Origin of the sequence: Microcoleus sp. PH2017_35_SFW_U_B (genome assembly GCF_020737865.1) — a bacterium.
Classification (GTDB): Bacteria; Cyanobacteriota; Cyanobacteriia; order Cyanobacteriales; family Microcoleaceae; genus Microcoleus.
Map to the genome: position 1 here is coordinate 1 of NZ_JAEQDE010000027.1, position 57,671 is coordinate 57,671.

The 57,671-nt window shown below is 45.8% G+C and carries 52 protein-coding genes (1 of these 52 running past the window's edge); 27 read left to right on the plus strand and 25 right to left on the minus strand.

What is annotated here, in order from left to right:
- Nucleotides 1-229 precede the first annotated feature (229 nt).
- Together JGK36_RS05740 and JGK36_RS05745 are read right to left on the minus strand one after the other, a co-directional pair.
- Nucleotides 230-427 (minus strand): hypothetical protein, encoded by a 198-nt coding sequence (locus JGK36_RS05740; protein ID WP_293176862.1) that lies wholly within the window; start codon nucleotides 425-427, stop codon nucleotides 230-232.
- Nucleotides 399-1,397, minus strand: a complete 999-nt coding sequence (locus tag JGK36_RS05745; protein WP_293176864.1) for a hypothetical protein — start codon at nucleotides 1,395-1,397, stop codon at nucleotides 399-401. The genes JGK36_RS05740 and JGK36_RS05745 overlap by 29 nt, the downstream gene beginning before the upstream one ends.
- A 362-nt stretch (nucleotides 1,398-1,759) precedes the next feature.
- On the opposite strand from JGK36_RS05745, the gene JGK36_RS05750 reads away from it, so the two are divergent.
- The 5 genes from JGK36_RS05750 (at nucleotide 1,760) to JGK36_RS05770 (ending at nucleotide 4,427) form a co-directional block, all read left to right on the plus strand.
- A complete protein-coding gene (locus JGK36_RS05750; RefSeq protein ID WP_293176866.1) occupies nucleotides 1,760-2,041 on the plus strand; it encodes a helix-turn-helix transcriptional regulator in 282 nt (93 codons plus the stop codon).
- A gap of 229 nt (nucleotides 2,042-2,270) precedes the next feature.
- Nucleotides 2,271-2,513: a helix-turn-helix domain-containing protein gene (locus JGK36_RS05755; RefSeq protein WP_293176868.1), complete on the plus strand. Its 243-nt coding sequence runs from the start codon at nucleotides 2,271-2,273 to the stop codon at nucleotides 2,511-2,513.
- Nucleotides 2,514-2,650: 137 nt separating this feature from the next.
- Nucleotides 2,651-2,923, plus strand: a complete 273-nt coding sequence (locus JGK36_RS05760) for a helix-turn-helix transcriptional regulator (protein ID WP_293176870.1) — start codon at nucleotides 2,651-2,653, stop codon at nucleotides 2,921-2,923.
- Nucleotides 2,924-3,234: 311 nt separating this feature from the next.
- A complete protein-coding gene (locus JGK36_RS05765; protein WP_293176872.1) occupies nucleotides 3,235-3,516 on the plus strand; it encodes a helix-turn-helix transcriptional regulator in 282 nt (93 codons plus the stop codon).
- A 320-nt stretch (nucleotides 3,517-3,836) separates the two neighbouring features.
- Nucleotides 3,837-4,427, plus strand: coding sequence for a helix-turn-helix transcriptional regulator (locus JGK36_RS05770; protein ID WP_293176874.1), 591 nt, complete (start codon nucleotides 3,837-3,839; stop codon nucleotides 4,425-4,427).
- A 106-nt stretch (nucleotides 4,428-4,533) separates the two neighbouring features.
- Here JGK36_RS05770 and arfB read toward each other — a convergent pair whose 3' ends face one another.
- Both arfB and JGK36_RS05780 read right to left on the minus strand, forming a co-directional pair.
- The gene (gene arfB, locus JGK36_RS05775; protein WP_293176876.1) at nucleotides 4,534-4,947 is read right to left on the minus strand and encodes an alternative ribosome rescue aminoacyl-tRNA hydrolase ArfB; all 414 of its coding nucleotides are present in this window, start codon (nucleotides 4,945-4,947) and stop codon (nucleotides 4,534-4,536) included.
- A 3-nt stretch (nucleotides 4,948-4,950) separates the two neighbouring features.
- Entirely contained in the window at nucleotides 4,951-5,421 is a 471-nt protein-coding gene (locus JGK36_RS05780) for a restriction endonuclease (protein ID WP_293176878.1), read from the minus strand.
- A gap of 81 nt (nucleotides 5,422-5,502) precedes the next feature.
- Here JGK36_RS05780 and JGK36_RS05785 point away from each other — a divergent pair, with 81 nt between their 5' ends.
- Nucleotides 5,503-5,778, plus strand: a complete 276-nt coding sequence (locus JGK36_RS05785; protein WP_293192083.1) for a hypothetical protein — start codon at nucleotides 5,503-5,505, stop codon at nucleotides 5,776-5,778.
- 34 nt (nucleotides 5,779-5,812) lie between these two features.
- Here JGK36_RS05785 and gnd read toward each other — a convergent pair whose 3' ends face one another.
- Nucleotides 5,813-7,267 (minus strand): decarboxylating NADP(+)-dependent phosphogluconate dehydrogenase, encoded by a 1,455-nt coding sequence (gnd, locus tag JGK36_RS05790; protein ID WP_293176882.1) that lies wholly within the window; start codon nucleotides 7,265-7,267, stop codon nucleotides 5,813-5,815.
- 298 nt (nucleotides 7,268-7,565) lie between these two features.
- Between gnd and JGK36_RS05795 the strand changes: the two genes are divergently transcribed.
- Nucleotides 7,566-7,988: a hypothetical protein gene (locus JGK36_RS05795; protein ID WP_293176884.1), complete on the plus strand. Its 423-nt coding sequence runs from the start codon at nucleotides 7,566-7,568 to the stop codon at nucleotides 7,986-7,988.
- A 249-nt stretch (nucleotides 7,989-8,237) separates the two neighbouring features.
- Here the strand turns inward: JGK36_RS05795 and JGK36_RS05800 are convergent, their stop codons facing one another.
- From JGK36_RS05800 to JGK36_RS05845, 10 genes are all read right to left on the minus strand, one after another.
- The gene (locus tag JGK36_RS05800; RefSeq protein WP_293196518.1) at nucleotides 8,238-10,172 is read right to left on the minus strand and encodes an ABC transporter ATP-binding protein; all 1,935 of its coding nucleotides are present in this window, start codon (nucleotides 10,170-10,172) and stop codon (nucleotides 8,238-8,240) included.
- A gap of 74 nt (nucleotides 10,173-10,246) precedes the next feature.
- Entirely contained in the window at nucleotides 10,247-10,858 is a 612-nt protein-coding gene (locus tag JGK36_RS05805) for a hypothetical protein (protein ID WP_293196519.1), read from the minus strand.
- Nucleotides 10,855-12,003 (minus strand): AAA family ATPase, encoded by a 1,149-nt coding sequence (locus tag JGK36_RS05810; protein ID WP_293176890.1) that lies wholly within the window; start codon nucleotides 12,001-12,003, stop codon nucleotides 10,855-10,857. Before JGK36_RS05810 ends, JGK36_RS05805 begins: the two co-directional genes overlap by 4 nt.
- 54 nt (nucleotides 12,004-12,057) lie before the next feature.
- The gene (locus tag JGK36_RS05815; RefSeq protein ID WP_293176892.1) at nucleotides 12,058-13,230 is read right to left on the minus strand and encodes a Fic family protein; all 1,173 of its coding nucleotides are present in this window, start codon (nucleotides 13,228-13,230) and stop codon (nucleotides 12,058-12,060) included.
- Between the two features lie 683 nt (nucleotides 13,231-13,913).
- A complete protein-coding gene (locus JGK36_RS05820; protein WP_293196520.1) occupies nucleotides 13,914-16,268 on the minus strand; it encodes a glycoside hydrolase family 31 protein in 2,355 nt (784 codons plus the stop codon).
- Nucleotides 16,269-16,392: 124 nt separating this feature from the next.
- A complete protein-coding gene (locus tag JGK36_RS05825; protein WP_293196521.1) occupies nucleotides 16,393-16,965 on the minus strand; it encodes a hypothetical protein in 573 nt (190 codons plus the stop codon).
- Nucleotides 16,966-17,280: 315 nt separating this feature from the next.
- The gene (locus JGK36_RS05830; RefSeq protein WP_293176898.1) at nucleotides 17,281-17,640 is read right to left on the minus strand and encodes a DUF952 domain-containing protein; all 360 of its coding nucleotides are present in this window, start codon (nucleotides 17,638-17,640) and stop codon (nucleotides 17,281-17,283) included.
- 13 nt (nucleotides 17,641-17,653) lie between these two features.
- Entirely contained in the window at nucleotides 17,654-17,812 is a 159-nt protein-coding gene (locus tag JGK36_RS05835; protein WP_367119364.1) for a hypothetical protein, read from the minus strand.
- 136 nt (nucleotides 17,813-17,948) lie between these two features.
- Nucleotides 17,949-18,401: a cupin domain-containing protein gene (locus JGK36_RS05840; RefSeq protein WP_293146325.1), complete on the minus strand. Its 453-nt coding sequence runs from the start codon at nucleotides 18,399-18,401 to the stop codon at nucleotides 17,949-17,951.
- Nucleotides 18,402-18,832: 431 nt separating this feature from the next.
- Nucleotides 18,833-19,603 (minus strand): cysteine hydrolase family protein, encoded by a 771-nt coding sequence (locus tag JGK36_RS05845; protein WP_293176900.1) that lies wholly within the window; start codon nucleotides 19,601-19,603, stop codon nucleotides 18,833-18,835.
- Nucleotides 19,604-19,991: 388 nt separating this feature from the next.
- Here JGK36_RS05845 and JGK36_RS05850 point away from each other — a divergent pair, with 388 nt between their 5' ends.
- The 6 genes from JGK36_RS05850 to JGK36_RS05875 all read left to right on the plus strand — a co-directional run bounded on the left by JGK36_RS05850 (nucleotide 19,992) and on the right by JGK36_RS05875 (nucleotide 29,317).
- Entirely contained in the window at nucleotides 19,992-21,401 is a 1,410-nt protein-coding gene (locus JGK36_RS05850; RefSeq protein WP_293176902.1) for an amidohydrolase, read from the plus strand.
- A 165-nt stretch (nucleotides 21,402-21,566) separates the two neighbouring features.
- Nucleotides 21,567-22,757: a glycoside hydrolase family 10 protein gene (locus tag JGK36_RS05855; RefSeq protein WP_293196522.1), complete on the plus strand. Its 1,191-nt coding sequence runs from the start codon at nucleotides 21,567-21,569 to the stop codon at nucleotides 22,755-22,757.
- Between the two features lie 155 nt (nucleotides 22,758-22,912).
- Nucleotides 22,913-23,596 carry a TIGR02117 family protein gene (locus JGK36_RS05860; protein WP_293176906.1) on the plus strand — a complete coding sequence of 228 codons (684 nt, stop codon included), beginning with the start codon at nucleotides 22,913-22,915 and terminating at the stop codon, nucleotides 23,594-23,596.
- 116 nt (nucleotides 23,597-23,712) lie between these two features.
- Nucleotides 23,713-24,486, plus strand: a complete 774-nt coding sequence (gene hisA / locus JGK36_RS05865; protein ID WP_293176908.1) for a 1-(5-phosphoribosyl)-5-[(5-phosphoribosylamino)methylideneamino]imidazole-4-carboxamide isomerase — start codon at nucleotides 23,713-23,715, stop codon at nucleotides 24,484-24,486.
- 349 nt (nucleotides 24,487-24,835) lie between these two features.
- The gene (locus tag JGK36_RS05870) at nucleotides 24,836-26,245 is read left to right on the plus strand and encodes a cation:proton antiporter (protein WP_293176910.1); all 1,410 of its coding nucleotides are present in this window, start codon (nucleotides 24,836-24,838) and stop codon (nucleotides 26,243-26,245) included.
- 174 nt (nucleotides 26,246-26,419) lie between these two features.
- Nucleotides 26,420-29,317, plus strand: a complete 2,898-nt coding sequence (locus JGK36_RS05875; RefSeq protein ID WP_293192065.1) for an S-layer family protein — start codon at nucleotides 26,420-26,422, stop codon at nucleotides 29,315-29,317.
- 263 nt (nucleotides 29,318-29,580) lie between these two features.
- Here the strand turns inward: JGK36_RS05875 and JGK36_RS05880 are convergent, their stop codons facing one another.
- Both JGK36_RS05880 and JGK36_RS05885 read right to left on the minus strand, forming a co-directional pair.
- Nucleotides 29,581-31,755: a glutamine synthetase III gene (locus JGK36_RS05880; protein ID WP_293192063.1), complete on the minus strand. Its 2,175-nt coding sequence runs from the start codon at nucleotides 31,753-31,755 to the stop codon at nucleotides 29,581-29,583.
- An 820-nt stretch (nucleotides 31,756-32,575) separates the two neighbouring features.
- On the minus strand, nucleotides 32,576-33,187 hold the full coding sequence (locus tag JGK36_RS05885) for a 2OG-Fe(II) oxygenase (RefSeq protein WP_293176916.1): 612 nt from the start codon (nucleotides 33,185-33,187) through the stop codon (nucleotides 32,576-32,578).
- 935 nt (nucleotides 33,188-34,122) lie between these two features.
- Here JGK36_RS05885 and JGK36_RS05890 point away from each other — a divergent pair.
- The gene (locus tag JGK36_RS05890) at nucleotides 34,123-35,241 is read left to right on the plus strand and encodes an ankyrin repeat domain-containing protein (RefSeq protein ID WP_293196523.1); all 1,119 of its coding nucleotides are present in this window, start codon (nucleotides 34,123-34,125) and stop codon (nucleotides 35,239-35,241) included.
- Between the two features lie 256 nt (nucleotides 35,242-35,497).
- Here JGK36_RS05890 and JGK36_RS05895 read toward each other — a convergent pair whose 3' ends face one another.
- Nucleotides 35,498-36,763 (minus strand): CCA tRNA nucleotidyltransferase, encoded by a 1,266-nt coding sequence (locus JGK36_RS05895; RefSeq protein WP_293176920.1) that lies wholly within the window; start codon nucleotides 36,761-36,763, stop codon nucleotides 35,498-35,500.
- A gap of 108 nt (nucleotides 36,764-36,871) precedes the next feature.
- On the opposite strand from JGK36_RS05895, the gene JGK36_RS05900 reads away from it, so the two are divergent.
- Nucleotides 36,872-37,120: a Ycf34 family protein gene (locus tag JGK36_RS05900; RefSeq protein WP_293146353.1), complete on the plus strand. Its 249-nt coding sequence runs from the start codon at nucleotides 36,872-36,874 to the stop codon at nucleotides 37,118-37,120.
- A 132-nt stretch (nucleotides 37,121-37,252) separates the two neighbouring features.
- Here the strand turns inward: JGK36_RS05900 and JGK36_RS05905 are convergent, their stop codons facing one another.
- Nucleotides 37,253-37,399: a hypothetical protein gene (locus JGK36_RS05905; protein WP_293176922.1), complete on the minus strand. Its 147-nt coding sequence runs from the start codon at nucleotides 37,397-37,399 to the stop codon at nucleotides 37,253-37,255.
- 39 nt (nucleotides 37,400-37,438) lie between these two features.
- On the opposite strand from JGK36_RS05905, the gene JGK36_RS05910 reads away from it, so the two are divergent.
- Nucleotides 37,439-39,148 carry a serine/threonine-protein kinase gene (locus JGK36_RS05910; RefSeq protein ID WP_293176924.1) on the plus strand — a complete coding sequence of 570 codons (1,710 nt, stop codon included), beginning with the start codon at nucleotides 37,439-37,441 and terminating at the stop codon, nucleotides 39,146-39,148.
- A 2-nt stretch (nucleotides 39,149-39,150) separates the two neighbouring features.
- Nucleotides 39,151-39,810 (plus strand): tRNA (adenosine(37)-N6)-threonylcarbamoyltransferase complex dimerization subunit type 1 TsaB, encoded by a 660-nt coding sequence (gene tsaB, locus JGK36_RS05915; protein WP_293176926.1) that lies wholly within the window; start codon nucleotides 39,151-39,153, stop codon nucleotides 39,808-39,810.
- Nucleotides 39,811-39,985: 175 nt separating this feature from the next.
- On the opposite strand, the gene JGK36_RS05920 is transcribed toward tsaB, so the two are convergent.
- On the minus strand, nucleotides 39,986-40,249 hold the full coding sequence (locus JGK36_RS05920) for a hypothetical protein (RefSeq protein ID WP_293176928.1): 264 nt from the start codon (nucleotides 40,247-40,249) through the stop codon (nucleotides 39,986-39,988).
- A gap of 240 nt (nucleotides 40,250-40,489) precedes the next feature.
- On the opposite strand from JGK36_RS05920, the gene JGK36_RS05925 reads away from it, so the two are divergent.
- From JGK36_RS05925 to JGK36_RS05940, 4 genes are read left to right on the plus strand one after another with little or no spacing between them, the layout of a single operon-like run.
- Nucleotides 40,490-41,113 (plus strand): DUF3859 domain-containing protein, encoded by a 624-nt coding sequence (locus JGK36_RS05925; protein ID WP_293176929.1) that lies wholly within the window; start codon nucleotides 40,490-40,492, stop codon nucleotides 41,111-41,113.
- A gap of 33 nt (nucleotides 41,114-41,146) precedes the next feature.
- A complete protein-coding gene (locus tag JGK36_RS05930; RefSeq protein WP_293176930.1) occupies nucleotides 41,147-43,003 on the plus strand; it encodes an asparagine synthetase B in 1,857 nt (618 codons plus the stop codon).
- Nucleotides 43,000-44,322, plus strand: a complete 1,323-nt coding sequence (locus tag JGK36_RS05935; RefSeq protein ID WP_366055332.1) for a decarboxylase — start codon at nucleotides 43,000-43,002, stop codon at nucleotides 44,320-44,322. The genes JGK36_RS05930 and JGK36_RS05935 overlap by 4 nt, the downstream gene beginning before the upstream one ends.
- A 20-nt stretch (nucleotides 44,323-44,342) precedes the next feature.
- Nucleotides 44,343-45,647: a hypothetical protein gene (locus JGK36_RS05940; RefSeq protein WP_293176932.1), complete on the plus strand. Its 1,305-nt coding sequence runs from the start codon at nucleotides 44,343-44,345 to the stop codon at nucleotides 45,645-45,647.
- Nucleotides 45,648-45,930: 283 nt separating this feature from the next.
- On the opposite strand, the gene JGK36_RS05945 is transcribed toward JGK36_RS05940, so the two are convergent.
- The 3 genes from JGK36_RS05945 to JGK36_RS05955 form a co-directional block, all read right to left on the minus strand.
- Nucleotides 45,931-47,685 (minus strand): asparagine synthase-related protein, encoded by a 1,755-nt coding sequence (locus JGK36_RS05945; protein ID WP_293196524.1) that lies wholly within the window; start codon nucleotides 47,683-47,685, stop codon nucleotides 45,931-45,933.
- A 171-nt stretch (nucleotides 47,686-47,856) separates the two neighbouring features.
- On the minus strand, nucleotides 47,857-48,681 hold the full coding sequence (locus JGK36_RS05950) for an SDR family oxidoreductase (protein ID WP_293196525.1): 825 nt from the start codon (nucleotides 48,679-48,681) through the stop codon (nucleotides 47,857-47,859).
- 559 nt (nucleotides 48,682-49,240) lie between these two features.
- The gene (locus JGK36_RS05955; RefSeq protein ID WP_293196526.1) at nucleotides 49,241-50,674 is read right to left on the minus strand and encodes a carotenoid oxygenase family protein; all 1,434 of its coding nucleotides are present in this window, start codon (nucleotides 50,672-50,674) and stop codon (nucleotides 49,241-49,243) included.
- Between the two features lie 73 nt (nucleotides 50,675-50,747).
- Here JGK36_RS05955 and JGK36_RS05960 point away from each other — a divergent pair, with 73 nt between their 5' ends.
- From JGK36_RS05960 to ctaD, 4 genes are all read left to right on the plus strand, one after another.
- Complete coding sequence (locus tag JGK36_RS05960; RefSeq protein WP_293196528.1) at nucleotides 50,748-51,761, plus strand: LD-carboxypeptidase; 1,014 nt, start codon at nucleotides 50,748-50,750, stop codon at nucleotides 51,759-51,761.
- A 169-nt stretch (nucleotides 51,762-51,930) separates the two neighbouring features.
- Nucleotides 51,931-52,692, plus strand: a complete 762-nt coding sequence (locus tag JGK36_RS05965) for a class I SAM-dependent methyltransferase (RefSeq protein WP_293176937.1) — start codon at nucleotides 51,931-51,933, stop codon at nucleotides 52,690-52,692.
- 219 nt (nucleotides 52,693-52,911) lie between these two features.
- Nucleotides 52,912-53,919, plus strand: a complete 1,008-nt coding sequence (locus JGK36_RS05970) for a cytochrome c oxidase subunit II (RefSeq protein WP_293176942.1) — start codon at nucleotides 52,912-52,914, stop codon at nucleotides 53,917-53,919.
- Between the two features lie 72 nt (nucleotides 53,920-53,991).
- Nucleotides 53,992-55,797 (plus strand): cytochrome c oxidase subunit I, encoded by a 1,806-nt coding sequence (gene ctaD / locus JGK36_RS05975; RefSeq protein WP_293176938.1) that lies wholly within the window; start codon nucleotides 53,992-53,994, stop codon nucleotides 55,795-55,797.
- 305 nt (nucleotides 55,798-56,102) lie between these two features.
- Here the strand turns inward: ctaD and JGK36_RS05980 are convergent, their stop codons facing one another.
- Nucleotides 56,103-56,303: a hypothetical protein gene (locus tag JGK36_RS05980; protein ID WP_293196527.1), complete on the minus strand. Its 201-nt coding sequence runs from the start codon at nucleotides 56,301-56,303 to the stop codon at nucleotides 56,103-56,105.
- Between the two features lie 19 nt (nucleotides 56,304-56,322).
- Between JGK36_RS05980 and JGK36_RS05985 the strand changes: the two genes are divergently transcribed.
- Entirely contained in the window at nucleotides 56,323-56,949 is a 627-nt protein-coding gene (locus tag JGK36_RS05985; RefSeq protein ID WP_293176940.1) for a heme-copper oxidase subunit III, read from the plus strand.
- Nucleotides 56,950-57,033: 84 nt separating this feature from the next.
- Nucleotides 57,034-57,423, plus strand: a complete 390-nt coding sequence (locus tag JGK36_RS05990; RefSeq protein ID WP_366516536.1) for an HNH endonuclease — start codon at nucleotides 57,034-57,036, stop codon at nucleotides 57,421-57,423.
- Here the strand turns inward: JGK36_RS05990 and JGK36_RS05995 are convergent.
- Nucleotides 57,420-57,671 carry the 3' portion of a (2Fe-2S) ferredoxin domain-containing protein gene (locus JGK36_RS05995; protein WP_293176941.1) on the minus strand. It continues 81 nt past the right edge of the window, so 252 of the gene's 333 nt are visible here — the last part of the coding sequence; the start codon falls outside the window, past its right edge — the gene reads right to left on this strand; the stop codon is at nucleotides 57,420-57,422. The two genes, JGK36_RS05990 and JGK36_RS05995, sit on opposite strands and share 4 nt — an antisense overlap.

Here is a 57,671-nt window from a genome sequence, read left to right on the forward strand (position 1 = left end):
AGGTGTCATCACCCTCAAAACGTAGTTGTAACTGAGGCTGGCTATCTCTTCACCTTTAGGTACTGGTTGTCCTGTTATGTCCGGTGATTGGTGGATAGCACTTTTAACCAATCTCGATACTAATCGCGTAAGCGAAGGAGACCGAAGGTATCGCCCCAACATCCGCAAATCATGACAACTCCCATCACCCAGTAGGGACACGACACAACGCCGTGTCCTTAATCGTAGCTTATCGGCGACAGCCTTCGGCGATCGCCCTTAACACCGCTAGCCGCACTTCAGGATGCGATTTTTCAAGGCCGTTAGCCCGAAAAATCCAGTGTCCGCCGCCCGCGTGCTCGATCGCAATCTTCTGTCCGTCAGGCAAAACGATTTGCCACCAATTCAACACAGTGGCTTTAATCAGTTGGCACTGAATCTGGGTCAATTGAGCCTCCATCAGCTTCAGTTGACGCATGATTGGGTTTTGGGCAGATGACTTCATTATTTTGTTCCTGAAATAAATTGGATAGTTTCTCGACTGGAATTTCTGTTTGCTTATTTTTCAGCTTATTTTCACTTGGAGAGCTTTTCGCTTTTACTTTACCTTCCGAACTTTTCGCCTTCACCTCCCTTTTACCACCTTTTGGCTCATTTTTTACTCCAAAACCTTTAGATTTAACTTTGGCTGGAGCAGAATTTGAAATCTGTTCCGCTGCGGGCTTCTTAAACTCCGCGTCCAATTGGTCTAAAATCTCCTCTTGTTCGGGAGTGTGTTCCGCCGGCTGCTCTACAATTCTGGGGTTGTATTCGTCAACCAGCCGCCCCAAAAATTCCGAAATTGACATTCCCGCAGCGGCTGCTTTTTTGGTCAACAGGGCGTAGGTGTCGGTTTTAATCCGAATTTGTTTTAACCTGAGGTTGGGATTGTTGTCAACTGTTTCGGCTATCGTTATTGCTGTAATCCTTTCTTTGGGGATGACATCCACAACTTCTTGCCACTTTTCCTGTAAAGCACAGTCGCCGTATTGATCTGTGACTGCGTGTTTGAACAAGGGGACAACTTGAGCGACGCAGCTAGGCAAAATCTCAAATCCGGCTTTTATTAAGCGCAGGCAAATTGCCGCAGATTTGATAATTTGCGTGCAATAAAAATACTGTCTGCCTAAGGCTTGTTCGCAGTAAATTTTGAAAGTTTTGAACTTGTCTTTGTACAAGCGCAGTTTTCGGATCGCGTCCAGCATGATCCCTTGTCGCACGTAGTCGAGGAATCCTCTTTTTATTTCGCCTGTCAGATACTCTAAATCGTGAAAGGGCGATTGATTCTGGATTTCTTCTTCAAAGTCTAGCAGCGGGCCTGCGAAGTGAAAGTTGGAGGCGATATCGCCTAGGTAGAAGTTGTCGGTAGATGTGGTCATGATCGGGAAGGGGTCGAGAAAGGGAACGATAGCACGGAAGTTGGGCGATCGCAAAGTGGAATTTTTGGTCGGGATTTTTGGTACAATTTTGAGCTGGGCTGTGCTGTAGGTCGATCGACCTTTTACACGGCATTACCTCCTGGAGAGGTTCAGGGAAACGAGCTTGAGGTATGCACTCAAGCCCCAAAAATACTAAGGGTATGCAGGTGCATAATTGATAGACACTACAAATAAGGCGGTTCTTCAAACCTGCATTTTGACTTTGGAGGCTCAGTGAGCTGCCCTTGTTGTGCCTGCCAACATGAAGTTTACGTCTTATTACAGCCTTTGTCAAGACGTTTGCATCATGAATATTTTGTCCTATGATAGAAGAAGATTTACAAGAAAAGGAGAAGTCTCCATTGAGGCTACTCAGAGAACAAGCTGGACTAACACGCCCTCAAGTCAAAGAAAAAATCGGAATTTCCGAGCGAAGACAAGCTGACTGGGAATTAGGCAAGGCTCTGCCTAATGCTGAGAATATACTTGCTATGGCTAACCTGTACCAAGTTTCTCTCAAGACTATGTTTGAGGTTTTAGGGTTAGACGTAACCAAAATTCCCGATGACTTACCAAATCGTGAGCCCTCACCCAACGAGAACTAACAAGTACAGCGAAGTCACGATCTGGATTTTTGGTACAATTTTGAGTTGGGCTGTGTTGTAAGGTCGATCGACCTTTTACATCGCATCACCTCAAGGCGGCTATTCAAACTTGGACGTTTGGACTGTTCGGCCTGACCGACCGACTTGTGTTATGTCGCTTTTGTCTCATTATGAGATGTCGATTTAATTTTGTCAAGTATGACATCTCAATTTGAGATTTTATGTTACAATGTCATCAAGAAAAGAACGAAGACAGGAGGGCAATTCACCATTGGAAGCCCTAAGAATCAACAAAACAGACTTATCACAAGATGAGTTTGCTTTTAGATGCGGGATTCCGCGGGCCACATATCATAGATGGATATCTGGAGCCACAGAACCAAAATTTTCTCTCTTTCAGTTGAAAGCTATTTGCCGAGAACTAAAAATAGAAAAAATAGATGAACTTCCAGAGAGCTTTGGGCCGAATTAGCAATTAAATTAAACCAACAGATACAATTTTGAGTTGGGTTGTGCTTTCAGGCTTGCCGGCTGCTTGCTATGCCTTTATTCGTAGTTTAGTCAGGCTTCCTGTCTTTGTCAAGGGTAAACTACGAAACATTCTGCATAATGAATCAAGAAGTACGGGATTTATACGAAATGAGCCTTGCGGAAATTAGAGAATACAGGGGCTTTAGTCGCCGTGAGCTTAGCCTGCAACTGACGGGGAAAGTTTCTGAAGATACTTTGTATTCCATAGAAAAAAGAAAACAAAAACCCAGAGTTGATACTGCAATAGCCATTTGTACAGCCCTAAATATTAGCTTGAAACAGTTCTGTCACTCGATCGGGCTAGATGTGTCAGGACTTGTTGATGATTACGTGCCGCCGAGGGACAGCTAACCAACAGAGCGAAGTTTTGGTCGGGATTTTTGGTACAATTTTGAGTTGGGCTGTGTTGTAAGGTCGATCGACCTTTTACATGGCACCACCTCCTCGGAGTTCAGAGAAAGGGGCTTAAAGTATGCACTCAAACCCCAAAAATAGGCTCTTGTATGCCAGCACAATTGATAGACAGCACAAGCAAGGCGGTTATTAAAACCTGCACGTTTTGAACTTGAAGGCTCGCCGACCACCTTCTGCCATGTCCGTCACTTACAACTTTAGTTGGATAATTCTAATTTGTCAACTAAAGTTGTATAACTTTAGTTTAAATGAATCAAGATATAGACTATCTCAAACCAGAAACTATTCAAGAAGCTATCCAATTGGCTGAAGCTACGCAGGAACAACTAGCCCGAAACCTAGGAGTTTCTCTAAATACAGTGAATTCCTGGGTTAATTGTCGGAAAATGCCACGGGCGGATAATTTTTTCGCCCTATGCAGGGAGTTAAAGCTTTCGCCCAAAACCGTCGCTAGATTGCTACGCATCGATATCTCCAACATTCCTGACGATATCCCTTTGGTAAAATCGCCCTCACGATCGGACAACTAACAAGCACAGGGAAGTCATGGTCGGAATCTTTGGTACAATTTTGAGTTGGGCTGTGTTGTAGGTCGATCGACGATTGACATCGCATCACCTCCTCGGAGTTCAGGGAAAGGAGCTTGAGGTATGCACTCAAGCCCCAAAAATACTAAGGGTTATGCAGGTGCATAATTGATAGACACTACAAGTGAGGCGGTTATTCAAACCTGCATTTTGATCGAAGGAGGCTTGCCAGGCCGCCTTTGTTTTGCCTATCTACTAGCAGTTTAGTGCCAGATACCAACTTTGTCAAGCACTATTTTGCTAGCAATTAATTGCTATAGTTAATGGAAGCTGAAGACCGAGAAACGATAACCTTGAAAAACCTGAGAGAAAGTGCAAATTTGACCCAACCCGAACTTAGTCGTCGAATGGGGGTAGGAATTCGCATTATTGGTGATTGGGAACGAGGAGAAGCCATTCCTCGCTTCGATCGCGTCATTGCTCTGGCGCGGGAGCTAGGCGTACCTCTAAAAACACTTGCTAGATGTATGGGATTAGACGTAGCCAAAATTCCCGATGACCTACAAGCATTAAGTGTACTTCATCTTTCGACGGAGGTCAAGAAGCCAGAATCAGTGAAACAAGCTTCATGTATTAGGGAAGAAAATTCGCAAGAAAAGGAAAAGTCTCCATTAAGGCTTCTCAGAGAACAAGCTGGGCTAACCCGCCCTCAAGTCAAACAACATATCGGCGTTTCTGAGCGGATGCAAGCTGACTGGGAATCAGGAAAGTCTATGCCAACTGTTGAAAACGTGGCTGCACTGGCTAACCTATACCAAGTTTCTCTAAAAACTATGTTTGAGCTTTTAGGATTAGACGTAACTAAAATTCCCGATGACTTATCCAGTAGATCGCGAGGGCGATCGGACAAATAACGCGCAGGGGTTAATTCTTAGGTACGTAGTTGCGCTTCAGCGCTCTTTCCGATATCCCAAAAAGAGCGCTGAAGCGCAACTACGTACCTGGGAGCCCTTTGATCCCTCAATCGGTAATTTTCCCTCTCAGAGCCTTAATCTGCCCCCGCTTGGTTTTGCTGTCAAGACGCTTGCGCTGGGAACTACGAGTCGCTTTGCTGGGTTTGCGCCTTTTCGGGATGACGATCGCACTTTTGATCAATTCTTGCAGCCGCCTCAAAGCCTCCTCGCGGTTTTGTTCCTGGCTGCGGTGCTCCTGTGCTTTGATGATAATCACACCTTCGGAGGTGATTCGCCCATCGTTGAGTTGCAATAAACGCTCTTTGTAGCGATCGGGTAATGAAGAAGCTGGGATATCAAAGCGCAGGTGAATAGCACTCGCCACCTTATTTACATTTTGTCCGCCCGCGCCTTGGGAGCGAATGGCGCTAATCTCAATTTCGCGATCGGCAATAAATACTGTGTTGGAAATTTCTATCATGATTTATTGATAATTCTTAGCTGTCAGGATGAATTCGATGAGTTTTTTTCTATCCCATAACTCTACGTCGTTAGATTTGGCAAGTTTGCAAGCATTTTCTGTAAATCTGTTGTTGGTGATGACTCTGCCTTTATTTCCGTTGTAATGTCTGACGGCTCCTGCTACTTCTTGAACTGCTTTAATCCCAACTGGATTTTTGCTTCTTTTTGCTTGAACTACTGTTTTCGATCCGTCTTTGTACAAAATCAAATCTGCTCCATAATCTTGACTGTCTTGAGTTAAAGTGACGCTATAACCACAGTTTCTAAAATGGACAGCTAGAAATTTTTCAAACTCTTTGCCAGTCATTGCATCCACTTCGAGAATACCGCTGTCTGATAAAAGTTTTTTTGATTCTTCTTCTTTAATTGTATCAAATACCAATGCTGCAATATCACCGATAATGGCAGCGGCTCTTACTAGAAAAGGTTTCATAAAATTACACTTACTTTAAAGAGATATCTATAGTTTATAATACAAAGTGGCGAGTTGTTCGTATAGACGAGGTTGAAGACTATGACGAAATCGCATGATATCATTCGAGAACAAGACCGGAGATTGGGAGAATTAATGGCGATCCTCTTCGAGGGCTTCGCTAACGTCCGTCAGCGATTCCTGGATGCAGGCGACGATCCCCGACACCCGCCATCAGGTTTAAAAGGCGATGATTACATGACAGACGCAGAAAGACAAAAAGCACTCACGATCGCCCGATCGCTCTTTAACGACGAATATATTAAAAGCTATCTCAAAAACAAACGTCAAAACAATTTGCAACCCCAGATTAATTAGTAAGGTGCGCCGAAACGCACCCTACAAAAACTAATTAATCAGCAGTACCAGTTTGCAGCGACTCTTTCGCAGCCTGAGTCCACTCAGAGTGGAAGAACTCGCCACGCGGCTTGTCAGTGCGCTCGTAGGTGTGAGCCCCGAAATAATCGCGCTGAGCTTGCGTCAGGTTTTGCGGGAGTCGATCGCGCCGATAGCTGTCGAAATAGTCCAGGGACGCGCTGAAGGCCGGTACAGCGATACCCAGCAGGCTAGCCGTAGATAACACTTCGCGCCAAGCTGATTGGCGATCGAGAATGCTCTGTTTAAACTCTGGCGCTAACAGCAAATTCGGCAGTGCGGGATCGTCCTTGAAAGCTTTTTTAATCTTGTCCAAAAATCCAGCCCGAATGATACAGCCGCCCTTCCAAATGCGGGAAATTTCGCTCAAACTCAAGTCATAATTATACGACTTTGAGGCCGCGCTCAACAGCGCCATACCTTGGGCGTAGGAGCAAATTTTCGAGCAGTAAAGAGCATCCCGAACTTTGTTCACAAACTCTTTAGGATCGCCTTCGTACTTGGTGGTAGGCCCCGTCAGTTGTTCCGAAGCTTTGACGCGCTCTGCTTTGTAAGAAGACATGATTCTGGCATTCACAGCAGCGATAATTGTGGGAATGCTCACGCCCAATTCCAAAGCACTCATTACAGTCCAGCGACCAGTACCTTTTTGACCGGCAGCATCCATAATTACCTCAACTAAGGGTTGCTTAGTTTCCGGGTCAATGTATTTGAAAATATTAGCCGTAATTTCAATCAAAAACGAGTTGAGTTCGTCAGTTGTATTCCATTCGGCAAAAACTTCCTGCAACTCCTGGCCGCTGAGTCCACCGACGTTTTTTAGCAAATCGTAGGCTTCAGCAATGAGCTGCATATCCCCGTACTCAATACCGTTGTGCACCATTTTCACATAGTGACCGGCACCGCCAGGGCCGATGAATGTGACGCAGGGGCCGTCATCTACTTGAGCCGCTATTTTGACGAGAATTGGCTCTAATTCCTTGTAGGCTGCCAGCGTGCCACCGGGCATCATGCTAGCGCCATTCAGTGCGCCTTCTTCGCCGCCGCTAATGCCCATGCCGACAAATCCCAGTCCGGCAGCTTCTAAATCTTTGGTGCGACGTTCGGTGTCATCGTAGAGGGAGTTGCCGCCGTCAATAATCATGTCATTGGGGTCTAGCATGGGTTTGAGCTGGTCAATTACCGCATCTACGGCTTTGCCAGCTTGTACCATGACTAAGATTCTTCGAGGACGTTCTAGAGCTTCGACGAATTCCGCCAGAGTCTTGGTGGCTACAATGTTTTTGCCCTGGGCCCGTTTTGCCATGAATTCGTCGGTTTTGGCTGCTGTGCGGTTGTATACCGCTACGGAGAAGCCTCTGCTTTCGACGTTGAGGGCTAGGTTTTCGCCCATAACTGCTAGACCGATTAAACCAAAATTTTGCTTTGCCATAAAAATACTCGGTAAGTGGGAAACTCAGAGTCTTTAGACCTGAGAGGGAATTTACTCTTTGTGGAACAGGCCGGAAAGCCTGTTAAGCGAGCATGATGCAAGATGTCAGTTTAAGTGTATTTTTATATTCAAAAAATTGATGTTTGGTGAATCACTAGGGTTTTTTTAAGATTTAAGCGATATTAGCGATATTAAAGAGAGCGGTGAGGGATAATGAGACGGATATTAATTCGATCGCAGTAACGATAGATACAGATAAGCGGACATTTTGAGGAAAATTTAGGAGACTGTTGTAATTATGGAAGATTTGCAGTATCTGGCAGCCTGGGTGAAGGAGCAACACGCTCGGGAGTATATTTTGACTTGGCTGCTGAGTCAACAGGGGCTGTGGTGGTCGGATGGAGAGATTTATCAGGCGGTTTTGCAAAAGTCGGGAAAGCTGTTGAAGGCTTACGTGCAAAAACGGCAGGCTGGAGAGTTGTTTGAGGGGATTTCTGAGAAGTTGGTGGGAGATGAGAATTGGGATGATTTGGTGATCAGTTTGGGGCGAATTGTTGCTGTTTATCAGGAGGAATTGGTGAAGTTGCAAGAGCGCGATATGCGGGGGGATGGGCTAAAAAAAAAGTCAATTAGCCAACCTGTAAGTGGAGATTCTTTGTCGGTGTTGGAGGTGCAGCAAGCTTTGCCCGATCCTTATGCGGATACGCTGACTGGGAGATAGTCAGTTGGCAGTTGGCAGTTGGCAGTTGGCAGTTGACAGTTGGTGATTAGTTATTGGTTATTGGTTATTGGTTATTCGTAGCAGGCAAAAAATAACAATAATATCGTTTCTGGTTGCATCGGAATAGTCAGTGCTGTCCCCGCTCGCTACCCCAATAGCGAGCGGGGACAGCACTACATAATTCGGATGTCACCCGATTTGATATACAAAATAACCAATAACTAATAACAAGCAACCAATAACCAATATCTAAATATAACTGCTAGCTTGACGGGTGAACATTGAATGGTATATTTCACCGAATTCTATCAATTCGTCGTGAGTTCCTATTTCGACTATTTTACCGTTTTCCATCACCGCGATGCGATCGGCAATTTTGGCCAATCCCAACCTGTGGCTGATGACAATCGTGGTTTTCCCGGCGGCGATTTGGCGGAAGATGCTGTAAATTTCGTGTTCTGTCTTGGGGTCGAGGGCGGCGGTTGGTTCGTCAAAAATTAGGACTTCGGCTGTATCAAGCCGCATGAGGGCGCGGGCGATCGCAATTCTTTGCCACTGTCCCCCCGATAAGTCTATGCCGTCTTCTAATTGTTTCCCCAACGGTGTCTCTAAACCTGCGGAAAGACTATTGACTTTTGCGCTAATTCCTGCTTCGGAAATAGCTTCGTTAATTGCGGTGTCATCCGACAGTGAAAGCAAGTCGCCAAAACCGACGTTTTCGCGCACTGTGGAGGGGAAACGGGCGTAATCTTGCATGACAACGGCGATGCGCGATCGCACGTATGCTAGAGGGTACGATCGCAAATCTTTGCCATTCCAGGCGATCGTACCACTTGTCGGGTCGTACAGGCGACCGAGGAGTTTGCCAAGAGTCGTCTTACCCGCGCCATTTTCCCCGACAAGCACTAGCATTTCACCCGGATTAATGGTTAAGTCGATATTTGCGATCGTGCTTTTAGTGCTACCGGGATAGCAAAAAGATAAATCCTTAATCTCGATACCAATTTTATCTTTTGTGGCACGGGCATCTTGCCCGTGATCTGATACTTGATTTGTGGCACGGGCATCTTGCCCGTAATCTTCTAAACTAGGCAAGCGAGATGCCACATTCAGCAGCGGAGACTGCAACTCGGGTTTGAGATCCAAAAGTTGAAAAATCGGACTGACGCCGAGGGAAATATCGTACAAATTAGTGTAATTACCAATCAGTAATTGCAAACTCGTCTCTACTTGGACAATCAAACCAGAATACAGCGCCAAATCTCCCAAAGTGTAGCGCCCTCCCAAAGCTCCCATGACCACATAAACAAATGGCAAGGCTACACCTATTCTACTAAATATCGACCACAAAAGTACAACAATCGCTCCTTTTTTTCGCACTTGCTGCATCTCGCTAAAAAACTGCAAATACTGACCATTCCAGCGTTTGAGCCAAAGTTCCTGCAACCCAAACAAACGCAATTCTTTAGCATATTCTTCCCCTGTCAATACCGTAGCGGATAAGTTCATCTCGCGAGTGATTTTAGCTTGCTTTTTTTGAACTCTCCAGATAAGTTTGAGATATTTTCTTTCAATGTGAATTGAGGGAAGTGATGACACCACCATCACCACAGGAACCCACCAAGCTATTGATGCAGCCAGGCCGATCGAGGGAATGAAGATACAAATTCCCGTGATTGTCATGCTGATGGTGAATGCTAGTTGCTGTACTTGTTTAACTCCGGTTTTGGCAAGTTCTAAGATATTTAATAGTTCGGGGTTTTCAAACAGGGCGATATCGTCGAAATTGGCGACTTTTTCGAGAACTTGTCCTTCAACTCCACCTTGCACGCGATCGCGCAAAGATGTTGCTGCAAAAGAACTCATGGTTTCGATTGAATCGCTGACTAACTTGAGAGTTAAGACTCCGACAATACTCCACAGCAAGATTGGGTGGGAAAGGATCAAAGCTAAGGGCTGTGCTGTTTGGCTTCGCAACAGCAACCGAGATACTTCATCAATGATTAGTTTATCTAAAACAAGCACGCCAGATGGGGCTGCACCGCGGATGATGTTGAGTATGATTAAATTGCGGAGTTCGATCGGTGCGGCTTTGATTATCAGGCTTAGGCTGCGCCGCAAAGCTTGGAATGTGGTGATTTGGATGGGTTGCATAGTTTGTGGGTAGGTGTCGGGTCTACTCATCCCCTCCCGTTATATTATAGATGATGAGTTGATTAATTGTCGTTGGCGAGCGCATAATTTCTCTTTTTTTCTCCTCACGTTTCCCAGGTTGGTTGAAAACTTATGAGTGCATTCATAGCTCGTTGTAAACTGGGGGAATTAGTCTGTGCTGATGCAACCTGCCAACTTTGATTGACAAACTGGATGAGTTGACCGTTATAGTCTTTACCAATTTTTGCGGTACTATTACGATCGGGGACGATCGCATCCCGCAGATTTCGCTTCCTTGATTTTTTAGCCAGATTGATTAAAAGCTGCTTGGGATCGGGAATTTTATCCACGTCGCCAGGAATCAAGTCTACTGAAATACCCAAAAATTCGGCAAATGCCGATCGATGTGCTAGTAACCACGCTTCTACTTCTTTAATCGCAATCCGAAACAGCAGATTAGGATGTTTTGGTTGAGTTAACCACTCCGACAGAATTACTAGCGGGCAGTCTGCATTATCCAAATCAGTTAAGACTAAGTAAGGCATTCGCTTAGCCGCATTATTGTATGCAGGAAGGTTCTTTTTAATGTCGCCAGCTCCTTTCTTATTCGAGCAAGATCCAACTAAAAATGGACGTTGAGACTGTTTCAGCATTTCTTTAAGAACTGCTTCACTGAGTACATCCTCAAACACTAGATTGATGGGAATATCCGTCATTTGAATAAACTGAGTTGTTCGATCGCAGGCGGTGCTGTGAGAGGAAGTGCAGCATCAGCTATACTTAAACCTCCTTCTAATAGCATTGTTATTTGTTCGTTACTGGAAGCAAGTTTTACCTGAGTTCCTTCAGGAGTCGGTGTCATTAGCAGCACCTCTTCGCCGCCAATGCCTTTGTCTGAGAGCAAATCAGCACTATGGGTACTAAGAATAACCTGTCGCTTTCTCGGACGCTGAAGGCGATAAATCAGAGAGGGTAGATTGCTAACAATAGCCGAATTTAAGGAAAGTTCGGGTTCTTCTAGTAACAATAATGAATCGGATTCTAGCAGTGACCAAAGTAAACCAATTAACCGTAACGTTCCGTCAGAAAATTGGTCTTCCCGTTGTTTTCCTGCTCCGGGCCGCCAATGTTCGTAAACAGCTTCCAAATGGGGAACTCCCATCACATCTTTGGTATCTGTGAGGTTTTTCAATTGTGGGACAGCCAGCTTTAAAGCATCTTCAATTTTTTTTAATCGCGATCTTCGGGTTTTTTCGGGAGTTTTAGCAACTCGTTCTAAAAAAGTTCTCCCAAAAGGATCTTCGGAAAGTCCAGGAGTAGCAAAAGCTTCGGGATGGCGAACTAACTGAGGAATTAAATGTAAATATAAAATTGACTCTAAAAATTTAGGAATTTCTCTAAATTCTGCATTGGCATTAATTTGCTCTAAATAAGTCTGGGTAAGACGTAGCTCATCGTTGTTATCGTCTTGAGTAGGGCGATCAACAATTTGTTGATCGCCTTTCCAAACTCGTTCATAGGCAACTATCGGCTCATTTTTTCCACCTTTTCTCTGTTTAATTCCCAGCGCATACGTCCACAAGGGCTGTTCATCATTAGATTCTGAAAGCTGAATTCCTATTTCTACATTTGGATATCGACGTGCATAAAGACTGCGAATTTTTGATACGCCGCCTCGATCGCTCACGGCTTTCTGCAATCCGCCTCCTGCTTTGGCCAGATCCCGCAAAAAGCGCAATGAATCGAGAAAGTTTGACTTACCGCAAGCATTCGGGCCTACCAAAAAAACGCGATCGCGCAACTCAACATTCACTGACTGAAAATTGCGCCAATTTTGCAGAACTATATGGGAGATAATCATTATTTTAACCTAATCAAGAAATACTTAATCATAGAGTTAATTTTTACTAGCGTTTTAGTGAGAATCAGAATTGTCAGGATTGATTAGTGAGTAGCTGCTTTCAAAAAGATCCAGATAGGGTTTGTAACGATAAAGTCTGTTGCGTTGCCAACCTGTGACTTCATCAAGCAAAGCAATTTCTACAAATTTATCGACTATTTTCCTAGCTGTTGCGTAACTACATTGCAATTCGTTTTCTACTAAACGAATATTCACGATTGGGTGCTGGAAAAGTATATCTAGCAAGCGCAAACCATAACTGCTACTGGAAATTTGCTGACCGATAATTTCGCGGTGATTTTCGCGCATTTCCAGAATAGAACGGGCTGTAGTTGTTGCTGACTGGCTGACTTCAAAAATACCTTGAAGAAAAAACTTTAACCATCCTTCCCAATCTCCATGAGTGCGAATTGCCATCAGGCGATCGTAATACTCTATTCTGTGAAACTTTAGATAATGACTGAGGTATAGTAAAGGCTTTTGTAGGATTCCTTGCTGACAAAGCAGAAAAGTAATTAGCAATCGTCCAATCCGTCCATTTCCATCTAAAAATGGGTGTATTGTTTCAAATTGAGCGTGAGCTAATCCGCAATGAATCAGTACAGGTAAAGAATTGGTATCGTGCAAAAATCTCTCTAGGTTGTCGAGAGATTGGTGCATTTCTGCAACTGTTGGAGGTACATAGGCCGCAGTACCCAGGTTACAACCTTGAGGGCCAATCCAATTTTGACTTTTCCGAAATTCTCCCGGTGTGCGATCGCTTCCTCGCACGTCTTTGAGTAATTCTGTATGAATTTCTCGCAGCAAGCGCAGACAAAGTGGAAATTCTTGAAGCCGCTTTAAACCGTAGTTCATGGCGTTAACGTAGTTAACAACCTCTTGCACATCTTTAAAGCGTTCTTGACCTTTGACATCAATTTCATATTGAAGTACGTCCTCTAGGGTGCTTTGCGTTCCTTCAATTTGCGAACTAAGAACGGCTTCCTGACGGACGTACATCGCTACGAATAGGTCAGGGTTGGGCAAAATAGAGGTAGCACCGTCTAGTCTTCCTAAAGCCCGATCGGCATTGGAGAGCAAGCGATGAAGCTCTGCGTCCATTTTAATGGGCGGTTCGGGAGGGAGGGGCGCTGGAATGAAGGCGCTGTATCCTTCAGTTTGTTGGACGTATCGACCAGATCGCATCATTGGGTGACGGAGGGACAAAGGTTGAGGTCTTGTTATCTTATGTTATTCCAGTGAAATAAGACGGCGGTCGCGGAATCTTATTATAGCAAAAGTCTTTTTAGTATAATAAGATTGCCAGGACAGGCCAACTCGATCGCAATACGAGGATACAGCAGTGCTGTGTCCCTACGGATATGGTTGAGACAGGAGGACACAGCAGTGCTGTGTCCCTGCGGATATGGTTGAGAACCTTGCGTGACATACCCGGCACTCATTTTGTAAACAAATAGAGTGCAGGCTTCCTCTTTCAACGGGAGAGCCTCGACGCGAGCCATCTCTAAGCTGGTCTTATCCTCCCTCCGTAGGTTTTACTCACCTTTATTTTATGTGGTACTTACTAGCAAGATAATTACTTATCTTTTCCGGCAGACTCCCTGTGTCCCAAGAAGTAGAATTGTTGATTTTTTCACCCATCCATCAGCTCTTTTATGGCTTAGCGGGATATTGGGGCTACCAGTCAGAAACTGATAGGTGGTGTCTAGCCTTTATACAACGGAAAGTTCGCCCACCACGGCTACTCTTGTCATCTCCGGTTAGTTCGATCCTATCATGGATTCGCTATCGCTCAATTTCTTTGCTGCTCGTTTTCATCCCGTCACTCATCCTGTAAACGGATAGAGTGCGGGACTTCCCACTCGTATTAGTTAAAATATCAAACGCCGCACCGTGCCATCATCTGTAAATTGCTGTTCCCCAATCCCCACAACTTCGACAGTAATTTCGCGCTCCGAAATCGCAAATTCCCCCTCCCGCGCCGCAATTTCCACTATTACTTTTTCCCCTTCAAAATACACCTGATAATTAGTCGTAGCCCAGACACCTTTTTCGTACTCAAAAGTGTGTCCGTCGTCCTCATAAAGCGTCCATTCACCAGTTCCGGGCCAAATTCGCATTTTCAAAGAATCGATCGCCCTTTCCTCAACAAATTGTCTCACAGGGGCGATCCTCTTCGAGGGCTTCGCTAACGCAATTATCCCCCCACCGCGCGCGTACAACGGCATTCTCTCCACAGGTGCATCAGCCAAAATGTGCGTCGGGCCCTGATAGCATTCGCCCGTCCACCAATCGTACCAAGTCCCCTCCGGCAAATACACGGCGCGATGCTCAACTCCCTGTCGGTAAACGGGTGCAGCCATCAGCGATGGGCCGAGCAATACTTGATCGTAAAGGTGATAAGTTGTACGATCGCGCGGAAAGTGATAAAGTAGCGGTCGCAAAATCGGTGTTCCCGCGATCGCAGCTTCCCAAAAAAGCGTGTAAATGTACGGCAATAACTGATAGCGTAAATTGATGTATTCGCGGCAAATCTGCTCGGTGCGATCGCCAAAAACCCACGGTTCATGTTGCGCTGTCGTCATCGCCGAATGACCGCGCATCAACGGATACAGCATCCCCACCTGCATCCACCGCGCGAACAATTCAGCGGTTGCATTCCCCGCAAAGCCGCCGATGTCGCAACCGACAAAGGCGACGCCGGAAAGCCCCATGTTGCAAAGCATTGGTAGCGACATTTCTAAGTGTTCCCACTGCGATTGATTGTCGCCCATCCACACGGAGGAGTAGCGCTGCACCCCCGCAAATCCCGATCGCGTTAGCACAAAAGATCGATCGCCCCCTCGGACTTTTTGCAACCCTTCCGCACAAGCTTTCGCCATCATCAACCCGTACAAATTGTGGGTTTCGGCGTGAGTTGTGCGATCGAATTCCGGGCCCTGCGGTGCATCCAGCGGAAACCAAATGTGTTCGCCACCATCGCCAAAAGGTCGATCGGCGATCGCAGGTTCGTTCATGTCGTTCCAAATCCCCGCAACGCCCATATCTGTCAGGCTTTTGTGCAATTCGCCCCACCACTGGCGCACGTCGGGGCGCATGAAGTCGGGAAACACGGCTTTGTCGGGCCAAACGTAACCGTGGAAAAGCTTTCCGTCGGCGGTGCGGACGAAATAGTCGTTTTCCACACCGCGATCGAATATTTCATAATCTGCTTCCGGTTCGTACTTGACACCGGGATCGACAATTGTGACAACTTTGAAACCGACTGCTTTTAAGTCTGCGATCAGTTTCGCCGGATCGGGGAAACGCTTTGGGCTCCAAGTAAAAACCCGGTAGCCGCGCATATAGTCAATGTCGAGGTGGATGACATCGCAGGGAATGCTGCGATCGCGAAATTCCCGCGCCAACTCCCGCACAACGTCCTCGGATTCGTAGCTCCAGCGGCACTGGTGGTATCCCAGCGCCCATTTTGGCGGAATCGGCATCCGGCCGGTCAACTGCGTGTAGGTGGCGAGAATTTGGGCGGGTTCCGGGCCGTAAATGATGTAGTAGTCGAGTTCCGTGTCTCTGGTTTCCATCCGCAAAACCCCTGGTGTTTCCGCGCCGATGTCGAATTGACTCCAAAATGTGGTGTTGAAAAAGATGCCGTAAGCGCGATCGGGATTCAGGGCGATGTAAAATGCGATCGCCTGGTACATTTCATCTGTCTGCGAATTGTAGTCGAGGGAGTCTATCGTCCAGTTTGTCTTGACTTCGGAGAGTTTGTCGAGGAAGCCGGTGCGTTGGCCGAAACCGTAGAAGTGTTCGTCTGTTTCGATGCGCTTCCAGGCGGCGGTTGCACCTGTGCGCCATCCCATCGGGCGATCGCAGTCGCTAGCAAAGGGTTTTCCTGATTTGTCAAAGCATTCGATGGCAGGGCGATCGCGCTTGACAGAAATTGTTATTTGTGCTGTTTCAATTTCGATTTTTTCCGCTGTTTCTCGCACTTCAAAAGGTACAATTTGCCATTCTTCGTCGGGGAGAGTTACGGAGTGCGATCTATCTTTAAATTCACCTGTCGGGGACATTCGCACTCGAATTAAATTCGGCGCGAGGATGCTGATTTTGAGAGAGGAGTTGGTACAGTTGAAGTGAATTGTGTGATCGGTTTTGTCGATCGATTGTATAGAGCCAATAATTGACCAAGGCTGTTCGGTAGTTTGGAGTTTTCCGAAGTATTGCGGCATATACTATGACTCGAAATATTATAAATTGTCGTTTGATGAGTTAAGGGTTGTCATCTGGCAAAAGGAAGAAACAAGTAAATCAACCTCATCAAACATAAAACTCTCTCCCTGTTAAAAACCCGATCTACTTCCCAAATACTTGCAAAATCCTCTGCACTCCGTTCTTTTCTAGCCTCTCAAACTGCTGCCGTTCATCAGCAGTAAAAACAGTTGTCACTTCTTTATCTGACATCTGTGCTTCCAACACTCCACGGTTGAAGAAAACAACTTCACCCGTACCAAAAAAGACGATCGCCCTTACCCGATCGCCTTTTAGCCAAAATCCCACTCCATCTCCCACTTCCACCAGGGCTTCCGATGCACTGACAATGGTTTTACCGCCATTGGTAGAACACATGATGTAGCTAATATTTTTGACGGTTTTTGTGGCTTTTTGACAGGGTTGAGCCTGAAGTTGTTTCAATTCTAGATCGTAATTTTCCCGATTCATGACAGGCTTAATTTGATTTAGCAAACAGCGATCGGGTATACCATCACCATCATCATCCATGCGGATGTCGTCCTGTTGTCCGTCGCGATCGCAATCAATCGCCGGCCCGATCTGTCTGCTGGGTTTCGCCGATTGTGCTAGTGCACCGCCACTGATGGCAGAGCTTAATAATAGCAGGGCGATCGGCAATAATTTGAATAGCATCATATTGAAAAAATATCCTCGGTCAAATTTTAGCACCATGCTGTTTTAATAGCTTAATAATTTGCAGATTAGAAGATTTATCGGCAATACTTAGGAATGAGAATTAAATAACTTACAATTTTTATTGTTCTTGTGGGATGGGCGTCCCGCCCGTCACGAAAGGACGGGCGGGACGCCCATCCCACAAATATGTGTAAATTATTTAATTCGCGATCCTTAGATGCTATCTCTTCATTCATGTGCTCGATAACCACCAAAGTAATATCATCAAACACCTTGACTAATAAGTGATGTTTGTTGAAGTATCTTCACAGGATACTAAGCTTGTTCGTTGATAGTTGCTGTTAACTCTGCCGGCAATTCAAACTTGCCATCGGCACCGGGTTCAAACTCAAAAACTTGCAACACAGCATCCACATTTAGCGGCCCGTAAATGTGCGGGTAATCCTCACCGGCGGCAAATTCATACTTAAGTTCAGATTCTATTTTTTCCGAGTCAATCCACAGCAGCAGCAATCCTGTTTGTCCTACAAAAAATTTATTGGCAGATTTCAAAACTTGCGGCAGAGTCGAACAGTGGATAAATCCTTCTGTATCTAACGTATCTCCGCGATAGGATTGCACTTGTTTTGCTTCTTCCCACTGTTGGCTGCGGGTGATGTGAAAGATAACGCTCATAGTTTGATGGATTTTAAGTGCGATCGCCAATTGGCAGTAAAATCTGAGAAGGACAACTCCCGCCACAACTTACTGTCAGCGTCATAATTTTAGCATCAATTAACCGCGCTGCACCCGGAGGTGCACAAGTTCCCGGATTCACGTCATAAGCTGGAAAACAAGCGGCACTCAAACTCAGGCGCATTGAATTCAGAAACTGGCATCTTGCCCGTTCCTAGCTATTTTTGCAAGAGGTATACTGAAGTCCGAACGATCTAACTTAGCGCGTTTAGCTGTTTATTTTGCGGACTGAAGTCCTCACTACAAACCTAGCACGGCACGAGTACATCCGATCGCCCGAGAACCCTCATATCTTCCTCATCGAGTTCGACTGGTGTACCGCTGCGAATTAGTTCCACAAAATCCTCGTTTGGCACCATAATGCACAAAGTGTAAAGACGTTCGCTGCCCGTATTTTCAATGACGTGAGTGCCAGTTGGAGGCACTAACAAACTATCACCCGGTTTAATACTAACTGTTTTGCCGTCGCAAGTCGCTTGCCCTCTTCCTTTGAGTACAAAAAACATTTCTACCGCAAATTGATGGCGGTTGGGAGGAGTTTTTCCGCCCGGATCGAAAATCTCGATGCAAACAGTTAATGAGGCATTCGCGGTTGCCGGATCGAAAACTATGGCTAATCTATTAGTATCCCCCGGGCTGATGCGAAATGCTTGGTAGTCTTGAGGCGATTTCATCACCGGAATCATGCACTGGTTTGTCATTTTTTTATTCTTAGTTGTGAGTTGTTATAGCTGAAGGAAGAAGGAAGAGGGAAGAGGGAAGAGGGAAGCAGAACCCAGGATTTTAGCAATTAAGAACTTCCTAACCGTCTCGGACAGTTGCTATATGTTTCGGGTGCATCTCAATGAATGCAAATATACTCGTAGGGGCGAAGCATTTCGGCAGTAAATCTCTGATTCTCACTCATAAATTATGTGCCGAAATGCTTCGCCCTTGCCAAAATGAGATGCACCCTATGTTTCTGCTGTCATTAGTGAGCATTCAGAGTCATTAGTCCGTGGCTCAACCTCCCCAGTTTATTGCTAATGACCAATGACTAATGACCAATGACCAATGACCAATAACCAATAACTAATGACTAATGACTAATGACTAATGACTAATGACTAATGACTAATGACTAATTCCCTAGTTATTTAATTGCTTCTAACATAGCCTGAGAATCAGACAAAAACCCAAAACATTGTTTAACGTTATAAAGAGTAGCCTGCCAGCAATACTCTGGAGATGTGGTAGCTGTACAATCTTTGACTAAAATGCAGTCGTAGTTTAGAAAACAAGCATCTTGTAGGGTAGCCATGACACATTGATCGGCGTTGACTCCGCCAAAAAAAAGTGTAGTTCTTCCCAGGTTCCGTAGGATACTATCTAAAGGAGTATCCCAAAAGGCACTCATGCGATATTTATCAATGCAAATATCCTCTGGTTTCTGTTCTAATTCATCAACAACCGCGGCCGCCCAACTCCCCGCCATCAAAACAGATGCGCCGTTTTTGGGTAGCGGATCTCCCAAACCTACGCCCTCGCCCGTGGGATTGTAAACGTGGCGCGAAGCTGCGCTAATATTGAGCAAATCGGGGCGGTTTCCCCAGTTTATCCAAATAATGGGTACTGCGTGCGATCGCAATTTTGGCAGCAAATTTTGCAAAGGATTAATTGGAGTGCGCGCAGGGGTTACATCGACGCCGATGTGTGATAGCCAACCGTCGGGGTGACAGAAATCGTTTTGCATATCTATCACTAGCATCGCTGCTTTTGCTAAGTCCAATCGCAGGGTTTTCGTTTCTGTTTCTAGGGTAACAGGTTGAGGCGCGATCGGCGATCGGGTGATGTCGGCAATTTTAGCATCAACTTTCCAAGCATTTGGCGCAACGCCCAAGGTGCGGAGGCTATCTGGATTCATATTAGATTGCGACTGAAAAACCACTTCAATTTTATAACTCTTTGATTGTTGCTAACTTGCGATATCTTAAATCTTTGCTAAGATTAAGTCTCAGTATCAAACGTAACTGTTTCGATCTACTTGATGCTTTATTGAAATTAACCAAATTTAGGCAAAAAGTTTCTAGTTTCCAGGCTATTTTATCGTTCCCAGCCATAGCCTGGAAATTCCTTGCAGGAGGCTCTACCTCCAGTAAACCACAGGCGAGGCTCTTTCTCGCTTATATGCATTACCAGCCATAGCCTGGGAACGAGATTAAACGATATTTAAAAGGCTGAGAACGAGATAAAAGAAGATGATCTAGTCCTAAAATAGAAAGAGATGTGAATTCACCAGAAAGGGTAAATATATGAGTTTTACAATCCAAAATGCTTTGATTCCGGTTGAGAGTGGTTATGAAACCGCAGACGTGCAAGTGGCCGATAATTGCATAAGTGCGATCGCCCAAAATTTAGCTCCTACAGAAACAGCAATCGATGGCAAAAATAAGCTGCTGCTGCCCGGTTTTGTCAACGCGCACACGCACTCTTCTGAAATGTGGCAGCGCGGGATTATTCCGCCTTTACCGCTGGAGTTGTGGATTGGCGAACTGTACGATTTCACGCCTCTCGATCCGGAACAAGTTTACTTGAGTGCCTTGGGAACTGCGGTAGAAACATTGCTCTCGGGCGGTACAAGTGTAGTCGATCATTTAGTTTTGATTCCGGGGCAAGAATTAGAGACAATTGCTGCGGCAGTTCGCGCTTATCAAGAAATCGGCATCCGCGCTTTTATCGGGCCGTTAATTCAAGATGAATCCCTGACAGCGGGAATGCCTGCGGGCGAGAGTGGCATCGAGCACGCGGCTTACATTCGCTCGACAAATGCAACTTTGGAACTCATGGAAGCAGCTATCAAACAGTTTCACTATCCAGAAAAAGGTGTTAATATATTGCTGGCACCGACGGGAATTCAACTGTGTTCTGATGCTTTGTTTGAAGGCTGCATCGATTTGGGCGATCGCTACAATCTTTGCCTGCACGCCCACCTCTTAGAAACGCCCGCTCAAAAACAGTTAGCTCGCGAAAAATACGGCTGTAGCGCTGTCGAACATTTGCAACAAATCGGTTATTTAAGTCCGCGCACTTCCTTAGCGCACTGCGTGTGGCTGGACGATGCCGACATTGCAATTATGGCAGAAACTCAATCGACTGTTGTACACAATCCCCTCAGCAACCTGCGCTTAGGAAGCGGGATTGCACCGATTTTGAAATACCGCCAAGCTGGAGTAAACGTATCTTTTGGCTGCGACGGCGCCGCTAGCAACGACTCTCAAGATTTGCTGGAAGCGATTAAAATGGGTTCAATTCTGCACAATATTACGGATTTGGATTACCGCCACTGGATTACACCGCGCCAGTCTGTAGAAATGGCATCGCTGGGGGGAGCAAAAGGCTTGAATCTCGGCGATGAAATTGGTTCGCTAACTGTCGGCAAAAAAGCCGATTTAGTGCTGTACGATTTAACCAGTTTATCATTGTTACCGCGCACCGATCCGATTGGTTTGCTAATTTTGGGACGCCCGACAAATACGGTAGATAGCGTTTGGGTAAACGGCAAACAAATTGTCGCTGAAGGTAAGGTTAAAACCATTGATGTTGATGGTTTGAGGCGGCAATTATTCGATCGCAGCGAGTGGAGTAGCAAGCGCCAATCGCCGATGGTGGGCGAGATTGAATCGCACTACCGCCAAGTGATGAAATTGCCACTCGGCGGTTGAAACCGCGACTAGACAGACAAAACCCGAGGAGGCGGGTTGAAGAAAGACTCGGCGGTTGAAACCGCGACTATACAGACAAAACCCGCCTCCGCGGGTTCAAGAAAGTCAGGTTTGCAGTGCGAACGTTACAGTATGATATTAGATTGTGGTGTTTGCGAAAAATTGATGATTAAACTGCACAAATGGCGGCGGATACTGGCTTTAATAGTTGTTTTTGCGATCGCCCTTACCTCCGCCGCAATTTTCTCCCCCCGAATGGAAGCTCAAACTGCACCCAAAACCCCAACCACCGAATTGCGCGGCATCTGGCTGACTAATATTGACAGCGACGTTATTTTCTCCCCCAGCAACATCATTGACGCTGTAAATCGACTGGACAAACTCAACTTTAACACCATTTATCCTACGGTTTGGCAAGGAGGCTATACGCTTTATCCCAGCGCTGTAGCCAAACGAGTATTCGGAAAGTCGATCGACCCATCACCAGGATTGCAAGACCGAGACATTCTCAAAGAAATTATAGCACAATCCCACAAAAAAAGTATAGCAGTAATCCCGTGGTTTGAGTTTGGTTTCATGGCTCCCGCCGAATCGGAATTAGCCAGACTTCACCCTGACTGGCTGGCGACGCGACGCGACGGTTCAACTATTTGGAAAGAAGGCACGCACGATCGAGTTTGGCTGAATCCTTTTCATCCGGAAGTTCAGAAATTTATCTTAGATTTAATCTTAGAAATCGTCGATAATTACGATCTAGATGGCATTCAATTTGACGACCATTTCGGTTTGCCCGTAGAGTTTGGCTACGAGCCGCAAACAGTGTTAATGTATGAAAAACAAATCAAAAGTCCTCCCTCCAATGACGCCCGCGAAACCTTCTGGATCCGCTGGCGCGCCGACAAAATCAACGACTTCATGGGGCGAATTTCCCGCGCCATCAAATCCCGCAAACAAAAATGTATTATTAGTTTATCTCCCAATCCGTTGCACTTTGCTTTACCCGCCCACTTGCAGGACTGGTTTAGCTGGGAAAGACGCGGTTACATCGAAGAACTTATAATACAGGTGTATCGCAATGATATCAAGCGTTTTAATGCCGAACTGGAACGGGAAGAAGTCAAACTCGCCAAAAAGCACATTCCAACTGCGATCGGTATTTTAACAGGTTTGAAAAACAGTTCTATTCCGCTGTCACAAATTCAAGAGCAAGTGCAAGCAGTCCGAAACAGGAATTTTGCAGGAGTTTCCTTCTTTTTCTATGAAAGCTTGTCAAATTGGGCCAGCGAAACTCCCGAACAGCGAAATTCTGCCCTGCAAGAATTCTTTCCCACAAAGATGCAACGCCCGCCTGTTTAAAACAGTTCGTAGTGAGGACTTCAGTCCTTCTTCTTCTTCGTTCGTAGTGAGGACTTCAGTCCTTCTTCTTCTTCGTTCGTAGTGAGGACTTCAGTCCTTCTTCTTAAGATTATTAAGGACTAAAGTCCTCACTACGAACCTTGAAAATAGATATAATGTTTAACACTAAATTAATTTACCGCATTTGTATTCTTAATTTATGTCTGATTGCTATCCTTGCTGCAATCGGCTACCTGACTCCCCGAAAGTGGGAACAATCCTCGCAAAAAAATTGCACAGTTAGCGTACAAGTTTCTAACCAAGGCATCCACACCGAAATCATCGTTCCAGTTAAAAATCAATACTTTGACTGGAATCAATATTTACCAATTACACAAATAGGACGAGAGGCAAATTATGATTATAAATATTTGTCTTTTGGCTGGGGAGATCGAGCTTTTATGCTGGAAAGTCCCACCTCAGCAACCATCAACCCAGTTATAGCTTTCAATGCTCTATTTCTCCCTACTCCGTCTACCCTCCACGTTCAAGGTTATCGAGTTTTTCCTCAAGATATAGAAACCAAATGTGTTAAAATTAGTGGGAAAAATTATCGGAGGCTGGTAAATTTCCTTAAAAATACATTCCAATTAGACGCAGCAGGTAATAAAATAAAAATCAGCTACGGCTACTACAACACTGACAGTTTTTATGAAGCAAAAGGCAGTTACTCTATTTTGAGAACTTGCAATGACTGGACGGCTGAAGCTTTGCGAGAAGCTGAGATTGATACTCCTTTGTGGTCAACTCTATCGTCATCGATTATGTTTCATTTAAATAGCGGTTGTGAAGGTATTTAAACAGTTGACAGTTGACAGTTGACAGTTGACAGCAGTCAATTACCAATTCCCAATTCCCAATTCCCAATTCCCAATTCCCAATTCCCAATTCCCCAATTCCCCAATTCCCAAATATTATGAATGTAATTCCAGCGATCGACCTTTTGGACGGAAAATGCGTCAGACTCTATCAGGGAGACTACGCCAAGTCCCAAACTTTTAACGAAAATCCCGTCGAAGTCGCCAGACAGTGGGTAAATGAAGGCGCCACAATGCTGCATTTGGTAGACCTCGATGGGGCAAAAGCAGGTCATCCTGTAAACTTAGCAGCTATTGAGGCGATCGTCCGCGCAGTAGACGTTCCCTGTCAATTAGGAGGCGGAATGCGCGATCGCCCTTCTGTCGCGGCAATTCTCAAATTAGGCGTTCAGCGCGCCATTCTCGGCACTGTCGCCGTCGAACAACCGCAATTAGTCGGTGAATTGTGTGCCGAATTTCCAGGTCAAATTCTCGTCGGAATCGATGCCAGAAACGGTAAAGTTGCGACTAGAGGCTGGCTGGAAACTTCCGAAGTTTTAGCGACAGAATTGGCGCAAAAAATGGCAGAATTAGGGGCGGCTGAAATTATTTACACCGACATTCACCGCGACGGCACCATGGAAGGGCCGAATTTGGAATCTTTGCGGGAAATTGCTAGCGCCATCTCGATTCCGGTGATTGCTTCCGGCGGCGTCAGTTCGATCGCAGATTTGTTAAGTTTGTTGGCTTTGGAACCAATTGGTGTCAAAAGTGCGATCGTTGGTAGAGCAATTTATACCGGCGATATCATGCTAAAAGAAGCAATTCAAGCAGTAGGACAAGGAAGATGGCAGGATGTTCCCCCAGATTTGGGTTCTTCAAGTTTTGCTTGATACAGCAAATTCCACATTTATGAAGTACACCCGCCTATCGCTCAATCCCCGTAGGGACACGGCAATGCCCATTAGTGTCAACTTAACGTCAAACCCATTCAGAGACTATTGTTTGACGATTAAAGCCAGATCCCCCCTAACCCCCCTTAAGAAGGGGGGGACAGGAGTCTTCTCAAAGTCCCCCTTCTTAAGGGGGATTTAGGGGGATCTGGACTCAGGTAAAAACGAGACTTATCAAGGGTTGTAGTCATAAGTTGACACCTATGGGCACGGCGCCGTGTCCCTACTACACTTCATAAATTCAATCATCAATCAGCGTAGAATCATCTTTATTACCATCACATCACTCATGTTTGTGAACCATACAATTACAGCTTTCAGTTCAGGGATAGCACCGCTAATTGCTCCCATACCTTTGCTAGCAACAGTCGATCCCGAAAATTCGCCGATCGTCCTCAGCGGAGTTTTGCTCAGTTTAGTAGTGATTTATATCGCCAGTAAATTCGGCGCAGAAGTAGCGAGAAACTTCGATTTACCGCCCGTATTGGGTGAATTGGTAGCAGGGGTAATTGTCGGGGTGTCTGCTTTACACCTGATCGTTTTTTCCGAAAGCGGGCTGTCAGCTTCAGACTCCGGGATTATGAGTGTTCTACAATCGCTCAACCATCTATCCCCTGCCGCCCTTACCAGTGTCTTTGAGTCGCAGAGTGAAATCATTTCTGTGCTGGGCGAATTAGGCGTAATTATTCTGCTGTTTGAAATTGGCTTAGAGTCCGATCTCAATCAACTAAAACAAGTCGGAGTTCAAGCCGTCGTTGTCGCCTGTGTAGGCGTGGCTGTTCCCTTTGCCGCAGGTACTGTTGGCTTGATGGTAATTTTCCACACTCCAGCAATTCCGGCAATTTTTGCAGGTGCGGCTTTGACAGCAACCAGCATCGGAATTACCTCGAAAGTGTTGTCTGATTTAGGACAACTGACATCTAAAGAAGGTCAAATTATTGTCGGTGCGGCGGTGATTGATGATGTGCTGGGAATTATTGTCCTAGCTGTTGTCGCTAGCTTAGCCAAAACGGGTGAAATTGATGTTGTTAATGTCATCTATTTGATTGTCAGTGCCACTGTATTTCTGTTAGGTTCGATTCTGTTGGGCGGTGTCTTCGACAAAACCTTCTCGGCGGTGGTGGGCCAACTCAAAACTCGCGGCAATATTATTATCCCGGCCTTTATTTTCGCCTTATTCATGGCATTTCTGGGCAACGCAATTCATCTGGAAGCGATTTTGGGTGCGTTTGCGGCTGGTTTGGTGTTGGATAAAAGCGATGCGCGCACAGAGTTGGATGAATTGGTGAAACCCATCTCAGATGTCATTGTCCCCATCTTTTTTGTGACAGTGGGAGCTAGGGCCGATTTGCGAGTTTTGAACCCAGCAGTGCCGGATAATCGGGCGGGCCTTTTGATTGCGGCTTTCTTGATTGTGGTGGCGATTATTGGCAAAATTGTTACAGGTTGGGTGGTGTTTGGTGTGCCCGGAATCAATCGATTGGCGATCGGAGTTGGGATGATTCCTCGGGGCGAAGTCGGTTTGGTTTTTGCCGGAATTGGTTCGGCGAGTGGGGTGTTGGATAAGCCGTTGGAAGTCTCGATTATTATCATGGTGATTCTGACGACTTTCTTGGCTCCGCCTTTTCTGCGGATTGCTTTTGGCGATTCAGTAGTACCTCCTGGTACGGGGGAACCCGCGAGCAAACAAATCGTTTGATTGATGAGGGAATTTGAGTTTGGGCGATCGGCTGATTGAAAAATACAATTAGACATCTGGTATAATTCTTGTGCAACAGGCCGGAAAGCCTGTTCGAGATTAGTTTTTCGCCAGATATCTAATGTCGATCGTCCAATTTTATTCAGCAGCGTAACTTCTAAGAGAGGTTAAACAATGCCCCGCCTATCTTCTACTCTATTTTTTGCTTTCTTATTGCTATTTCCCACTGCCACAATTGCTCAAATCATCCCCGATCGCACTTTAGCAACTGAAAACTCCCGCACAGTCTCCGACAGCATCAATAACCTACCATCAGACCGCATAGAAGGCGGTGCAAGTCGCGGTTCTAGCTTATTTCACAGTTTCCGCGAATTCAACGTCGGTGAAGGTAGAGGCGCATATTTTGCCAATCCTAACGGCATTGCTAACATTTTTACCCGCGTCACAGGTAGCAATTCTTCCAATATTTTAGGAACATTAGGAGTACAAGGAAACGCCAACTTATTCTTACTCAATCCGAAAGGAATTATCTTCGGCCCCAATGCTCGATTAGATTTACGCGGCTCATTTATCGGTTCAACCGCTGATAGTATTGTTTTTAATAACGGCTTTGAATTTAGCAGCGCGAACCCCAGCGCCGTGCCGTTATTAGCGATTAATATTCCTGTGGGCTTGAGATTTCGAGACAATCCCGGTACAATTGTCAACACTTCCCAAGCAATTGGCCCAACACCAAGCTTACCACCACTACCGATAGAGGTTCCTGTTTCTAACAAACTTGGTTTAGCCGTAGACCCCGGTCAAACTTTAGCCTTAATTGGTGGAGACATTCAACTAAACGGCGGCAATTTAACAGCTTATACCGGACAAATATTATTAGGAAGTGTGAAAACTCCAGGTTTAGTGCAATTTGAACCAACAGCTTTAGGTCTGAATTTAAACTACAGCAATATTCAGAACTTTGGCAACATTGAAATGAACGGTGCATTGATAAATACCAGCGGATTAGGCGGTGGAAAAATTGACATCAGAGGTTCTAATGTCACCGTCAGTAGTTCAGGAATTTATAGCCTAACACTCGGAAATCTTGATGGCAGAAGTATTGATATTAATGCCCAAAACTTGCGAGTAGATAAAGGGTCGCAAATTCTCAGCGCCACACTCGGAGATGGGAAGGGGAACAATTTAAACATCCACGCTACTGACTCAGTAGAAATGAGCGGGCTGGGAATTGAAGGCTATCAGCGGGTTTATAGCCAATATCTAGCCTCTGGAGCGTTCAACCCTTTTGACCCGCAAATTATGCTGAGTGCTGGTACTGCTGGTAGTGGAGCCGCTGGAAATATTAACATTGACACTCCTCGGCTGCTGCTGCGCGATGGGGCACTGGGCGGTACCAGTACCTTTACTGCTGCAAATGCCGGAAATCTGAATATCCGTGCTAACACCGTCGAATTGATCGGTTCAGTGCTCAACAGCGGCACAACTCGTGGAAGTACCGGCCAAGGCGGAAGTATCACTGTTGACGCACAACGGTTAATCATGCGCGATGGAGCCAGTCTGATCGGCATCAGCCGTAGTGATGGAGCATCGGGGAATATCGCGATTAAAACGAATGAATCTGTAGAATTGTCGGGGAGTCTGGGTGGAGGTACGGGGCAAACTACTCTGGCTACTAGCTCTTTCGATGGAAAGGGGAAAGCTGGGGATATTACGATCGACACTAAGCGGCTGACTGTTTCTAATGGAGCTGTAATTACTTTATCGACGGGTACGATTATTGGTGAAAATGTGTTTTCTACCGGTGGGGGGCCAGGAGGAACTTTAACTATCAGAGCTTCAGACTCGATCGAAGTGAGCGGCGTGTCTGGAGTTTTGACAGGGGGGAATGCGGGCTTCGCACCGAGTGTTCTTGGCACTCAAACTACAAGCTCTGGCCGGGGTGGAGATATCCGCCTCTCTACGCCTGTACTCACTGTGCGGGATGGGGGCATTATTACTGCGGCTTCTTTGAGTGCAGCAGATGCGGGAGATATTACAATTAATGCCGATCGCACAGAAGTCCAAGGCAGTGGGAATAACGGTCGGTTCAGCAGTAGAATTGAGGCTTCGGCTGGCAGGGCGTTTAGTTTTGTCAATCCCAACGCTACGGGGAATGCGGGCTCGTTGAATCTGAATGTTAATCAATTGATTATTAGGGATGGGGCAACGGTCAATGTGGCAAGTATTGGATCGGGACGCGCTGGCAATATCAACGTTGTTGCTGATGCGATCGCCCTGGATAACAAAGCCAGCATTGATGGTACAACCGTATCTGGTACTGGGGCAAATATTAATCTGCGATCGCGATCCATCCAGTTGCGGCGCAATAGCAGAATTACCACCGATGCAGGTAATTCTGATGGCGGCAACATCAGAATTAATAGCGATATTTTGTTAGCCCTCCCGCGAGAAAATAGTGATATTACAGCCAATGCTCGCACAGCCAGGGGCGGACAAGTTGCGGTGAATGTCCCGAATATATTTGGTTTTACGAGCATTAATCGCGAAGCAGCTAGAAGCACTTTAGGATTGACTGATGCTGAATTTGCTAACTTACAAGTGAATCCAACTTCTTTAATTCCCACTAGCGACATCGCGGCTATTTCGCAACAGGCTGGCCCGGCTTTGCAAGGGGCAGTAACGTTTAGCACTTCTGGTGTCAATCCGGCTCAAGGATTGGTAGAATTGCCACAAAATGTTATCTCTCCAGAGGCGTTAATTGTAGCTAATCCTTGCACTCAAGGGGCGGGAAGTGAGTTTACTATTACTGGTAAAGGAGGAATACCTGCGAACCCAAATGATTTGCTCAGCAGCGATTCTACCCTGTTTAGTTGGGTGGAACCGGCCGTCGGTAGCAGTCAGAATCTACAGGGTACAAAAGCAGAAATAGAAATTCAGCCCCAGCCAGTGATTCCCGCTCAAGGTTGGGTGATAAATGCTGATGGACAAGTAACGCTTGTAGCATACAATCAAATGGCTCAAGTTCCGCAGCGATCGAAGCCTGCTTTGCCTGTTTGCCGGGAGCGCTGAAATCCGGTTGATAGCAACTGTAGGGCGTTGATTAAAATAAAGTTTTTAACCATAACATCAAAGGAGACGGCAGTGCCGTGTCCCTACCCGAAAATAATATTGTAGGGACACGGCATTGCCGTGTCCCCACAAATCTCACCAGAAATTAACCAGGTTTGCGATTAAGCACAAGTGCATTGAAATTGTATAGTCAAGTTTAAGAAAAGTCTTGTGGGGTGGGCCAGAAAGCCCGCCCCAAAAATACAATTTAGATGCCCAACAGCTTACTTAACAAACAGCATTTCTTGATAAGTAGGAAGCGGCCACAAATCATCAGCCACTTCAGCTTCCAAAGCATCAGCATACTGACGAACCTCATCCATCAAAGGACGAATGGTTTGCGAAGCATACTGCATATGCTCTTCAGTTGTAGCAAAATCGTGCTTGCTCAAAGCATCACTCAACTTGCTCGCAGTATCCATCATCGACTTAACCAGCGTCGCGACTTGTTGAGCAGTTGCCTTTTCTAATTCAATGCCAATCTCTTTCAAGCCAGCAATTGTGTTAGAAAGATCCGACAAATATCTCACCGCTGCCGGATAAATCATTGTTTTGGAAATGCTGCCGACCAATTTTGCTTCGACTTCAATAGCCAGTATATACTGCTCTGCATACACATCAAAACGGCTTTCCAATTCAACCGGAGTGAGAACACCTGTCTTTTCAAACAAGTCCTCAATGTATTCTGCCTTCAATACGGGCAAAGCATCAGCGGTAGTCCGCAAGTTAGCTAAACCGCGTTCTTCAACGGCCATTTTGTGCCATTCTTCAGAATAGCCGTTGCCGCCAAATACCACAGCGCCGTGCTCGTCCATCACTTCTTTCAAGAGTGTTTGGATGGCAGCATTCAAGTCAGTTCCGTTGGTCAAAGCGCTTTCTAATTTGTTAGCAACCCAGTCCAAAGAATCTGCGAGAATTGTATTCATCGCGACCAGCGGGCCGGAAACAGATTGACCCGAACCTACTGCGCGGAATTCAAAGCGGTTTCCAGTAAAGGCAAAGGGCGAAGTCCGGTTTCTGTCGCCGGCATCTTTGACGAAAACAGGCAGTGTTTCTACGCCTAAATTCATGATTCCGCGACCTTGGGAATCCTTAATACCCCCCTTGCTAATTTGATCGAAGATATCTTCTAATTGGGATCCCAAATAGACAGAGATAATTGCTGGCGGAGCTTCATTGGCGCCCAAGCGGTGGTCGTTGCTAGCAGTTGCAACTACGGCGCGCAACAAGGGGCCGTATTTGTGAACGCCGCGAATTACAGCGCCGCAGAAAACTAGGAACTGTATGTTGGAGTGTGGTGTATCGCCTGGATCTAATAAGTTGCCTTGGGTGGCGTTACCGACTGACCAGTTGACGTGTTTGCCGGAACCGTTGATTCCTGCGAAAGGCTTCTCGTGCAGCAAGCACATAAAACCATGTTTCTTCGCGGTGTTGCGGAGAATTGTCATGGTTAATTGTTGGTGGTCGCTGGCGACGTTTGCTGCTTCAAAAAAGGGTGCAATTTCAAACTGACCTGGTGCTACTTCGTTGTGGCGAGTTTTGGCAGGAATTCCCAGGCGGTACATTCTTTCTTCTACTTCTTGCATGAAGACTTGAACGCGCTCTGGAATTGCTCCAAAATAGTGGTCGTCAAATTGCTGACCTTTGGCAGGAGGCTTGCCAAACAGGGTGCGACCTGCTAATAACAAATCGGGGCGGCTGTTGGCGAAGTTGGAATCGATCAGGAAGTATTCTTGCTCGGCACCGCAACTGGAATTTACGGGAGCGACTTCGGTATTTCCTAGCAGTTTTAAGACTCTGGTTGCTGCTTTGTTCATGGCAGCAATGGAGCGCAAAAGCGGGGTTTTCTTGTCTAGGGCTTCACCTGTCCAGGAGATGAAAACAGTGGGAATGCACAATGTCATGCCGTTGTCTGTTTCCATGACATAGGCGGGGCTGGTGACATCCCAGGCTGTGTATCCGCGAGCTGCTGCGGTGGAGCGAATGCCACCGTTGGGGAAGGATGAACCGTCGGGTTCGCCTTGTACTAGCAGTTTACCTGCAAATTCTGAGATGACGGAGCCGTCGCTTTGGACGGAGATGAAACCGTCGTGTTTTTCGGCGGTGCTATTTGTTAGTGGATAGAATACGTGGGCGTAGTAGAGGGCTCCTTTGGAAATAGCCCAATCTTTCATTGCTACTGCAACTACATCGGCTACGGAAGGATCGAGTGTTGTACCTGTTTGAATGGTATTTTTGACTGATTTAAAAATGCTTTTGGGCAGGCTTTCTTGCATTTTGCTCAGACTAAACACGTCTGTTGCCCACATTTCTTCTAACCGCTTGGGAGGCTTTGCAGGAGTTATTTGGCGGTTGACGATTTGAGAAATTGCTTGAATGCGCGATTCGTTTCCACTCATGGTTATTTTTATGCGAATTAAGGACGAGTAGCTGTGAAAAAATATAGGTTAGTGCAATTCTAACCGTTGACGAATATGTTGGATTTACCAACATTTTTAGTCTGACCTAACTTTTTGGAGAATGCCTTGTTTGGCTGGCTCTCAAAGATTGGAGGAGCGAGGCGGAATCTCTTCGCCGTCGGTGTTGGTGAGAATCCGGTGTTCCATAGATGCGGTTGGATTTCGATTATTAGCAAGCAAATAGATGACTGGAGACTGTACTAATTTGAGTCAACATCGTAGATGTCGGCGCTGCACAGATTTGCTGGCTAATTTTCACCCTGGTAAGCTCAAAAATTTTGTGCGAGTTAATTCCTATGAATTCTGGTCAAAACTACTTATGGTTTTTAATGGTTCGACGATCGATAAATCGCTGTCCACCAAACAACGCACTTGTTTAGGGTTTTGGGGAATTATGGAGAGTACACAATCTACACTTGGAAATTGTAAACAATCATTAAGAAAATAAATGTATCGTAGGCTACAGAATTTTAGTTTTTTTTCCAAGGTGGCGATCGCCCGATCGCACATAACGGCAGAATTTGAGTTGTAGGGTGTGTCAGCAGCGGGTTATTTTGTCAATAATTGAGAGTTCAAAGCTGACGCACCCTACTAGCTACTAGCTCATTTCATGTCCGTTGAATTGCGCGCGAGCTAATTTTGTCGCGTGGTGGGGGCGGGTTTATGAGATTGTTGGTTTGAGCCATAAATTGTTGGTTAACCCGCCCCTACAAGCATTTTGATTCATTCACTGGATCAGATATCAATTATCGAATAAACTTCACTTATTCTTTGCTTTCGCGGCCCGAGACTCGATTGTAAATCCGGGAATATCTTGTAATTCTGTGGCGCTCAAACTGTACTGTTCGCAAACCAAACTTAAGCGAGTCCCGCTACTTTTTACGGCGTTGACTGAGTGTGTCAAATCTCCTTGAAAATAGATCAGTGAATTGACTTGTGGCTTAATCTGTCCGACTTGCTGTTTGTTGCGCCGGAGTATCAATTCTCCGCCTTGCAAATTTGGGGGAACTTGTACGTACAAAACGCTGACGGCGGCGGGAGGTTCAACCGTTTTGCAGTACGATCGCAAAGATCGATCGATATGCGGATCGACGCGGGAACCTTCGCCTAGAAGCAGGGGATTGAGGTAAAAAGCGTTGCATTCCGGCTGTAATGCTTGGTCTAGATAGGGTTTGAACAACGGGAATCGGCGCTCGACTTCGGCGATTTGAGCGCGCCCAAATACCACGGAAAAGCCTTTTGTGCCGATGAAATCGCGGTTGAGGTTGTTGGTTGCAAAGTAAGGTGAGGCGAGAATTGCTCCTCGTAAGTCGTTGAGATAGTCGATCGAGAAAGCGTTAGGATGTTGGCTGTAGTATTTCAAGGCGCTCAAAAATCATCAAACTATTCGGTAAGTGAGAAACTCAGAGTCTTTAGACCTGAGAGGGAAACAACCCGGGCGGTTTCAACCGCCTTGAATCTTTCTTGCCATTACCGCCTTGGAGTTGCTTGGTTTGGTGTACTTTTGTAATGCACTTTCAACGGGACAGTTACCGTTTCAAACCTTGCAACCCTGTACGCATAATGTTTGCTCTTGTGGAGCCTCCCTTGCGGGGTAATGTTCGCCTCGCCAATGTTATAAGGGCTTGTTGGGCTAGCAGCACTGTTTCAGTGACCTTAAAACTGTTTAACCACTAGCGACAGAGCAGGAGACTGGCGTCGCATCCACAGGGTGTCGTGACCCAAATAACGTAGTCAGTGAAGACTTAGGCTGGTCAGAATGGCTTACTTGATTTCTCTTGCAAGCCCAATCTCTTTAGAGTTGGGTTCCTGACCAAAGTTTAACGGAAACAGCGGATAGGAATGCAGCAATTGCTCAGACTTGGGAAAAGCTTAGTTCCTCGCCGAGGATATGCGGAAGTTTCGTAACTCAGTAGTAACACGAAGGGAACAACCAGCACAAGCTCCAACGGGAATTCCCGGGCTTTGCTGGATGAATGTTTTTTCCTGAGTTGTTGTAAATTGTCGATCGAGAACGACCATTACAACTCTAGTCTAGCTTGCAGTAAATTTTGCCGATCGTCCAAAAGTCGCTCTATCTGGCGTCACCATGCTGCTGAAAGATTTGCAGGTGCGATCGCGATCGTTGTTTGCTAATTCCCAAAGTGCGATCGACCGACATAGGTTAAAAGTTATATAGCAATCCTAAATCATTTGTAAATTTCTTACTCCCTCCCCTTAATAAGGGGAGGGTTGGGGTGGGGTAAAAAACTTTACGACTCATTTAGCACTGCTATAGTCGATCGCATAAGCTACCTTAAGATAATTATGCGTTTCTTTCGTTTTGGCTGTCTTGGTATTTTAGGCTTGTTAATTATCCTCTCCGTTGCCCCCCGACAAATTATGAAATTGGGTATTCGCACGGCCGAATTTAGTCCTGATGGCAAATATTCGATCGCGATTCTCAGATATCCGATGCTGTTTTCTATGCCCGGTGGAGGAAGCGATGCCCCCTGCGATGTATTTCTGTTGGATGCGGCTGGAAAAGAGTTGAATGGTACAAGTGTTGACATGGTGCAACTTGTGTCTGTGCATTGGCAGGGCGATCGGGTGAGAATTGGGGATATGTTAGATGAATGGGAATTGCCGAAAATAGATAATATCAACATTTTGCTGTTTAGTGCTGCTTACACGGGCGATCGCGCAGCAGTCGAAAATCTCTTGGCAAAAAATGCAGATATCCATTTCAAGACTTATTTAAACCAAACACTGTTACACGCGGCTGCTTTTGGCCCAAATCAGGCAATTGTACAGTTGTTTCTCCAAAAAGGATTGGATGTAAGGGCTCTCGACAAATCAGGACAAACGCCCCTGCACGCGGCGGCTGCTGGACGGGGTAGCGGGGCGATCGACCTTTTAATCGCCAGCGGTGCAGACATGGAGGCGATCGATCGCAGCGAATACGGACAAACAGCACTCAACATCGCAGCAGAAAGCGGCAATTCTCAAGCAATGAAAGCCTTGATCGAGCGAGGCGCCAAGGTGAATGATAACACCTTTTTTTCTGTAATCAATAGGTTTGAGTCTGAAAAAAAGAAGCAAGAGATAATTGAATTACTTCTCAAGAATAAACCCCAAGTACCATCAGGTTTACTGTACAGCGCTGTCTCCGGTCGAAATATCGAGATTGTAAAATTATTGATCGATCGCGGTGCTGATGTCAACGCTCCAGATCCTTACGATAATACTACTCTGTTGATGAGAATTGTGCAATTCAATACTGGTATCTCTCCGCAATTAAAACCTGCATTAGTAAAGTTGTTTCTTGCAAAGGGTGCGGATGTAAACGCTCGAAACAAAAATGGTGCAACTGCTTTAAGTATTGCTTACAAATCATCCACTCCGGAGATTGTTAAGTTACTCAAACAGCACGGAGCTCAAAGATAAATCGGCGGTTTAAACTTATCCTCAACAAACTAGGCTGTCTCAGGGATAAACGAGGTTTGAAAGTCGTATTTTGTATGCGGTAGTAAGAGGGCTTTAGCCCAACAACGTACCTCATACCTCATCTTTAATCTGCCGAGGCGAATTTAGGAGTCAACGAGGTTTCAAAGTCGTATTTTGTATGCGGCAGTCAGAGGGCTAAAGCCCAACAACGTACCTAATCTTTCTGATAACCGCTATACATTTTAGGGATTTGTATTTATATCAAATCTGGCTGTACCGCAACAAAGTCTGACGCCAATTTCAGGGCATCTTCGCGAGTCGCAATTCTCCCTTCCACCCGCGCTAATTGAATCTCCATTAACAATTGACCGATGCGCGGACTTCTGGGAATATTCAAAGATTCCATTAACTCATTGCCGCTCACTAATTGTGTGGGATGGGCGACTATATCACCGACATCGAGATAGCGATTAATTAACAGTGCAATCTCCTCAACCGCAATTCCCGCTGCCATGGCTAAAACTGCTAAAATTGGAAATACTATTCCCACGTCGCGAAACAAGAAATACTGTTCTCGTAAGGACATTTCTGCAATCGGTTGTGCTTGAAGTTGTGGCAAATATTTCAAAAGCTCGATCGCACTTTTAATCTCTGCATTGCTGTACTTCAACCGCAGCAACTCGGTTTCAGCGATTGTCGGGTCAGAATTTGCCAAAACAGCCAACTTCCCGATCGCCAACAACGGCGTTTTAATTGTATCTCGAATCGATCGCCCAAACTCTCTCTCCAACTCCGGGTAAATTGCCGCCAAATCAGCAGCACACGAGTCAATTTTTGTCAAGATATCGAAACGGTCGATCGCACTTTCAAACCAAATCGAAAACAACCCATCTTCGCAACCCTTACAAATCCAAGGAACACCGTTATTATTGCTCAACAAATAACCCAATTCTGTCCGCACCCGTTCCACCGCCACCCGACTCAACAACGGCGCCAATTCCCGAATCGCCTGCAAAGTTTCCGGTTCGATCGCAAAACCCAACTGTGCTGCTTGGCGGTAAGCTCTTAATAACCTCAGCGGATCGTCCTCTAAATTCGATCGCGAAATCATCCGCAGCAAACCCAACCGCAAATCAGTTTGACCGTCCAAAGGATCGATGATTTCTCCGGTAAAAGGATTGCAGGCGATCGCATTTATCCGAAAATCGCGGCGGTGCAAATCCTCCTCCAGACTCCCCCCGAAAGCCTGTGCAAAATCCACCGTACCGCCCGCAAACACCACCCGCGCAATCTGTCGTTCCGCATCCAACAACACAAATCCGCCTTTCGTGCGATCGGCAATTTTTCTAGCAGTTTTCACTGCCCGTGCTAACATAACGAAATCCAAATCAAAATAGTGCGATCGGCGGCCCAGCAGCGCATCCCGCACCGCGCCGCCCACCAAATAAACAGGCGGTGTCAGCAGTTCCAAATCGAACGGCCAAGTCTCAGGAGATAACGCAGGTGGCAAATTCATCGGCATCGCAACAAAAATCTACTTTCCTTACAAACAATAAAACTCTTGCTACGCTAGATTAACAGAAAGCTCAAAATTCACCAATCTTTTTGAAATGCACAGAGGATATCAAGAATGTGTATTTGTATTAACTGCCACTATGTAGACCGCTGCTTCACATACCACGCCGTAGAAGGACAGCACGAACAAATCCACCTCACCGAAACACCCGATTTCGACCCCGTAGAACCCACCATCAACGTCAACATCCGCCCCCGTCAAGACGAAGTAGAAATGGAATGGGATGTAGTCGGGTGTCAAAGTTTCAAACAAGAGACCGGCAAATGGGCAAAATTGCGGCCGGGCGAACTCGTCCCGACTTGAGTCAGTTGACAGTTGACAGTTGACAGTTGACAGTTGACAGTTGTTAGTTGTTAGTTATTAGTTATTAGTTGTTAGTAGACCGTAGACATTTGACCTGTGGTAGGGGCAGTGCCCCCGTGCCCGCCCTCTTCGTTAACAGTTGGTATTTTTTAGTTCCAATTCCCGATGTCCGATGTCCGATGCCCGATGCCCAATTCCCAATTCCCAATTCCCAATTCCCGATGTCCGATGTCCGATGCCCGATGCCCAATTCCCAATTCCCAATTCCCAATTCCCCATTCCTAAATCTAAAATCTAAAATCCAAAATCTAAAATCAAATGTCCTATTGCTTAAACCCAACTTGTCAGAATCCGCAAAACCCCGGTGATGCAGAATTTTGCCAAAGTTGCGGCTCAAAATTGTTGTTAACTAACGAACAATCGCCATCAGCATCTCGCTACCGTACCATAAAGCCGATCGCGCAAGGAGGCTTCGGCAGAACTTTCCTAGCAGTTGATGAAACCAAACCCCAGACTTTTGGGCAGTGCGTCATCAAGCAATTTTTCCCGCAAAACACCGCAGCCGAAAAAGCCGCCCAACTCTTCCACCAAGAAGCAGCCCAGCTAGAAACCTTGGGAAAACATCCCCAAATTCCCGAATTAATCGCGCATTTTGAACAAGAGGGAAGACAATATTTAGTACAAGAATTTATAGACGGCAAAAATTTAGCTCAAGAATTAGAACAAAAAGGAGCATTCACCGAAACCCAAATTCGACAAATCCTCAACGATTTATTGCCCGTAATCCACTTCGTTCACAAATCCAAAGTTATTCACCGCGATATCAAACCAGAAAATATCATTCGCCGCCGCCTATCTCCCGCCCCTTTACCCGCCTTAGAAAATTCCTATCAACCCTCTCCTTTCCAAAAAGATATAGTTTTAGTAGACTTTGGTGCAGCAAAGAAAGTAACAGCAACCGGATTGCCACAAACTGGTACAATTATCGGCAGCGCTGCTTATACAGCCCCAGAACAATTGATGGGAAAAGCAGTTTTTGCTAGCGATATCTACAGTTTGGGTGTTACTTGCATTCACTTGCTGACTCACATTCCTCCCTTCGACTTGTTCGAGGGCGCCGAAGATTCCTGGGCTTGGCGCAATTATTTGAAGAGTGCTGTTAGCGACGATTTCGGCCGCATCCTCGACACGATGCTCCAAAGTGCCACCAACCGGCGCTACAATTCAGCATCCGCAGTCATCCGGCAGTTGAACCCCAAGCCGGTCTATTTAGACGCGCAGCCCGTGCTGGATGCGCCGGAAACAAGCGCAGAATCGAAGCCTGCACTGGCCCCGGCACCTGCGCTTTTGGGTCGGGAACAGCAAGCCGAAATTCAGCAAGCTTTACAAGAGGCGATCGCCCCGTACAATGTTACAATCCAAATCAGTCAAGCCAAGCAAAAGCTCAATATCGTCATCAACAGAACCGAAGACAATCCCGTTCACTATCCCCACTTATCCCAAATAATTGCCACCAAACTCACCGCTTTGCAGTTAAATAAAGTCACAGCCATTAAGCTGTTGGGAAGAGTAAACAATTCTCGCGTCCCCGAGTGGAAGGAAGTATTGCAAATCGATCCCAAAATTCAATTAAAAAACAAACTCCTGCGGCTGCAACACAATCAATTAGCCAAGAAAATCGCCCCAGTTGTTACCCAAGAATTTTGGCTTCCGAAGTTGAAAACTCAGGATTTCTGGCTCGATTCGCTCATGTTTGCTTTAGTTTGGTTTATCTTTGGCTCTCAAATAGTCATTTTTAATTCTTGGTTCGCGCTTATAGTTGCATCCGGTTTTATGGTTGTCAAACATCAAGTTTCTCAAGACAAAGAATTTGCGAACAAGAATTTATTTGCAAGTTTGGTAGTGCTGTTTTTGATAACTGGTGGCATGGGCAATTCAAGGATTTTAAACACGGGAATATTTGGCATTCTATTGGGTTGCTTGGTTGTGGCATTGCCGCTGTTTTTTGTGAAGGAAAATTATCAGTAATCGTGAATAGCAATCCCCAAGACGGAACATTAGTTAAAAAATACGGCTTAGCGTTGCACACCTCAACACCCGAATTAGGTTTAGCAATCAGCAATTTTTCCGGCGATAATCGCTGCCAAACTTGGAATTTGGGCCGCAGTTTAGCAACGGATTTACACCAGTATTTAGTAGAGTTTATCGCGCCGCAAACTTGGGCAGATTTGGCTTTTATTGCAGTAGCAAAGGGGCCCGGAGGTTTTACGGGGACTCGCATGGGTATGGTGACGGCGCGGACTTTGGCTCAACAGTTGAATATTCCGGTTTTTACTATTTCAACTTTGGCGGCTGTTGCTTATGATATCAGTAAAAAATCTATGTCAACTCAGGATATTGCGCTGCAAATGCCTGCACAGCGGGGGCAATTGTTTGGGGCTGTTTATGCAGTTAACAGTAATTCTGGTGTAACTGAGTTGTTTTCAGATGCGGTAATGACCGCGGAGTCTTGGCAGGAAAAGCTCGAAAGTAGGGAAAATTCCTATCAGTTGATTGAAGTTGGCAGCGAGTTGGGTGCGTCGGTTTCTGGCGTCTTGGATTTGGCTTATTTGGAGTGGAAACAAGGAAGTCGCCCTGATTGGTGGGATGCTTTGCCTTATTACGGGCAACATCCCGTGCAGGGACACTGAATCTAGGGAATAGGACATTGGGAATAGGGAATAGGGAATTGGGCATTATTTCGTTTCAGTTAAATCAACTTGTAGAGTGCGTTTTTTCCGACTGTTTGCCCTCTTTGGCCGATGCCCTCTTTGGCCGATGCCCGTAAATGATTTATAAGCAATTAAGCAGACTTGATATCGTTGTTTATTTAAGGGCGATACAAAGTTCGAGGCAAAATGTTAATGTCAGCGCATCTGGGTTTTCGGTTCGCAATTGGTCGATTTCATCAGGATTGCAGCCGCGAGATTCCATAAAATCGAGCATCCAGCTAGTTAGCGCATCAATATCAATGTATTTTGCTCCGAGACATTCGGAGCAAGTTTCTCCGTTGACAGTACCTGTGCCACCGCACTCAGGGCAATCCCAGTGGGTGTTTATCGGATTGGACTCGATTAGGCTGTTGTTCATTTTAGGCAAAAGTACGCGTGCGCGTAGCTATCGGGCTCTTAATCGCACTACAAGCTCAGTTTAGCAATTGGTTGGGGAAATTCCGAACAAAATTCAACAGCGCCAACGATTAATTATGACTTTTATGAGTTCAAAATTATGATGTTTATGAATTGACTTGAAGCTCAGCCTGTTTCATAATGTTAATTGACAGGTGTTAGTAAACCACATTCATGAAAAAATCCTACAGCTTCTTAATATATGGAAAATCGACTGACTCAAATTCAATTAACGCAAATAGTAGCTGAAGTAGAACGCCTTTCTAACGTCCGGGAGGCTGAACTTAGTTCCGAAGAAGTCACACAAGTTTTGCAGGAATTGGGCTTGCCGACTGAGTTGCTAGATGAGGCTTTAATCCAGTTACAGCGTCGGGAGGCACTGGCAAAGCAGCAACGCAATCGGTGGATTTTTGGATTGTTAGCGGTGGTAGTTGGGGTGGTACCGATCGCAATTACCGGATTCTACATTTACCAAAATGAACAAGCGATCGCCCGCGTTTCAATGCAACAAAATCGCATAACTTCGGTGCAGGATGATGGCGGCAATTTGACTGTTATTTCCCGCCAAAACAATCCCGAAATCTTTTACCGTACTACCTTAAAAGACGCACCATTAGGCAAAAAACTATCGATATCCTGCGATTGGATCGATCCCAGCGGTCAAGTTGTCAAACAAAACCGCTATCAAACTCGCGAAATCGACAAATCCATTTGGAATACTCAATGTCGTTACAAAATTGGTGCTGCTGCTGCTACCGGAAAGTGGCAAGTTAAAATGTTTCTTGAAAGTCGGGCGATCGGCAGTACATCCTTTGAAGTTAAATAATCATCAAAAACTCGCCTATGGATTCATTTTAACATGGTAAAAATAAACAAAAAGCGTCAATTTATAGGATACTGGGGCAGCGATTCCCGCGATAAATTGGAAGCACTGCTAGCCAAAATAGTTAGCCAATCTGCAACAGAAATCCCAGTCCAAAAAGTCGATAATTTGTCCAGTTTCGCCACCACAGGCGACGAAAATTACCCAATTTGGAATGTTGTCAGTACGGAGTGCGTTAGCGAAGCCCTCGAAGAGGATCGCCCGCAGCACTTGCCAACCCAAAAAAGCGCTAAAACTTGGCAAATCGCTGCCCTCTCAGCATCTGGGCTATCGACTTATCCATCATCCAACGGTTTGCTGTTACCTGATGCCTGGGCAAACGTCCGCAAAAATTGCCTAATTTTGGGACGAGAACCCTTTGGGCGAGTAACACTTTACTGGACGCAAATCGGGCAGAGTATTTGGTTTGCATCGAGTTTACAACTGCTGTTAAATATTTGCAAAAAACCAGATATCAGCATTCCAAGTTTGTACGGTTATAGCTGTTTTTCCTACGTTCCAACTCCCTTAACTCCTGTAGAAAATGTGTTCGCAGTTCCCGCCGGAACCGAATTGACATGGGAGTGCGATCGAGAGAGCGGTGTCATTCTGAACAATCCATCCAAATGCTTGTTAGAATGGCGAGAAAGTTCAGAAAAAATACAAGACGAAGCAGAAGCAATAACACAATTACAAAACTTACTTAAAAATGCTGTAGAACGTCAAATTTCTGATATAAATAGTAATGAAAATGTCGGAGTATTTCTATCAGGCGGTTTAGATTCCTCAGTAGTCGCAGCCTTATTAGTCAAAGCCGGAGTCAAAGTCCGCGCTTATACTCTCGACTTCGGCGAGGCCGGAATTCCTGAATATCCTTGGGCCCAAAAAGTTGCCGATTCGCTGAACATTCCCTTGGTAAAAGTAGATGCTAGGCCACATCGGATTAAACAAGTCTTGCATTCTGCGGTGAAAGCTTTAGATTTGCCCTTTGGTGACGGAGTTACAGTCCCGCTGTACCTGTTAAATGAGGCTGCGAGTCAAGAATGTGCGATCGTTTTTAACGGCGAAGGTGGCGATCAGTTATTTGCAGGCTGGACGAATAAACCCCTGATTGCAGCGGCTGTTTATCAAGCAGCAAATCCCGCCGGAGACCAAACTTTTGCCTTGCAATATTTGCGAACTTTTCACCGCCTTTGGGGATACGAATCTAAAGTTTATCAGCCGGAAATTTACACTCAAATTCAGGATTTGCAGCCTCAAAATTGGCTGTTAGAGGCTCTTAATCCTTCTGTGGGCGCGTCTTTGCTGCACCGCCTCCGCCGCGCGGGTTTGATGCTGAAAGGCGCGCAGAACATCCATCCGCGGGCTGCTAATTTGGCTTTGGCTTTTGGTCTGAAAGTGCGATCGCCCTTTTGTGATTTTGCCCTCACAGACTGGACATTTCAACTGTCGGGAGAACTGTGTTTGCGAGGTGCTTGCGAGAAATACATCCTCAAACGGGCGGTAGAAAATTGGCTACCTGCGGACATAGTGTGGCGGGAAAAGCGCGGTATGGGCGTGCCCTTAACTTCGTGGTGTTTTAATGAATTTTGGCATGACATCGGCGATTGGTTGAATCCTGCCGTGTTGCGATCGGAGAAACACTGGAAACCAGATTTAGCGGCTCAAATTATGTCCGGCAAATTCGCAGCCGGAATTCAAGGCCGACGCATTGGCGAGATGATTTGGCTGTTGGTGATGTGGCAAAATTGGCGATCGCAAATATTAGGTAAAAATGTGAAAAATAAATCTTGGAATCATCCCTTTTGGTTGCCTCGACAGGTTTGGAATTACCGTCAGCGGTGGGGAGAATGAAAGCTACTCCCTTGATGACTCGGCGGTTGAAACCGCGTCTACACAAACCAAGTCCGCGCAACGCGAGACTAAATACATACTTTACACTTATGCAAACAATTACCGATCGCAAATCAATCATCAAACAACCGCCTTTCACTCTTGCCATAGCCCAAGAGTTATTAGCCACCTACGGTTCGCCGCTGTACGTTTATCAAAGCGATATTTTGCGCCGAACTATTGCCCGCATTACTAAGGCGATCGACTATCCGCGAACTCAATTTTGTTTTGCCAGCGTCACCAATGGTAGCATCGCCCTGCTGCAAATTTTTCGGGATAGCGGGTGGGGATTGCACGCCAATACACCGGGAGATATTTATTTAGGAATTCAGGCAGGTTTTGCACCCAAAAATATTGTTTATAGTGGCAGTAATTTGCACCGAGATGAGATGGAACAAGTTCTCAAATGGGGTGTCAAAACTTTGAATTTCGACAGTCTTAGCCAGTTGCAGTTGTGCTGCGAAGTGTACCAATCTCTCAGGGAAAACCAGCAGGCTTTAGAACCGCCCAGTCTGGGTTTGAGGCTGAATTTGCCCGAATTAACGGGGGAAAGTCGCATTGGAGTGCGATCGCCCGAATTTCCCGCAGCAATTGCGATCGCCAAAACAGCCGGATTAAAGCTGAGTGGCTTACATTTCTATCGCGGTACCGGCACCAATTCTACCGCAGCCTTTACTCAAGTAATTGATACCATAATTGCCGCAGCCCAGCAATTGCCAGATTGGGAATATCTCGACTTTGGCGGGGGCTTTGGCTATCCTTACCACAGTGGCGGTACAGCCTTTGATTGGGAACTATTTGGGGCAGAATTGACCAGTAGAATTAGTCAATTAGACCGCGCAATTGAATTAATAATTGAACCTGGAAGAGCCGCTGTAGCAGGATGTGCTACTTTGCTGGCTCAAGTTGTTTCCACAAAATGGCAGGAAGCTAAACAAATTGTCGGTGTAGATACGACTGTTGCTAATCTTTCAGTACCGTCGGTTCATGGTGGTTATCGAGAAATTTGTACCTGGAATTGTCGGGATGCTCTACATTTTACTGATGTTTGTGGCAATACGACTTATTCGCGAGATTATTTGGGGAAAAACTGTCAACTTCCGGCTTTGACTATTGGCGAAATCCTTGGTATTTTGGATGTTGGCGCTTACGGCTATGCCATGTCGTCGCACTTTTTGCACCGCCCAAAACCTGCGGAAGTGCTGTTAGAAAATAGCCAACATCGCCTAATTCGCCAAAGAGAAGATTACAGCATTTTGCTAGCAAATCAAGTTTTTTGAATAATCAATAGGAGACTTTTATGAAGTGCATCAAATGTGGAACTGAAAACAAGTTAAAAGACCGCACAGCGTGGCGCGGCCGCTGTCTCAAGTGCGGCCATAAGTTTGCTTTTGAACCGACTGCAATGACTGGTGTCAAAATAACTGACCCGATGTTTGCCAAGGCGATCGCAGATATTTCGGTTAACGATACGCTGTTTTTTACCCCTAAACAGTTATTTTACCTTTTAGACAAGCGATCGAAACCAATAATTGATGATATGTCCCACACAATCCCCGGATACCTAATTATTAATATAGTTTCGGGTATCTTGGCTCTTTTCTGCACATTGATTCTATTTCCTGAATCGAGTATAGCTTGGAGTCTCATAATGTTTGCGATTAATAGTTTATTGATTGCAAAAACTTTTACTGCTAGCCGTTCTAGCAAGTATCTGTATCAACAACGCCAGAAATTTGCAAAAAATTTGCAAATTAGGGGAGTAATAGTTCTGGTATTCGGAATTGGTTTTAATCTGTTATCAAGTTCCTTTTCGCTGTTTTTAGCAAGCTGCATTATCGGAATAACATCTATCTATTTGGGTGGATTAAAAAATGAAAATAAACCTGCAAATAGTCAAGACTTTACGATTGAGTCAAATCAGTTTCAAGGTTGGATTAATACTTGGACAACCATTAATTCTATGACTAAAATGCTACCACCTCCCCGCGATACAAATGCAAATGTCACCGTCAGTCCTGATGTCAGCGCTTACAGTTTCGATAGATTGCTGGTGTGCGATCGCCCGGAAATTGCCCAATTCTTAATCGCCAACTATTTTCACTTTGAAAACAACTGTGCAGTCCTCAGTGTTACCGGATATCCTCAAAGTATCTTCGATACAACGATGGAAATGCTGCGCCGCAATCCCGACTTAAAAGTGTACGCTTTGCACGATTGCAGTCCCAAAGGAATTGGTTTAGTTAACCAGCTACGCACGAGTCCTAATTGGTTCCCAGATAACAGTGCGATAATTATTGATATTGGATTGTTACCAAAGCAAATTCTGGCGGGTGGCAGCAGTATGTTTGTTTTGAGTTCCGAAAAAAATGCACGAGATGCTGTGAAATTGCGACCAGAGATTCGCCAAGATTTATCTGCTGAGGAATTGCAGTGGTTGGAATTAGGTAATTATGTAGAATTGGAATCGTTTAGTCCTCAAAAACTGATTCAAATTTTGAATCGAGGAATTGCGGGTAGTCGAGATTTAGGTGGCGATGATAGCACTTTGATTCTGCTAGGTGGCACGGAGAGTTCTATCTATGTTGTTGACAGTTTTGGTTGAGGTTTGTGGGGTTACGAGGAAAGGACACGGCAGTGCCCATTGGTGTCAACTTAACGTCAAACCGGCCGTCTCTCTTGTTGGTATCAAAGTTTCGATCCCCCCTAACCCCCCTTAATAAGGGGGGGACAAGAAATATCCTCAAAGTCCCCCTTATTAAGGGGGATTTAGGGGGATCTAGACTGGGGTAAAAGCGAGAATTCTCAGGGGTTTCAGGCTTAAGTTGACACTAATGGGCACTGCCTAAGTCCCTACAAATATAATGTGCAATCGCTCGGACATGATCTTACTTATTACCTTGCAGCCAAAGCTCTAAACTTGTCAATAGCCACAGCTTAACGCCATAACGCCCCCAAGTATCTCCTTCATAATCTAACCATTGAGCAATTAAAGATTGATTACAATAAGGAGCAATAGCAGCTCTTCTTGACAATAGCAAACCCCTAGCCTCCCGCTGCCAAAACCTCTTAAACCCTTGCTGTACGGGAACTAGCATCCCGCTTTTGGGCCTGTCTAAAATTTGAGCCGGCAGCAAATTTGCCACCGCTTGTTTGAGCACAGCTTTCTCCACAACCCCGGATAATTTGTACTCAGGCGGAATCGTCATACTCAAATCCACGATTCGCCGATCGAACAAAGGCGATCGCCCGTGCAACCCCGCAGCTTGAGTCAAATTGTTCACTTTGGTCAAAATCTGGTCTGCCCCCTTAAACTTGATATTTAATGCCATTAATCGATTGAGATAATTCCCGCTAGCATTCAAATCCGCACTAAATACCGAAGGTTCTGCTTGCATCGCTGCCCAAAATTCCGGTTTTAAAAGTTGAGGTAAATCCGCCGCGCACTTTTGAAATGACAGCAAATATGCTGGCAGCGCATCCAAATTAGTGACAGAATTGTACAAACTGTTCATTAGCATCGGTTGATTTTTGGGGCCACCAAAACAAGGATCGCCACCTTCGCCGTTCAGAATTACTTCGACTGATTCCCGCGCCATTCTTCCTAATAGCAAGTTTGGCACTGTCAGCGGATCGCCGATCGGATCGTCTAAGTAACCCATAGTTTCTGGCAACTTTTCCCACATATCCCGAAAGCTAATTTCTAAAATGTGGTGTTCAGTTTGACAGTGTTGGGCGACTAAACTGGAAAACTCTAATTCGTTGGCGCATTCTTCGCCAAAATGAATTGAGTAAGTGTGAATTGGCCGATCGCAAAATTGAGCAGCTAAAGCCGCAATGCAGCTAGAGTCTAACCCGCCGGAAAGAAACACGCCTACAGGTTGATTTGCTGGCAAATATTCCCGGACAATTTCGTCTAAAAGAGTTCGCAATCTCGCGCCGTGCCATTCCAAAGATTGTTCCGCCTCGACAACTTGTTCTCGCAGTTCCCAGTAAGCCGAAATTGTCTCGTCAGGCAAGCTTAAAATGCTTCCTGGACGCAGTTCTCGGACTTGCTGCCAGAGGGTACGATCGCCTGGAACGAACGAACAACAGAGGTAATCTCGCAGGGCTGTGAGGTCGATCGCCCTTGAGTGGTATTTTGCGATCGCCCGCAGTTGAGGCGCAATCCAGCGAGTCGCGCCAACAGTAGTGTAGTAGAGAGTGCGCGCGCCCGTGCGATCGCGCGCCAGCCGCAAAACCTGCGATTGACGATCCCAAACCGCAAACGCAAACATACCCGCCAGCAGCGGCAAGCATTCAGGGCCCCAGCGTTCCCACAGTTGAGCCACTAATTGGCGATCGCACCCCTGCCAACTACTCGCAGAAATGCCCAATTTTTCCAGCAATTGCGATCGATTGCTGAGCCAAATATCGCCTACAATCACAAATTTTTCAGAGGGACTGAGAATTAGCTGAACACTTGGGTTAGAGCAAATAATCGCAATTTGACCTTCTCGCCACGCTGCATCATCTGCGATCGCATCTATTTTCCCCCAAGCTATCCGCCAACTTGAGGCAAATTCAACCAGAGGACTTGGAGGAACTGAAATTTTTTGTTTTTGGCTACTCTTGTAATTCAGTAATGATTTTATATTGTTCATTCTGGCAAGCTTAATATTATTTAGAATAATATTAACTTTAACAGAAACGTACACCCTGCGATCGCTTTATTTCTTAGTCCGCGGAGGCGGACATCGTTTGTGTAGACGCGGTTTCAACCGCCGAGTAACCGTAAGGTGCGCCGAAGCGCACCCTACGTAGCCGAAACAGATTTATCGCCCGCCAGCTAAAACCGATCGCAATTTGCGATCGCGCTGGGATTTATCCCTAAGTTCAGGAGTCGCCATCCGCAACACAAAATCGAGCAGCCAAGGCGCAATTCTGTGACACCAAACCGCTAAATGACTTTGATATCCTACCAAGATTTCCGGCGCATCTTTGTGCAATCCCGCGACAAGTGCGAGGGCAACTTTTTCGGGAGTTGTCGGTACTACCCAGCGAAATTGCTCCAAGTCTCGCACCATGTCGGTATCTGTGAGAGATGGTAGCAAAGCTGTGACTCGGACATTGTAGGCGGCTAACTCGCTGCGTAATGCTTGGGTAAAGCCCAAAATGGCAAATTTAGTAGCAGAATAAGTTGCCATTGTAGGAGCGGCAATTTTGCCCATCAAGCTCGAAACATTGACGATTGTTCCGTCTTTTTGGGCAGCCATTCGCCTCGCTATTAACCGGGTGATTGTGTAGGTTCCGAGCAAATTTAAGGCGATTTCTTCCTCAATTAACGGTAGCGGCGATCGCAAAAAGGATGCTTGGTGCGCGACGCCTGCACAGTTGACTAGCAGGTGAATTGGGCCGTTATCTCGCCAAGCTTGGGCGATCGCAATATTCACCGCCACTGACTGAGTTAAATCTAAAGCTAACGGCACTACTTCTGTACCAAAAACATCGATTTCCTCTGCCAATTCGATCAACTGGTGGCGGTTGCGCGCTACAATCAGCAAGCGTTTGACTCCTTGTCTGGCTAATTCCAGGGCGATCGATCGCCCAATTCCACGTGAAGCCCCTGTAACTAGAGCTGTTTTTCCTTGAAGCTGCATAGATAAAACCCTCTGATTTTGATACTCACCGCGCGCGAAGTTATAAGTTGCGAGTTATGAATTTTGTGGAGTTAACTCAAAACTTTTGAATCGCCAACGGGCGCGTGAGTTGAACTAAACTTTTGGTTTGCCAGAAATTGGTTGTAAATCTGGCTACTCAACCTCATTCAAGCAGACAAACCTGAGATGGGAAAACCAGGTGGAAAATCATACCGACTTTGGCTTAATTTCCCTCTTTCTTTAGTCTGCGAAGGCAGACTTTGTTTGTGTAGTCGCGAATGACCTTCGCCGGGATTTTTGAGCAATACAGAGCATAAATTCCATACCTTAAAATTGGGTCTGAAGCTTCCCCATTTAGGGGAAAATCAAACAAAATGATTCATTGCTCCAATCCTCTTCTATCGACGGCTATAGGTAGCTGTCAACTGTCAACTGTCAACTGTCAACTGATGAAACCTCCTAGATATGAGAATCTCCTATCTACACACACGTTAACAACTCCACCTCAAAGCTGCAACAATTTTTAATAAATCTTCCGCAACACTTCTTTACAATCTTCTCAGACGGTCGATTTCCAAGTACCGTGAAAGCCCAAAGGTATGACACCAGGCAATTCTAGCTGACAAACAGGCGGGCGCGAAAGTCCGTCGCACTCATATATCCACACTTCGCTGCTATCAGAATTGCCGTCGTAAATAACTGTCAAAATCCAACCTTTCTCCGATGAAATATCTGGAACGTAGATGGGTTCTGCGGGATAGCGATTTTCGCCGCAGTCGGCAATTGTGAGATTGCGGGTTTGCGTGTCCAAACGGGCGATCGCGCCATAACGTTCCGCTACAATATCAACATCAGGCCGATACATTGCCAGATAAACATACCGCGAGTCTTGTCCTACTTCTGAAGCAAGTACAATCGGAAATTCGCAAGGTTTATCCAACAATTCTTCTGTTGCTATCACTTTCCCCGTCTGCGGATTGAGATGCACTCGACAGAGAATCCCCTCGGCATTGGTGCGAGTTTCACCTGTCGCTACTTCTTTAAGTCGCTGATTGCTTTTAAAGTCGTCCAAGCGTACAAAATCAACCGCCACGGAACCATCTTCCTTGACAAAACCATTAGCAAAATGCCATTGAAACCAAGGATCGGTTTTGCTGCGACCAACTAAATATAGAGTTTCTGAATCAACAACTAATATTTCTGTTCCCAACTCCGGTTTCCATTCAAAGGAGTCACCATAACTGCTAATTCCAGCTAACACAGGTAAAAATTTCAGTCGCACTGGTGGCACAAAAAATATCAAATACTTGCCAGCTAAAACAAAGTCATGAATCAGTGGAATTCCATCCAAAGCAATAGTTGCTTTTTGGACGACTTTACCTGTAGAATTACTTTTATAAAGATTCAAATTAGTAGTAGCACCAGGGGCAACTCCAAAATTATAAATATTACCACTAATCGGGTCACGTTTGCAGTGAGCCGAATAGCTAAATTCTCCTGATAAAGTTCCTAAGTTGTCTATACCAATAGTTTCTAGGGTTTGTAAATCAAGGCTATGAGGCGGGCCACCTTCCCACAATGCCAAAAGGCGATCGGGCAAAGCTAAAACAGAAGTATTCGCAGCATTTTTAACTGTTTTAGTCCACCGCAACCACACAGGGCCCGGTGCTGTCATGCCGTAATTACTGTAGAGAAATCGATCGGCTTTTTCTTCAGCTAGATATCCCGCTGTTTGCACGTAGCGATAAACAGCAGCAGCACCGACATCAGTAAAATGTACTGCCAAAATTGCACCGTCGCCATCAAACCAGTGTCCCGCAGCAACACCGCCGCGTTCCAAACGTGCGGGCCCGTTGCGGTAGAGAGTGCCGCGCAATCCGTCGGGAATTTTACCACTTTTAACCGATAGCTGAGTCAGCGGAAACTCCGCAGCAGGACGGGCTAAAGATTTGGCCCAGGATTTTTTAGCTGAGATTTTACTGTCTGTTTTCATTCGCAACTGGCAATTTTTAGCTGAGCTGGCAGAAATTTTGCTATACAATTATAGCACAAATTACCTAACAGTTATGACTTTCGCCCGCCGCTACCTGCTCAGAACTTTTGGGCTGACTGCTATTGGTACTCAGCTTTTACCCATCGCCCAAAACAACCTTTTTGCCAAAAGTGCGATCGAGCCGCGCCGCCTCAAAGTCGGCGATACAGTAGCCTTAATCAATCCTGCCGCTTTCAACTACGAAAAAGAAGTGCAGCAATTTTTCAAAGTGCTGGATAACCTAGGCTTAAAAGTTAAGCTAGGAGAGCATTTTTACGACCGCTACGGCTACTTAGCAGGCAAAGATGCCGATCGCGCCGCCGATGTCAACGCAGCCTTTGCCGACGACTCAGTGCAAGCTATTTTTACCGGGATGGGCGGCTGGGGCTGCGGTCGCATCTTGCCACTCCTGGATTACAATATAATCCGCAACAATCCCAAAATTATTATGGGATTCAGCGATATTACTGCGCTATTATTGGCAATTCATGCTAAAACTAATATAGTTACTTTCCACGGCCCTTTAGGTGTTTCAAGTTGGAGTCCATTTACAGTAGATTACGTCAAAAAAGTTTTGTTTGACGGAGGTTCTGTGACCATGCAAAACTCCAAAACTATGCCTGTAGAGACCATCCGGCGCGGCACAGCTAGGGGAAAACTCATCGGCGGCAATTTATCAGTAATCTCAACACTAATCGGTTCAGCTTATTTGCCGGATTGGGAAAACAGTATTTTGTTTGTCGAGGAAGTTAGCGAAGAGGTTTATCGTATCGATCGAATGTTGACGCAGCTCCAATTAGCAGGCATTCTTGATAAAATATCCGGTTTTGTTTTCGGACAGTGCACCAAGTGCGAGGCCGAAAAACCGCAAGAGTCCCTCACCTTGTCTCAAGTCTTGACGGATCGCATTCGCCCCTTGAATATTCCCGCCTGGTACGGTTCGATGGTGGGACACATTCGGGATAAGTTCACTTTGCCGATCGGCAAAGAAGTCGAAATCGACGCAACTGCTGGTACAATCAAATTATTATCATCCGCCGTCAGCTAAATCTTGAACTATTCTCAATATTCCTAAGGTACGTAGTTGCGCTTCAGCGCTCTTAGCTTATATTATAAAGAGCGCCCAAGCGCAACTACGTACCTAATTACGTTTAACATTAAGTCGTCACCAATGGGCAGATCGCGAGTAACCATTCAAATACACAATCATAAATACCGTGAATAAAATCCCACAATTCATTAAATTATTAACAGCAATCATCCTGACAATAGTTTGCGTATTTCCGCTCAATCTCGGCGCATCAGCAGCCAATAAAATCGCCAACCAAGATACAATCTATCAGCAGCGAACAATCCACAATCCCGACGGCACCGGCAAATTTTACATGGGTCGAGAAATTGCCCAAGTCATGGGATATCAAGGCGCTAGTTGGCTGGAAAGACCATCTCGTGGCATGGAAGAAAAATCAGCTCGATTAGTCAACAATCTAGATTTAAAACCAACCGACATTGTAGCAGACATTGGAGCCGGAACCGGATATTTTAGCTTTCGTATCGCCCCCCTAGTTCCCGAAGGAAAAGTTTTCGCCGTTGACGTACAGCCGGAAATGCTCAACTTTATTGAATTAAATAAACAAGAAAAAAATATCTCTAACGTTGAGCCAGTTTTGGGAAGTATCGACAATCCCAATTTGCCGGAAAACAGCGTCGATTTAGTTGTGATGGTGGATGCCTATCATGAGTTTGCCTATCCCAGAGAAATGATGCAAGGAATTGTCAAAGCACTGAAACCAGGAGGCCGCACAGTATCGATCGAGTATCGGGGCGAAAATCCGCTGCTTCCCATTAAAGGTTTGCACAAAATGACCCAGAAACAGGTGAAAAAAGAAATGGCCGCCGTCGGTTTAGTATGGAAAGAGACAAAAGATATGTTACCCCAGCAGCATTTAATGGTGTTTGAAAAACAATCTCAAATTTAGTAGCAAAGAAAACAAATTTGTTACCATTTTTTCTGATTTTTGTCAAGGGACATAAGCCGTATTCATGCGAAGGAGCGATCGCCCAAAAATACTAAGCATTAAGTAAGCCTTAAGATAGGCATTGTGTTCAAAATGTCAATCTACAATTAAAAATTGACAACCCAGAGGCGCTTCCCTAATTATTCCAGCGAAGAAGTGTCGCTACTAAAAGGTACTAGCTTGAACATTCCAAGTTCCATCCTCACCATGCTCGTCGGCATCGGAGTGACTCTGATCAGTCTCTGGTACGGCCAGAATCATGGATTAATGCCGATCGCCGCCTCGGCTCAAGCATCGCAGATAGACGGACTATTCAACACAATGATGACACTTTCCATAGGATTATTTATCCTAGTCCACGGAGTGATAGTCGTTGCTGTAATTAAATATCGCCGTCGTGAAGGAGACAATACAGACGGGCCAGCTTGGCATGATAACTTTCCCTTAGAAATTCTATGGACAGCCCTACCAGCGGTGATTATTTTAGGTATCGGAGTCTACAGTTTTGAGATTTACAACTCAATGGGTGGCCTCGATCCGATGGGTAATCACGATCACGGTACAATGCAATCGCACTCTAAAATGCGCGGAAGTGCGATCGCAGGCACGCTGTCAGATACACCACAAAAAGCACCTCAAATTCAGCCAGAAAAACAAATTGCCCTAGGCGTAGGTGCTGCCCCAGAAAACGAAGAAAAACCAGCAGACTTAGTAGTAAATGTCATGGGTTTGCAGTACGCCTGGATTTTTAGCTATCCAGAAAGTGGCGTTAGTTCCGGTGAACTGCATATGCCACTCAACGGCGACGTACAGCTAAATCTTGCAGCTCAAGACGTGCTGCACGCATTTTGGATGCCCGAATTTCGGCTCAAACAAGATGCAATTCCTGGGCGAGGAAGCGAACTAAGATTTATACCAAACAAAGTCGGCGAATACCGAATTGTTTGTGCTGAATTGTGCGGCGCATATCACGGAGCAATGAAAGCTGTAGCATTCGTTCACACACCCGAAGACTTCGACCTTTGGGTGAAAGAACAGCAAGTTGCTAGCGCTCAAAACTTAGAGCAAGCAGTTGCCATCAATCCCGAAAAAATGTCAGACGGGGAATTCTTAGCTCCCTACGTCAGGGAAATAAAAATTAATCCCGAAAGTCTAGAACAACTTCATCCAACTCATCACAAAAAATAGTCATTAGTTCCTGGCAATGGATATTTAATCCAGAGCAAATAACTAATGACTAATAACTAATGACTAATAACTATGACACAAGCACAGTTCCAAGAAACTGCCAACATAGATGCTCGCGGAACAGCACCCGCCGATAGACATTGGCGAGATTATTTCACATTTAATACCGACCACAAAGTCATCGGTATTCAATACCTAGTTACAACTTTTGGATTCTATCTAATCGGCGGCGTGATGGCTACCTTAGTGCGAACCGAACTCGCCACACCCGACTCCGATTTTGTCGCCCCGGAACTCTATAACAGTTTATTTACTGTTCACGCCACGGTGATGATTTTCCTATGGATTGTCCCCGCAGGCGCCGGATTTGCTAACTTTTTGATTCCCCTGATGATTGGGGCAAAAGATATGGCATTTCCCCGGCTCAATGCCCTGGCTTTTTGGATGATTCCCGTAGCCGGCGTATTGCTGTTGAGCAGTTTTTTGGTGGGAGCTCCCCAGGCTGGTTGGACTTCCTATCCGCCTTTGAGCTTAGTTACTGCTCAAATGGGGGAAGAAATTTGGATTCTCAGCGTTTTGTTCCTGGGAACTTCTTCGATTTTGGGGGCGGTAAATTTTGCCGTTACCATATTCACGATGCGGGTTCCGAGCATGAGTCTCAATGAAATGCCTTTGTTTTGCTGGGCAATGATTGCGACTTCAGCGCTGACTTTAGTTGCTACTCCAGTGCTAGCAGCAGCCTTGATTTTGCTATCCTTTGACTTGTTAGCGGGAACGGCATTTTTTAACCCGACTGGTAACGGCGATCCGGTCGTCTACCAGCATTTATTCTGGTTTTATTCGCACCCGGCTGTTTACATTATGATCATGCCCTTTTTTGGGGTGATTTCAGAAGTGTTGCCAGTGCACTCGCGCAAGCCAATTTTTGGTTATTTGGCGATCGCCTATTCCAGTCTCGCCATCAGCTTTTTGGGCTTAATCGTGTGGGCGCACCATATGTTTACCAGCGGTACTCCCGGCTGGCTGCGGATGTTTTTCATGATCACCACCATGATCATCGCCGTACCCACTGGGATCAAAATATTTAGCTGGTTGGCAACTATTTGGGGCGGCAAACTCCGCCTAGTGAGTGCGATGTTATTTGGGATGGGTTTTATCTCAACATTCCTCCTCGGTGGCATCACCGGGATCATGGTAGCTTCCGTACCTTTCGACATTCACGTTCACGATACTTATTTTATCGTCGCTCACTTACACTACGTGCTGTTTGGCGGCTCAGTGTTTGGAATTTACGCGGCTTTTTACCACTGGTTCCCCAAAATGACGGGGCGGATGCTTAACGAATTTTGGGGTAGAGTTCACTTTGTTTTAACCTATGTGGGCTTTACTGTAACTTTCTTGCCGATGCACGCTTTGGGGATGCAAGGAATGCCCCGGCGGGTGGCAATGTACGACCCAAAATTTACGACAATTAATGTCATTTGTACTGTGGGCGCTTATATGCTGGCAGTCTCGACAATCCCGTTTATTGTTAACGTGATTTGGAGTTGGAGGTACGGCCCGAAAGCAGGTGACAATCCTTGGCAAGCTTTAAGTTTGGAATGGATGACGACTTCGCCACCGCCGATCGAAAATTTTGAAGGAATACCGGTATTGGCAACCGGGCCTTACGATTACGGCATGGAAAAAATTCAGAACACTGGCGAACGTCTCAGGCTGAAGTTGAGGGAAAATGCGACACGCAACGCCCAGAAACGGGGTATTCCGATTGCGGAGGCTCAAGTTTCCACTTTCTTTGGCGGGACTGCTACTTTGGTCGAGCCTGAATCAGAGATAAACGTTGATTCTCCTGGTGATGAAAGTCAAGATAGCAATTAGTCATCAGTGATTAGCGCGAGCGTCCCCGCTCGCGAACGTCATCAGTCATCAGTCAACAAACACGTCAAACCTAGTACCGCTCTGCTGTCTGACGATTAAGCTCTCGATCCCCCCTAGCCCCCCTTAGGTCGGGGGGGACAAGAAGCAATCAAAGCTCCCCTTGAGAAGGCAGGAATTGGACATACTCAAAACCCCCCTTGAGAATGCAGGAATTGGACATACTCAAAGCCCCCCTTGAGAATGCAGGAACCGGACACACTCAAAGTCCCCCTTCTTAAGGGGGATTTAGGGGGATCGAGCCTCCGCTATAAACGAGAGATACAAAGATTTTCAGACAATTGTTGGCACGAATGTTCTCTTCCTTCTTCCTTCTTCTTCCTTCTTCCTTCTTCCTTCTTCCTTCTTCCTTCTTCCTTCTTCCTTCTTCTTCCTTCTTCCTTCTTCCTTCTTCCTTCTTCCTTCTTCCTTCTTCCTTCTTCCTTCTTCCTTCTTCCTTCAACATCCATTACCAACTAGCAATTTATTATGCAACAAATTCCAGCGATCGATCCAGAAAAAACGGCTCTAAATTACCACCACAGCGCCGAAATAGAAGCGCACGGCGAAGAGCATCCCGACCACAGAATGCTAGGCGTACTTGTGTTCTTGGGATCTGAAGGCATGATATTTATGGGTATGTTTGCCGCGTATTTGATTTATCGGGCGATGGCCCCGATGTGGCCGCCTGAAGGTACACCCGATCGCGAGTTATTGCTGCCGGGAATTAACACGGTGATTCTGATTGCTAGTAGTTTTGTGATTCACAATGCGGATGCTGCGATCAAAAAGAATGATGCGACGGGTATGCGAAATTGGTTGCTCGTGACTATCGCTATGGGCGTCGTTTTCTTGTGCGGTCAAGTTTACGAATATACTCATTTAGAGTTTGGGTTGACGACTAATTTGTATGCCAGTTGCTTTTACGTTTTGACTGCTTTTCACGGTTTGCACGTGACGTTTGGAGTGGTGCTGATGGCTGGGGTCGTTTGGCGATCGCGCGTACAAGATCACTATTCCAGCGAACACCACTTCGGCATCGAAGCGACTGAGATTTATTGGCACTTTGTCGATGTGATCTGGATTGTTTTGTTTGTGCTGCTGTACATAATTTGAGCGTAGGCTTTTGTACTTAGCGGGCAGGCAAGATGCCTGTCCCACCTGATAAAATTAAGATGACCCCCGGTTGGGGGTTTTTTATTGTTTGGGAAGTGCGATCGACCTTTACTGACTTTCTCAAAGCCGATCGCCCTAAATGACGCTAAATTAAAAGAAGCAATTCTCCCATCCACCAGCATTGAGGAAATTATGCAGTGCGAATTGTGCGATCGACAAATGGAAGCATTAACCGCCCACCACCTCATCCCCAAACAAAACACCAAGCGGAAGAACGAAGATCCCAGTCCGACGATCGACATTTGCTCGGCCTGTCACCGCCAGATTCACTCTCTCTTCGACAACAAACACCTCGCCCAAGAACTCAACACCCTAGAAAAGCTCAAAAATGACCCCCAACTCCAGAAATTTCTCTCTTGGGTGAAGAAACAAAAAACCGACAAACGCATTCAAGTACACGGCAAAAAAGCTTAAACATCGGCGGGCGGGTTCGGGGGTACCGCCCCTACAGAATGGCGGTGAAACTTACGATAAAGCATCGCCTCTATCGGCTTTCCACCCCGCAAATGTCGATCGGTAATTGCCGCAACTTCTTCAGCAGAAACACCGCTATACCAAACCTCTTCTGGTAGCACCAACACCATCGGCCCGTTACCGCACTGTCCCAAACAACTACTAGCGACAACTTCGACTTCTGCACCGGACAATTGCTGAAAAGTTGT

Excerpts from the sequence above, each read along its gene's own strand:
- JGK36_RS05745 (WP_293176864.1), bottom strand. The coding sequence starts at position 1,397 with ATGACCACATCTACCGACAACTTCTACCTAGGCGATATCGCCTCCAAC.
- JGK36_RS05750 (WP_293176866.1), top strand. The coding sequence starts at position 1,760 with ATGATAGAAGAAGATTTACAAGAAAAGGAGAAGTCTCCATTGAGGCTA.
- JGK36_RS05755 (WP_293176868.1), top strand. The coding sequence starts at position 2,271 with ATGTCATCAAGAAAAGAACGAAGACAGGAGGGCAATTCACCATTGGAA.
- JGK36_RS05760 (WP_293176870.1), top strand. The coding sequence starts at position 2,651 with ATGAATCAAGAAGTACGGGATTTATACGAAATGAGCCTTGCGGAAATT.
- JGK36_RS05765 (WP_293176872.1), top strand. The coding sequence starts at position 3,235 with ATGAATCAAGATATAGACTATCTCAAACCAGAAACTATTCAAGAAGCT.
- JGK36_RS05770 (WP_293176874.1), top strand. The coding sequence starts at position 3,837 with ATGGAAGCTGAAGACCGAGAAACGATAACCTTGAAAAACCTGAGAGAA.
- arfB (WP_293176876.1), bottom strand. The coding sequence starts at position 4,947 with ATGATAGAAATTTCCAACACAGTATTTATTGCCGATCGCGAAATTGAG.
- JGK36_RS05780 (WP_293176878.1), bottom strand. The coding sequence starts at position 5,421 with ATGAAACCTTTTCTAGTAAGAGCCGCTGCCATTATCGGTGATATTGCA.
- JGK36_RS05785 (WP_293192083.1), top strand. The coding sequence starts at position 5,503 with ATGACGAAATCGCATGATATCATTCGAGAACAAGACCGGAGATTGGGA.
- gnd (WP_293176882.1), bottom strand. The coding sequence starts at position 7,267 with ATGGCAAAGCAAAATTTTGGTTTAATCGGTCTAGCAGTTATGGGCGAA.
- JGK36_RS05795 (WP_293176884.1), top strand. The coding sequence starts at position 7,566 with ATGGAAGATTTGCAGTATCTGGCAGCCTGGGTGAAGGAGCAACACGCT.
- JGK36_RS05800 (WP_293196518.1), bottom strand. The coding sequence starts at position 10,172 with ATGAGTAGACCCGACACCTACCCACAAACTATGCAACCCATCCAAATC.
- JGK36_RS05805 (WP_293196519.1), bottom strand. The coding sequence starts at position 10,858 with ATGACGGATATTCCCATCAATCTAGTGTTTGAGGATGTACTCAGTGAA.
- JGK36_RS05810 (WP_293176890.1), bottom strand. The coding sequence starts at position 12,003 with ATGATTATCTCCCATATAGTTCTGCAAAATTGGCGCAATTTTCAGTCA.
- JGK36_RS05815 (WP_293176892.1), bottom strand. The coding sequence starts at position 13,230 with ATGATGCGATCTGGTCGATACGTCCAACAAACTGAAGGATACAGCGCC.
- JGK36_RS05820 (WP_293196520.1), bottom strand. The coding sequence starts at position 16,268 with ATGCCGCAATACTTCGGAAAACTCCAAACTACCGAACAGCCTTGGTCA.
- JGK36_RS05825 (WP_293196521.1), bottom strand. The coding sequence starts at position 16,965 with ATGATGCTATTCAAATTATTGCCGATCGCCCTGCTATTATTAAGCTCT.
- JGK36_RS05830 (WP_293176898.1), bottom strand. The coding sequence starts at position 17,640 with ATGAGCGTTATCTTTCACATCACCCGCAGCCAACAGTGGGAAGAAGCA.
- JGK36_RS05840 (WP_293146325.1), bottom strand. The coding sequence starts at position 18,401 with ATGACAAACCAGTGCATGATTCCGGTGATGAAATCGCCTCAAGACTAC.
- JGK36_RS05845 (WP_293176900.1), bottom strand. The coding sequence starts at position 19,603 with ATGAATCCAGATAGCCTCCGCACCTTGGGCGTTGCGCCAAATGCTTGG.
- JGK36_RS05850 (WP_293176902.1), top strand. The coding sequence starts at position 19,992 with ATGAGTTTTACAATCCAAAATGCTTTGATTCCGGTTGAGAGTGGTTAT.
- JGK36_RS05855 (WP_293196522.1), top strand. The coding sequence starts at position 21,567 with ATGATTAAACTGCACAAATGGCGGCGGATACTGGCTTTAATAGTTGTT.
- JGK36_RS05860 (WP_293176906.1), top strand. The coding sequence starts at position 22,913 with ATGTTTAACACTAAATTAATTTACCGCATTTGTATTCTTAATTTATGT.
- hisA (WP_293176908.1), top strand. The coding sequence starts at position 23,713 with ATGAATGTAATTCCAGCGATCGACCTTTTGGACGGAAAATGCGTCAGA.
- JGK36_RS05870 (WP_293176910.1), top strand. The coding sequence starts at position 24,836 with ATGTTTGTGAACCATACAATTACAGCTTTCAGTTCAGGGATAGCACCG.
- JGK36_RS05875 (WP_293192065.1), top strand. The coding sequence starts at position 26,420 with ATGCCCCGCCTATCTTCTACTCTATTTTTTGCTTTCTTATTGCTATTT.
- JGK36_RS05880 (WP_293192063.1), bottom strand. The coding sequence starts at position 31,755 with ATGAGTGGAAACGAATCGCGCATTCAAGCAATTTCTCAAATCGTCAAC.
- JGK36_RS05890 (WP_293196523.1), top strand. The coding sequence starts at position 34,123 with ATGCGTTTCTTTCGTTTTGGCTGTCTTGGTATTTTAGGCTTGTTAATT.
- JGK36_RS05895 (WP_293176920.1), bottom strand. The coding sequence starts at position 36,763 with ATGCCGATGAATTTGCCACCTGCGTTATCTCCTGAGACTTGGCCGTTC.
- JGK36_RS05900 (WP_293146353.1), top strand. The coding sequence starts at position 36,872 with ATGTGTATTTGTATTAACTGCCACTATGTAGACCGCTGCTTCACATAC.
- JGK36_RS05905 (WP_293176922.1), bottom strand. The coding sequence starts at position 37,399 with ATGGGGAATTGGGAATTGGGAATTGGGAATTGGGCATCGGGCATCGGA.
- JGK36_RS05910 (WP_293176924.1), top strand. The coding sequence starts at position 37,439 with ATGTCCTATTGCTTAAACCCAACTTGTCAGAATCCGCAAAACCCCGGT.
- JGK36_RS05920 (WP_293176928.1), bottom strand. The coding sequence starts at position 40,249 with ATGAACAACAGCCTAATCGAGTCCAATCCGATAAACACCCACTGGGAT.
- JGK36_RS05925 (WP_293176929.1), top strand. The coding sequence starts at position 40,490 with ATGGAAAATCGACTGACTCAAATTCAATTAACGCAAATAGTAGCTGAA.
- JGK36_RS05930 (WP_293176930.1), top strand. The coding sequence starts at position 41,147 with ATGGTAAAAATAAACAAAAAGCGTCAATTTATAGGATACTGGGGCAGC.
- JGK36_RS05935 (WP_366055332.1), top strand. The coding sequence starts at position 43,000 with ATGAAAGCTACTCCCTTGATGACTCGGCGGTTGAAACCGCGTCTACAC.
- JGK36_RS05940 (WP_293176932.1), top strand. The coding sequence starts at position 44,343 with ATGAAGTGCATCAAATGTGGAACTGAAAACAAGTTAAAAGACCGCACA.
- JGK36_RS05945 (WP_293196524.1), bottom strand. The coding sequence starts at position 47,685 with ATGAACAATATAAAATCATTACTGAATTACAAGAGTAGCCAAAAACAA.
- JGK36_RS05950 (WP_293196525.1), bottom strand. The coding sequence starts at position 48,681 with ATGCAGCTTCAAGGAAAAACAGCTCTAGTTACAGGGGCTTCACGTGGA.
- JGK36_RS05955 (WP_293196526.1), bottom strand. The coding sequence starts at position 50,674 with ATGAAAACAGACAGTAAAATCTCAGCTAAAAAATCCTGGGCCAAATCT.
- JGK36_RS05960 (WP_293196528.1), top strand. The coding sequence starts at position 50,748 with ATGACTTTCGCCCGCCGCTACCTGCTCAGAACTTTTGGGCTGACTGCT.
- ctaD (WP_293176938.1), top strand. The coding sequence starts at position 53,992 with ATGACACAAGCACAGTTCCAAGAAACTGCCAACATAGATGCTCGCGGA.
- JGK36_RS05980 (WP_293196527.1), bottom strand. The coding sequence starts at position 56,303 with ATGGATGTTGAAGGAAGAAGGAAGAAGGAAGAAGGAAGAAGGAAGAAG.
- JGK36_RS05985 (WP_293176940.1), top strand. The coding sequence starts at position 56,323 with ATGCAACAAATTCCAGCGATCGATCCAGAAAAAACGGCTCTAAATTAC.